Annotated in this window: 44 protein-coding genes and 3 pseudogenes; 30 read left to right on the top strand and 17 right to left on the bottom strand. The window is 58.0% G+C overall.

Annotated features, from left to right (window positions below; all coding sequences use genetic code 11):
- Positions 1–68 precede the first annotated feature (68 nt).
- Together ACFFP0_RS18830 and ACFFP0_RS18835 are read right to left on the bottom strand one after the other, a co-directional pair.
- A complete protein-coding gene (locus ACFFP0_RS18830; RefSeq protein ID WP_377263670.1) occupies positions 69–434 on the bottom strand; it encodes a hypothetical protein in 366 nt (121 codons plus the stop codon).
- Positions 435–1,016: 582 nt separating this feature from the next.
- Positions 1,017–1,241 (bottom strand): annotated as a pseudogene (locus ACFFP0_RS18835) (hypothetical protein).
- A 217-nt stretch (positions 1,242–1,458) separates the two neighbouring features.
- Here ACFFP0_RS18835 and ACFFP0_RS18840 point away from each other — a divergent pair.
- The 3 genes from ACFFP0_RS18840 to ACFFP0_RS18850 all read left to right on the top strand — a co-directional run bounded on the left by ACFFP0_RS18840 (position 1,459) and on the right by ACFFP0_RS18850 (position 3,367).
- Positions 1,459–1,935 carry an Hsp20 family protein gene (locus ACFFP0_RS18840; protein WP_377263672.1) on the top strand — a complete coding sequence of 159 codons (477 nt, stop codon included), beginning with the start codon at positions 1,459–1,461 and terminating at the stop codon, positions 1,933–1,935.
- Between the two features lie 95 nt (positions 1,936–2,030).
- Positions 2,031–2,540, top strand: coding sequence for an Hsp20/alpha crystallin family protein (locus ACFFP0_RS18845; protein WP_377263674.1), 510 nt, complete (start codon positions 2,031–2,033; stop codon positions 2,538–2,540).
- 530 nt (positions 2,541–3,070) lie between these two features.
- Positions 3,071–3,367 carry a DUF982 domain-containing protein gene (locus ACFFP0_RS18850; RefSeq protein ID WP_377263676.1) on the top strand — a complete coding sequence of 99 codons (297 nt, stop codon included), beginning with the start codon at positions 3,071–3,073 and terminating at the stop codon, positions 3,365–3,367.
- A 164-nt stretch (positions 3,368–3,531) separates the two neighbouring features.
- On the opposite strand, the gene ACFFP0_RS18855 is transcribed toward ACFFP0_RS18850, so the two are convergent.
- The 9 genes from ACFFP0_RS18855 to ACFFP0_RS18895 all read right to left on the bottom strand — a co-directional run bounded on the left by ACFFP0_RS18855 (position 3,532) and on the right by ACFFP0_RS18895 (position 13,356).
- Positions 3,532–4,131, bottom strand: a complete 600-nt coding sequence (locus ACFFP0_RS18855; RefSeq protein ID WP_377263746.1) for a HupE/UreJ family protein — start codon at positions 4,129–4,131, stop codon at positions 3,532–3,534.
- Between the two features lie 91 nt (positions 4,132–4,222).
- Positions 4,223–5,293 carry an LLM class flavin-dependent oxidoreductase gene (locus ACFFP0_RS18860; protein ID WP_377263679.1) on the bottom strand — a complete coding sequence of 357 codons (1,071 nt, stop codon included), beginning with the start codon at positions 5,291–5,293 and terminating at the stop codon, positions 4,223–4,225.
- 80 nt (positions 5,294–5,373) lie between these two features.
- The gene (locus tag ACFFP0_RS18865; protein ID WP_377263681.1) at positions 5,374–5,895 is read right to left on the bottom strand and encodes a cupin domain-containing protein; all 522 of its coding nucleotides are present in this window, start codon (positions 5,893–5,895) and stop codon (positions 5,374–5,376) included.
- Positions 5,896–5,984: 89 nt separating this feature from the next.
- Entirely contained in the window at positions 5,985–7,709 is a 1,725-nt protein-coding gene (locus ACFFP0_RS18870; RefSeq protein WP_377263683.1) for a dipeptide ABC transporter ATP-binding protein, read from the bottom strand.
- On the bottom strand, positions 7,706–8,614 hold the full coding sequence (locus ACFFP0_RS18875; protein ID WP_377263685.1) for an ABC transporter permease: 909 nt from the start codon (positions 8,612–8,614) through the stop codon (positions 7,706–7,708). Before ACFFP0_RS18875 ends, ACFFP0_RS18870 begins: the two co-directional genes overlap by 4 nt.
- Before the next feature lies 1 nt (position 8,615).
- Positions 8,616–9,656: an ABC transporter permease gene (locus tag ACFFP0_RS18880; RefSeq protein WP_377263687.1), complete on the bottom strand. Its 1,041-nt coding sequence runs from the start codon at positions 9,654–9,656 to the stop codon at positions 8,616–8,618.
- Between the two features lie 47 nt (positions 9,657–9,703).
- Positions 9,704–11,248, bottom strand: coding sequence for an ABC transporter substrate-binding protein (locus ACFFP0_RS18885; RefSeq protein ID WP_377263690.1), 1,545 nt, complete (start codon positions 11,246–11,248; stop codon positions 9,704–9,706).
- Positions 11,249–11,310: 62 nt separating this feature from the next.
- Positions 11,311–12,630, bottom strand: a complete 1,320-nt coding sequence (locus ACFFP0_RS18890) for an LLM class flavin-dependent oxidoreductase (protein ID WP_377263692.1) — start codon at positions 12,628–12,630, stop codon at positions 11,311–11,313.
- A gap of 102 nt (positions 12,631–12,732) precedes the next feature.
- Complete coding sequence (locus ACFFP0_RS18895; RefSeq protein WP_377263694.1) at positions 12,733–13,356, bottom strand: glutathione S-transferase family protein; 624 nt, start codon at positions 13,354–13,356, stop codon at positions 12,733–12,735.
- A gap of 450 nt (positions 13,357–13,806) precedes the next feature.
- Between ACFFP0_RS18895 and ACFFP0_RS18900 the strand changes: the two genes are divergently transcribed.
- Positions 13,807–14,661 carry a LysR substrate-binding domain-containing protein gene (locus tag ACFFP0_RS18900; protein WP_377263748.1) on the top strand — a complete coding sequence of 285 codons (855 nt, stop codon included), beginning with the start codon at positions 13,807–13,809 and terminating at the stop codon, positions 14,659–14,661.
- Between the two features lie 233 nt (positions 14,662–14,894).
- On the opposite strand, the gene ACFFP0_RS18905 is transcribed toward ACFFP0_RS18900, so the two are convergent.
- Positions 14,895–16,139: a type II toxin-antitoxin system HipA family toxin gene (locus tag ACFFP0_RS18905; RefSeq protein WP_377263749.1), complete on the bottom strand. Its 1,245-nt coding sequence runs from the start codon at positions 16,137–16,139 to the stop codon at positions 14,895–14,897.
- Positions 16,132–16,443, bottom strand: a complete 312-nt coding sequence (locus tag ACFFP0_RS18910) for a helix-turn-helix domain-containing protein (RefSeq protein WP_377263696.1) — start codon at positions 16,441–16,443, stop codon at positions 16,132–16,134. Before ACFFP0_RS18910 ends, ACFFP0_RS18905 begins: the two co-directional genes overlap by 8 nt.
- A 259-nt stretch (positions 16,444–16,702) precedes the next feature.
- On the opposite strand from ACFFP0_RS18910, the gene ACFFP0_RS18915 reads away from it, so the two are divergent.
- The 6 genes and pseudogenes from ACFFP0_RS18915 to ACFFP0_RS18940 all read left to right on the top strand — a co-directional run bounded on the left by ACFFP0_RS18915 (position 16,703) and on the right by ACFFP0_RS18940 (position 22,119).
- A complete protein-coding gene (locus ACFFP0_RS18915; protein WP_377263751.1) occupies positions 16,703–18,469 on the top strand; it encodes a hypothetical protein in 1,767 nt (588 codons plus the stop codon).
- A 91-nt stretch (positions 18,470–18,560) separates the two neighbouring features.
- A complete protein-coding gene (locus ACFFP0_RS18920; protein WP_377263698.1) occupies positions 18,561–19,169 on the top strand; it encodes a hypothetical protein in 609 nt (202 codons plus the stop codon).
- Positions 19,170–19,400: 231 nt separating this feature from the next.
- Positions 19,401–19,787: pseudogene (locus ACFFP0_RS18925) on the top strand (carboxymuconolactone decarboxylase family protein); the annotation flags it as partial.
- Positions 19,788–19,830: 43 nt separating this feature from the next.
- Positions 19,831–20,178, top strand: coding sequence for an NAD(P)H-dependent oxidoreductase (locus ACFFP0_RS18930; RefSeq protein ID WP_377263700.1), 348 nt, complete (start codon positions 19,831–19,833; stop codon positions 20,176–20,178).
- Between the two features lie 427 nt (positions 20,179–20,605).
- Positions 20,606–21,079 carry a DUF3788 domain-containing protein gene (locus ACFFP0_RS18935; RefSeq protein WP_377263703.1) on the top strand — a complete coding sequence of 158 codons (474 nt, stop codon included), beginning with the start codon at positions 20,606–20,608 and terminating at the stop codon, positions 21,077–21,079.
- Positions 21,080–21,201: 122 nt separating this feature from the next.
- On the top strand, positions 21,202–22,119 hold the full coding sequence (locus ACFFP0_RS18940; RefSeq protein WP_377263704.1) for an NADP-dependent oxidoreductase: 918 nt from the start codon (positions 21,202–21,204) through the stop codon (positions 22,117–22,119).
- A gap of 471 nt (positions 22,120–22,590) precedes the next feature.
- Here the strand turns inward: ACFFP0_RS18940 and ACFFP0_RS18945 are convergent, their stop codons facing one another.
- Both ACFFP0_RS18945 and ACFFP0_RS18950 read right to left on the bottom strand, forming a co-directional pair.
- Positions 22,591–23,046 (bottom strand): FCD domain-containing protein, encoded by a 456-nt coding sequence (locus tag ACFFP0_RS18945; RefSeq protein ID WP_377263706.1) that lies wholly within the window; start codon positions 23,044–23,046, stop codon positions 22,591–22,593.
- A gap of 83 nt (positions 23,047–23,129) precedes the next feature.
- Positions 23,130–23,888 carry a GntR family transcriptional regulator gene (locus ACFFP0_RS18950; RefSeq protein ID WP_377263707.1) on the bottom strand — a complete coding sequence of 253 codons (759 nt, stop codon included), beginning with the start codon at positions 23,886–23,888 and terminating at the stop codon, positions 23,130–23,132.
- Positions 23,889–24,214: 326 nt separating this feature from the next.
- Here ACFFP0_RS18950 and aepX point away from each other — a divergent pair, with 326 nt between their 5' ends.
- The 16 genes from aepX (at position 24,215) to ACFFP0_RS19030 (ending at position 44,312) form a co-directional block, all read left to right on the top strand.
- Positions 24,215–25,129 carry a phosphoenolpyruvate mutase gene (gene aepX / locus ACFFP0_RS18955; protein WP_377263709.1) on the top strand — a complete coding sequence of 305 codons (915 nt, stop codon included), beginning with the start codon at positions 24,215–24,217 and terminating at the stop codon, positions 25,127–25,129.
- A gap of 67 nt (positions 25,130–25,196) precedes the next feature.
- Positions 25,197–26,387: a pyridoxal phosphate-dependent aminotransferase gene (locus tag ACFFP0_RS18960; RefSeq protein ID WP_377263711.1), complete on the top strand. Its 1,191-nt coding sequence runs from the start codon at positions 25,197–25,199 to the stop codon at positions 26,385–26,387.
- A gap of 34 nt (positions 26,388–26,421) precedes the next feature.
- Positions 26,422–27,225, top strand: a complete 804-nt coding sequence (locus ACFFP0_RS18965; protein ID WP_377263713.1) for a phosphocholine cytidylyltransferase family protein — start codon at positions 26,422–26,424, stop codon at positions 27,223–27,225.
- Between the two features lie 34 nt (positions 27,226–27,259).
- The gene (locus tag ACFFP0_RS18970) at positions 27,260–28,216 is read left to right on the top strand and encodes an NAD(P)-dependent oxidoreductase (RefSeq protein WP_377263715.1); all 957 of its coding nucleotides are present in this window, start codon (positions 27,260–27,262) and stop codon (positions 28,214–28,216) included.
- Between the two features lie 10 nt (positions 28,217–28,226).
- Positions 28,227–29,429: a CDP-alcohol phosphatidyltransferase family protein gene (locus tag ACFFP0_RS18975; RefSeq protein ID WP_377263716.1), complete on the top strand. Its 1,203-nt coding sequence runs from the start codon at positions 28,227–28,229 to the stop codon at positions 29,427–29,429.
- Between the two features lie 70 nt (positions 29,430–29,499).
- The gene (locus ACFFP0_RS18980) at positions 29,500–29,976 is read left to right on the top strand and encodes a ParB N-terminal domain-containing protein (protein WP_377263717.1); all 477 of its coding nucleotides are present in this window, start codon (positions 29,500–29,502) and stop codon (positions 29,974–29,976) included.
- Between the two features lie 47 nt (positions 29,977–30,023).
- Positions 30,024–31,016, top strand: coding sequence for an ornithine cyclodeaminase (locus ACFFP0_RS18985; protein ID WP_377263719.1), 993 nt, complete (start codon positions 30,024–30,026; stop codon positions 31,014–31,016).
- Complete coding sequence (locus tag ACFFP0_RS18990) at positions 31,007–32,341, top strand: type III PLP-dependent enzyme domain-containing protein (protein WP_377263720.1); 1,335 nt, start codon at positions 31,007–31,009, stop codon at positions 32,339–32,341. Before ACFFP0_RS18985 ends, ACFFP0_RS18990 begins: the two co-directional genes overlap by 10 nt.
- Positions 32,338–33,423: a PLP-dependent cysteine synthase family protein gene (locus tag ACFFP0_RS18995; RefSeq protein ID WP_377263722.1), complete on the top strand. Its 1,086-nt coding sequence runs from the start codon at positions 32,338–32,340 to the stop codon at positions 33,421–33,423. The genes ACFFP0_RS18990 and ACFFP0_RS18995 overlap by 4 nt, the downstream gene beginning before the upstream one ends.
- 158 nt (positions 33,424–33,581) lie before the next feature.
- Positions 33,582–34,538 (top strand): sugar phosphate isomerase/epimerase family protein, encoded by a 957-nt coding sequence (locus ACFFP0_RS19000; RefSeq protein ID WP_377263724.1) that lies wholly within the window; start codon positions 33,582–33,584, stop codon positions 34,536–34,538.
- 128 nt (positions 34,539–34,666) lie between these two features.
- The gene (locus ACFFP0_RS19005; RefSeq protein ID WP_377263725.1) at positions 34,667–35,509 is read left to right on the top strand and encodes a MurR/RpiR family transcriptional regulator; all 843 of its coding nucleotides are present in this window, start codon (positions 34,667–34,669) and stop codon (positions 35,507–35,509) included.
- Between the two features lie 274 nt (positions 35,510–35,783).
- Entirely contained in the window at positions 35,784–37,346 is a 1,563-nt protein-coding gene (locus ACFFP0_RS19010) for an ABC transporter substrate-binding protein (RefSeq protein ID WP_377263727.1), read from the top strand.
- Between the two features lie 10 nt (positions 37,347–37,356).
- Positions 37,357–38,316, top strand: a complete 960-nt coding sequence (locus tag ACFFP0_RS19015) for an ABC transporter permease (RefSeq protein ID WP_377263729.1) — start codon at positions 37,357–37,359, stop codon at positions 38,314–38,316.
- Positions 38,313–39,170, top strand: a complete 858-nt coding sequence (locus ACFFP0_RS19020; RefSeq protein WP_377263731.1) for an ABC transporter permease — start codon at positions 38,313–38,315, stop codon at positions 39,168–39,170. The genes ACFFP0_RS19015 and ACFFP0_RS19020 overlap by 4 nt, the downstream gene beginning before the upstream one ends.
- Positions 39,171–40,625 carry an ABC transporter ATP-binding protein gene (locus ACFFP0_RS19025; RefSeq protein ID WP_377263733.1) on the top strand — a complete coding sequence of 485 codons (1,455 nt, stop codon included), beginning with the start codon at positions 39,171–39,173 and terminating at the stop codon, positions 40,623–40,625.
- Between the two features lie 81 nt (positions 40,626–40,706).
- A complete protein-coding gene (locus tag ACFFP0_RS19030; protein ID WP_377263735.1) occupies positions 40,707–44,312 on the top strand; it encodes an ABC transporter ATP-binding protein/permease in 3,606 nt (1,201 codons plus the stop codon).
- Between the two features lie 227 nt (positions 44,313–44,539).
- Here the strand turns inward: ACFFP0_RS19030 and ACFFP0_RS19035 are convergent, their stop codons facing one another.
- Positions 44,540–45,583 (bottom strand): phage exclusion protein Lit family protein, encoded by a 1,044-nt coding sequence (locus tag ACFFP0_RS19035; RefSeq protein ID WP_377263736.1) that lies wholly within the window; start codon positions 45,581–45,583, stop codon positions 44,540–44,542.
- A 240-nt stretch (positions 45,584–45,823) separates the two neighbouring features.
- Here ACFFP0_RS19035 and ACFFP0_RS19040 point away from each other — a divergent pair, with 240 nt between their 5' ends.
- The 4 genes from ACFFP0_RS19040 to ACFFP0_RS19055 all read left to right on the top strand — a co-directional run bounded on the left by ACFFP0_RS19040 (position 45,824) and on the right by ACFFP0_RS19055 (position 49,417).
- Entirely contained in the window at positions 45,824–47,287 is a 1,464-nt protein-coding gene (locus ACFFP0_RS19040) for a hypothetical protein (protein WP_377263738.1), read from the top strand.
- Between the two features lie 421 nt (positions 47,288–47,708).
- Entirely contained in the window at positions 47,709–48,590 is an 882-nt protein-coding gene (locus ACFFP0_RS19045; RefSeq protein WP_377263740.1) for a hypothetical protein, read from the top strand.
- Positions 48,591–48,713: 123 nt separating this feature from the next.
- Positions 48,714–49,049, top strand: coding sequence for a hypothetical protein (locus tag ACFFP0_RS19050; protein WP_377263742.1), 336 nt, complete (start codon positions 48,714–48,716; stop codon positions 49,047–49,049).
- Positions 49,050–49,060: 11 nt separating this feature from the next.
- On the top strand, positions 49,061–49,417 hold the full coding sequence (locus ACFFP0_RS19055) for a helix-turn-helix domain-containing protein (RefSeq protein ID WP_377263744.1): 357 nt from the start codon (positions 49,061–49,063) through the stop codon (positions 49,415–49,417).
- A gap of 192 nt (positions 49,418–49,609) precedes the next feature.
- Here the strand turns inward: ACFFP0_RS19055 and ACFFP0_RS19060 are convergent.
- Positions 49,610–49,715, bottom strand: a pseudogene (locus ACFFP0_RS19060) (IS5/IS1182 family transposase); the annotation flags it as partial.

Raw genomic sequence — 49,715 nt, forward strand, 5'->3', positions numbered from 1 at the left:
TCCACTCGCTTCAACTCCCCCTCCATCCGCCAGCAAAAGACGGATGGTCAGACGAAACAGGTGGGGGGTCAAAATTGGACGCCGGTCACCCCGCCAGAGGGGTCAATATTCCACGCCGAAACACAGGCATAGCGGTTGTAAAGTCCGGTCAAGGCGTCATGCCGTGCCATCCAATCGGCGCGCGCTTCCGCCTGATCACGTCGCCGTTTTTCCTGCCGCAGGTCCAACAATCGGAGGCATGCGTAAACGATGCTCATCAGGCCGACGACATCGAGAACGAGGAGCAACTCGTCCAGCTCAAAGGCTTCGTAGCGATGAAGGAAATTTAGGATTCTCTCATGGGCATCCGTTCCATGCGCGAAAACAAGAACGACAGTTCCACAGAAGAAAATGATCGAGGCCTGCCAGCCAGCCCTGGTACGAAAGAACGCCATACAAAACACACCGTGGAGGCTGCGGTCATGGCAGCGACTTAACGCCATTCATCGGCGACCGAAGGACGGTAGCATGGCTCCCTTAAGCCTTTCCTTATGTGCTCGGAGCGACTGACTGCTGAGATATACTAGGCTGCGGCGTTCGAAGGGCGCGCCGTCAACCTTCTGATATGAATCTCGGTTCTTGATCGTAGTGCGCTAGATGCGCAAGAGCTCGTGGAGGCGTCTGCCGGCAAGTGCTCCCGGTGCATTGTTCGGTCTGCTGGGCCAACCGCTGCACATCGTGGTAGCGATAAACTTCGCGCGCTATCTTCTGGTCGGCTGCGACTGAAGCCGATCCCTGGGGAAGCCAGGAGGTCTTCCCCCTTCCTTCCCTGCAAACACCGTCTGCGCACGGCAGAGCCGTCCGCTCTCAGGGCGGGGGAAATCCCACCAATCCACAAACCGATCCGTCCCGCTCGCCGTGCAGCCCGGCCGTGCTCGCCGGCATTGACGGAAGAAAAGGATTGGAACAGCGAAGCCGTGGCGGCGGAAATCGAACGTATCGCACTGGATACGGTGAGCGGCGGAGAGGTGTTCAAGCTAATCGGCTTGCTCCTCCTCATCGGCGGTCAGCAGATCGACGAGCGCGGCCACCCTGCCTGCCGGCAGATGCCGTCCTTCGCCCATCAAGGCTTCGTCGTTGTTGGCTCAGGCGAATGCCTCGGCGAGTTCAGCCTGCGTCGCACCCGTTGCCACCACCTCAGCCACCAACGTTTCATCGACAGGTCCAAGGATGGCGGTGACGTCGTCGGAAGTCATTGGCATATCCGTTGCTCCTTTCTCGATTTGGTCTCACACGAATCTGGTCACGCAAACGAAAAAATCAATTTTTTATGTCAGGGAATTCGCTCCTCTTGAAACTGTAAGCTACGGAATTATATCAATATTGTTCGATTGCCCAATGGGGATCGACAGGTCCAGGAGACGCCATGTGCTCTTGGCGTCTCCTTGTATCCATGTTGCTTACAAGGAGGATATGGCTATGAGGACAAACCTCGATTTTTCTCCCCTGTTCCGGTCGAGTATCGGTTTCGACCGAATGTTGAATGCGCTCGAGGCTGCAAGCCGCATCGAGACGATCGACAGCTGGCCTCCGTATGACATCGTCAAGTCCGGCGAGGACAACTATCGCATTGCCATGGCAGTGGCGGGCTTCTCGCAGGAAGAGCTGACGATCACCCAGGAGCAGAACATGCTCTTCGTGTCGGGCCAGAAGGCAAATGCCGACGATGTACAATATCTGCATCGCGGCATCGCCGGCCGCTCGTTCCAGCGCCGGTTCGAGCTTGCCGACCATGTCAAGATCGTGGGCGCCGGCCTCGTCAACGGTCTGCTGACTATCGATCTCAAGCGCGAGATCCCGGAAGAGATGAAACCGCGCCAGATCGAGATTTCGACCGACATGGCTCTGCCGAAGGTCGAGACGAAGCAGATCGAGGCCGAGAAACAGGCGGCTTAAGCCTTCCATCAGCGCAACACGCGCACAAGGCGCCGGGCGATGCCCGGCGCCAGCAGGGAAGCTTTGCCAACTGAACCAACAGAAGGAGAAGAAACATGAGTGTTCGTGATTTGATTCCGTGGAACCGCAACAACGGCAACCAGGTTCCGAGTCTCCTGCGCGATGACGACCGTGATCCCTTCCTGTCGCTTCATCGCGAGGTAAACCGTCTGTTCGACGATGTCTTCCGCGGCTTCGGTTCCGGCCTGCCGTCCTTCGGAAACGGCTTCGCGTTCGGTGCCGGCTGGCCGAGTGTCGAGATCTCCGACACCGACAAGGAGATCAAGGTGACCGCCGAGGTGCCCGGCCTTGAAGAGAAGGACATCGAGGTCCTGCTCAACGATGGCGTCCTGACGCTGAAGGGTGAAAAGCGCTCCGAGAACGAGGACAAGGACCGCCAGTTCACCGAGCGTTATTACGGCCGGTTCGAGCGCCGCATCCCGCTCGGCGTCGAGGTCAAGGAAGACCAGGTCGATGCCCGCTTCAAGAACGGCGTGCTGACAGTGACCCTGCCGAAGACGGAGAAAGCACAGTCGCAGGTCAAGCGCATCGCCATCAAGAGCTGATCGATCCAACCCGGCCGGCGGCCGGCCTTCTGGAGGCCGCCGGCATCCTTCGCCAACAGGGAGGGATGAACGATGGAAACGGTCAGACGCTCGTACCATGAAGCATACGCACCGACTTCCGGTTTGCGGCTTCGAGCGACAACCGGCACTGTCATCTTTCCTGAGGACGCTGTTGGGCAAGGAGAGAGATGGCTCGACTGTCGACCAAGTCTTGTCAACCTCGTTCGGGAGAGAGGCTCTGACAATCAAGCGCCCGGCTCGGGCTTGTTTTGGACACAAAGGCTGCCTATATAATTTCCATCGGCATTGCTGATGAGCGCTGAAACGAATTCGCCGCTCGCAATTGCCGCCGTCGTTTCAAGACTTTTGACCACGGATGTACTGGCACTGGTGAGTAAGCGATGATGAGGAAGGTCGGTGCGGTTTCGCCCCGGCCTTTTTTGTTGCCTTCGAAGCTTTTCCGCCATCTTGAAGGCGCAACGTCGTCCTCCTAGATCATGGCCGTCAAACCGATCACATAGGAGGACGCAATGGCCGGTAATCTGTTTGACCGACCTCTTTTCGTGAAAAGAAAACATTTTATCCAGGAAATGGGATGCCTGGATGACATCTTCGATTTCCTCGAGGATTGGCCGGAGGAAAAGCGGGATATCGCCTTCGAGACAATCTTGAAGGCATGCCGGGATGCCGCGGTAGGTCGGTTCGCACTGGATGCCGTCCGCGACAATTTCGAGCGATTTCTCAGGAAAAACGGCATGCTGGCGAAGACGGAAGAAAGCCCGTTTGTCTGTCAGCGCACCAACGACCGTAACATCAGTGGGCTGTAGGAGCCGGTGGCGATCCGCATGCGAGCATATGGCGAAACGAAGGAGCGCGCTGGACCGCGCCTGAACTCACCGTTGATGCAGCATCATCGAACGAGGAGAGCGGCCCAACCGCCAGAATGAGTTAAACCTCAGATCTAGGATGAACGACAGGATCGCCACGGGACTTAGAGAATGTTGACAAGGAGGCCGATACCAGCAACTGCGGCAAGACCTCCCGTCGATCGCAGGAAAAGCCTGCGGCCATGTTCCCCGATTCTGCCGACGAAGGCGCCGATCACGATGCCGATCGAATACAAAAGAGCAGTTGCGAGCACGAAGCCGGCCGCACAAACCGCGCCTCCGGCATTTTCCGGCATCTCCGTACCATGGGCGTGGCCGTGGAAAATTGCAAACAACCCGACAATCCCCATGGCAACGGCGGTCGGCATACTCAACCGGAGAGCAACGATCAAACCAAGCGCGACGACGGAAAGCGCAATTCCCGTTTCCACCAAGGGGACGGACACGTGCATCGCCCCAAGCGCACCGCCGATGATCATGACGACTACGAAGGCCGACGGCACTGCCCAAAGCGCTCGCCCACCCAGGTGACATGCAAAAACACCGACCATCACCATGGCAAGAACATGATCGATACCCGAGATCGGATGCCCGAAGCCATGAACAAAGCTGTTTGTGTCACCACTGCCGGTGTGAGCGAACGCGATCGAGGGCATGGATGAGAGGAGCAGAGTAGCAAATAATTTCGCGAGCTTAGAAGTCATCGATGATCTTTCTGTAGAATCGGCCATTTGCCCTCTTGCAGGCATTGGAGACGCAAATGTCGGGCTGCGGTTGTCGTTCAGCCCAGATCGCTCAGGCAGCGGAACGCTTCAGCAGTGTCTCAGGCACATTCGGGATAGTGGCAGGCTCAGGCTTCCATCCGAGTGCCGGCGCAACTTTGGTGGCAATCAATTCCAGGGTACGAGCAAGCTGGTCGAGATCGGGCACGCCGGGGTTCACCTGGCACAGAATATCCGTTGCAAGTGGGAGGCATTGTTCGTCCGATAGCTGATCAACGACCTCGTCGGGCGAGCCATAGAAGGCATGGAAACGGGCCAGGTAGTCGTCCAGTGAAAGCCCGGCCGGGAATCGGCCCCCCTCCACCATCTTCTGCGCGACCTTCTCGATCCCGTCCCGAAGTTGGGCCTTGGCCGTGTCCTTGTCCTTTGCTGGATAGACCAGCCGCGACAGGCCGATCCGCGGGCGCCGGCCTGCATTCGCCGGATTTTCGTCCCAGGCCTCCAGATAAGCGTCGGCCCAGGGCCGCTGGACCAGATCCGTGCGTTCGCTGTAGCCGTAGGCCGCACGGTTCAGAAGCAAGTTCGAACCGGCCGCCGCGGCATACCGCGCGCCCTCAGGGCTAAAAATTCCCTGCCAGATGCGGTCCCTTAGCCCTGGAGACTGTGGCTGCAAGATCGGCCCACCGTCAAAGAGCGGCTCGCCGGCATAGGCGCGATAAAGGAGCTTGACGCCCTCAGTGGTCCGCTCCCGACGCTGCTCAATGGGCACTCCGAACGTTTGGAAGAGCTTTTCTCCGTTGCCCGAACTGATTCCGAGCTCGAGCCGTCCGCCACTGATGACATCTAGCGTCGCAGCGTCTTCCGCCAACCGAATGGGCGATTCGAGCGGAAGGGTGACGACGGCCGTGCCGAGACGGAGGCGCTTGGTGTTTTCAGCGACCGCCGTCAGGAAAGTCAGCGGCGAGGCGCCAGCGCCCGGACCATGGCGACCGTCCTCGAAATGGTGCTGGGCGACCCATCCGGAATCGAAGCCGAGTTCCTCTGCGTAGCGGAACAGGTCGATGAAGGCGCGGTAGAGGTGTGGCAGATCGGTGTGGGCTTCCAGATGCGACAGAAAACCGAGACGAAAACGGTGCGCAGTCATGACAGAGGCTCCTTGCGAGGGCGATACGGCGAGGTGACGGCAGGCTTCGCGAGCGCGTTCGCTCCCGACTTGCCGAGTGATCATTCCGGTTTTGGCGCTGCGTGAATCGGGTCGACCCAATAGACGTTCTCCGGAGCCTCGACAGGATCGACATCGGTGATGTTCACCACGACCGCTTCATTATCGGACCGGACGAGGACGCATTCGAGGACCTGGTCGGGATCGGCATTGATCTCCTGATGTGGAACGTAAGGCGGCACGTAGATGAAATCGCCGGGACCGGCTTCGGCCACGAATTCCAGACGATCTCCCCAACGCAGGCGGGCGCGCCCGCGAACGACATAGATGACGCTTTCCAGAGGCCCGTGGTGGTGAACGCCGGTCTTGGCATCAGGCTCAATGGCGACGGTTCCCGCCCAGATTTTCTGAGCGCCGACCCGCGCATGGTTGATGGCAGCCTGGCGAAACATGCCGGGGGTCTGGGCGGTATTCGCGTCCAGACGGTCACCTGGGATCACCCTCACCCCGTCATGTTTCCAGCGCGGAACTTCGGAATCTCCCGTGTGATGATGGTGGTGATTGTGAGAATGATCATGCGACATTCCGTTCCCCTTTCTTCTCCGTTGGGCTTTGCGCCATCGCCCCGGTGCCTCTCGAAGGCGATCACGGATACAAGCGATGGCGATGTGTTTCAGGATGCGGCTTCAAGCTGTTCGCGCAGTTCCTGACGCGAACGTCTGTCGATCGAGCCGGTCGACGTTACCGTGGGCGCAGAGCCGACCAGCAGCCGGGTGTAGAGATGGCTCGGGCGATTGACGACATCGTCCGTCGCGGCGGATTCGACGATCGATCCGCGGTAAAGAACGATAACCCGGTCTGTCACTCCTGCGACTGAACCAAGGTCGTGCGAGATGAACATCAGCGAGGTGCCGCTGGCACGCAATGAGTTCAGGATTTCCAGCACTTGTACCCGATTTGCTGAATCGAGCGCGCTGACCGGCTCATCGAGGATGAGCACCTTGGGCTCGGTCACGAGCGCGCGGGCGACGGCGATGCGCTGGCGCTGTCCGCCTGATAGCTCGCCCGGAAAGCGATCCAGCAGATCGGGCTTCAGGCGGACCTGCTCCAGCCGAAATGCAATACGTTCCTGGATCTCGGCTCTCGATATTCCGCCCCGCAACTGCAGGGGTTCGGCGAGCGTCTCGGCAATCGTCACTTCGGGATCGAGACTGCGAAGTGGATCCTGAAAGACGTACTGGATGACCCCGCGCTTGCGGAAGTCCCGCCATCGGGCGGCATTGAACCCGGTAATCTCCTCACCCGCGATCGATATCCGGCCCGCGCTCGGCGCGACAAGACCGATGAGGGCGCGGGCAAGGGTGGACTTGCCCGACCCGGTCTCTCCGATCACCCCGATAGACTCGCCCTCTCGAAGGGTGAACGTCGCGTCCCGAAGAGCTTGCCGTCGCGACGTCCTGGAGTCGTAGCTGACGCAAACACCTTCCGCGCGGATAAGAACGGGGCGGCTATCAACGAGTTTGGGTTTCGGCTCGGTCGGCTTAGCGTCGAGGAAACGCTCCAGACCGTAGAGATGATGCTCGCCGATCAGGAGGCGCGTGTATTCATGTTTCGGCCGGCGCAGGACCTCCGCCGTCGATCCCCTCTCGACCACGTCGCCATCGCGCAGGACAAGGACCTCGTCGCAGACCTGCGCGACAACCGCGAGGTCATGCGAGACGACGATCAGAGACAGTCCGCGGCGTTCCTTCAGATCGACAAGAAGATCGAGTACCTCCGCCTGAACCGTGACGTCCAGCGCTGTGGTGACCTCGTCGGCAATCAGCACCTGTGGATCGAGCGAGATGGCCGCTGCGATCAATACCCGCTGCAGCATGCCGCCCGAAAGCTCGAATGGATACTGGCTATAAACCAGCTCCGGATCGCGCAGCCGGACATCCTCCAGAAGCTGCAGCGTCCGTTGCCTGGCTTCCTGCCGGCTGACGCCACGCTTCGTTCGAATGACCTCGGCGATCTGGGCGCCGACCTTGATCGATGGGTTAAGGTAGGAGCCGGGGTCCTGGAAAACGGCGGTGATGGAGGTTCCCCGCAGTTGCGTCCACTGCTTCTGGTCAAGCGCAAGGACATCATGGCCGAGAAGGTCGATCGACCCTTCCGAGACCGTAAACAGCTGCGGAAGGATTCCGAGGACCGAACGGCAGGTCAGTGTCTTGCCGCTACCGGACTCGCCGACGATCCCGACCACTTTCCCCTTCCGGAGGGTGAAGGAAATGCCGCGAACAACGTCTTTACCGGTGATGGTGTTGCGTATGGTGACTCCATCCAGGCGAAGCACCGTTTCGCGCTCCAGGTTGATCGCGGCGGCGATCTGCGAACGATCAATAATTTCGGCTGTCATCGCGATTCTCCATTCGGTGTAGACAGGATCGCTGCGGAAGTCTTTTGGCCGGCCGTGGGTCGTCGCTTCTGTTCCCGGCGCACCAAAAGCGCCCGGCCGGATTCGCCGGACACATCGCGGATGACATCAGCGAGCAGGTTGAAGGCCAGCACGGTGAGGACGATCAGCACTGTGGTGAAGAGCGGCGCATAGGGCCGAAAATTCAGGTAACCGAGATCGGAGGCCAGAACCCCACCCCATGTGGGTGCAGGCGGCTGGACACCGATGCCGAGGAAGGTCAGGCTGGAAACGACGACAAATCCGGTGCCCATCGTGTTTGCAAGCGTGATCGCGATCGCGGGCAGCACCTTGGCCCAGACATGTTTGCGTACGATCCAGCCGATCGAAGCGCCCGACAGGATCGCCGCCTCGACATATTGCGAGCGGGAGATCGTCAAGGCGGCCGCCCGCGCCACCCGGTAGAAGGCCGGAGAGACCATGATGCCGACGACGAGCATGGCCTGCGGAATGCCGTTGCCGAGCAACGCCGTGACCGCGACCGCAAAAACCAGAAAGGGCAACGCGATCAGGGTGTCGACAAGGCGGAGGGTCAGCCATTCGAAGATCCTGCCCAGATAGACGGAGAGGATCCCGGGAATGGCGCCGACAAAGAGCGCGATCAGTGCCACCTGAACGGAACCGAGCACACTGATGGTCGAACCCGCCAGGATCCTGCTCAAGACGTCCCGGCCAAGATAGTCCGTTCCGAGCCAATGCTGCGCGCTCGGATGTGCAAGCAGGCGGTCGGTCCCGAGCAAAGGATCATACGGCGCGAGCGAGGGGCCGAAGACCGCCAGGAAGATTATAAACGACAGAAAGAGAACGGAAAGTTTTCCAGACGGCAGTTGCCAGACACCACGTATCATCTCAGATTCCCCTCGCCGATGCCGGGCTGAGCCGAACCAGCAGAAGATTGACGAGCAGATTGAAAACGACCACCAGCACGATCGCCAGAACGAGCACGCCCTGGACCGCGGGAACATCGCCGCGGCTTGCGGAATCGGCGGCGAACCTGCCGTAGCCGGCAAGTCCGAAAACGGCTTCGGTGACCACGGCTCCGCCGATCAGGTTGGGAAATTTCATCCCGAGCATGGTCAGCGCCGGGCCGCTGCCATTGCGCAGCACGTGACCCCAGAAGATGCGTTCGCTACTGAGCCCACGCACGAGGGCGCCCGTGACATAGTTTTCACGAGACGCCTGGATGAGACCCACCCGAAGCTGCCGGGCGATATCGGCAACCGCTTCCATGCTGAGCGCAAGTGAAGGCAGCCAGATATGATTCAACCACTGCCAGACGCCGCCTCGCTCGATGGAGACATAACCGGCCGAAGGAAACCAGTTCAGCCAGACTGCAAAAATCGCGACCAGACCGATACCGACGACAAACGGCGGCAACACCGAGACGAACGTCGTGAAAGTCGTGATCGAGCGGTCGATCCAGGTGGTCTGAAATTTTGCGGCCGTCACACCCAGAATGGAGCCCAGCGTTACCCCGATCAGCAGTGCGAGGCCCGCGACCGAAAGGCTGATTGCGGCACGAGATGTGAGCAACAGGGAAATGTCAGCCCCATTGTACCAACTGCGGCCAAGGTCCCCCTGCAAAATCCCGCCGAACCAGTTGAGGTATTGCTGCCAAAGAGGCAGGTCGAGACCCCATTCATGTTCGAGTGCGGCGATTGCCTCCGGCGTGGCTGATTCCGACAGTTGCAGGTGCGCCGGGCTGAGGCCGCTCAGTCCCTGCAGGGCAAACGTGAGGAGCGTCGCGAAAAAGAAGACCGTGACGAACACGATGATCGAGCGAACCGCGAGCAGAAGCGTCGATCGCGCGGCGACTGCCCACCCACCGGATACACCACTCGGCTGCCTGATGAAGCCTGCAGCCCCGCTTTCAGAATTTATGCTCGCCATTTTTCACTCTCCTGTAGTGCCAGGTCCTGCCTCGCCGGCAGCAGCGATCATTCTGCGATGGTCACGCCGGTCAGATGGATCTGGCCGGGAATTTTCGGCGGTGCCGATATCTTCGGCGACTTCACGATCAGCGTCGGGGATCCATAGGTGAAGACCAGCGCCCTGCCCTGCAGCGCCACCCGGGTCGCAGACTGCAGGTTCTTAGCGTAGTCCGGAGAGTCGAGAGGGGTCTCGCGTGCAATCTTGATTGCCGCATCGAACCCTTCCGGCACATAAGGTCCGGACAGGTTGAGCGGCCCTTTTGGCCCGAAATGCGCGGTCAAGGTCTGCACCGGCGATTCTCGACCAGTGGTTCCGTAGGAAGAAAGCGCCAGATCCTTGGCGAAGAAAGGCGTTGCCCAGTCCGGAGCCACCCTCAATTTTGCCTCGATGCCAACCGCCGCCAATTGCCTCTGGATAAGCTCGTTCGCGGTCGAAGGCTCACGAACGACGAAGTCGACCTTAATATCACCTGGCTTATAGCCGCCCTCGGCAAGCAGTTGCTTGGCCTTTTCCGGATTGTAGGGCCAGAGATCGGCTGACTGAGGATCGTAGGCGATATATCCGGCAGGGAACGGCTGTGTGGTGGCAACGCCGGTACCGAACGTGACCTTGTCGACGAACTCCTGCCGGTTGACGGCATATCGGATCGCATCGACGACCTTCGGATTGTCGAACGGCGGTTTGTTGACATTGATGCTGATATTTTGAGCGGCATAAACAGGATAGGTCAGAACGTCCAGACCCGCCTTCTTCGCGACCTCGATCTGGGAGGCATTGAGGCCATAGGCGAAATCGTAGACCCCCGTCTGGATAGACGCTACCAGTTGCGAGGCGTCAGGCGCTGCGGACAATTCGATGCGGTCGATATGGATATTTTTTGCGTCCCAGTATCCGTCGAACTTCTCGAAGTAGATATGCGATTCCGGGACATACTCGACGACCTTGAACGGTCCGGCGCCGATTGGCCACTGGTCCAGCTTCTGGGGATCTTGAGCTGCCTTCGGGCTGGTGATCTGGGCGACGCGACGGCCGAGGAGAAGCGGTATCTGATGATCGACCTGGGTAAGATTGAGCGTGACATCCGTCTCGTTGTCGGCGGTCACGCTGGCGATCGATGTCAGATCACCGGCCAGGGCGGAGTTCTTCTGGGTCTTCGCCCGCTCCAGATAGAGCTTCACCGCCTGTGCATTCACCGGCTCCCCGTCCTGGAATTTGAGACCGGGCCGCAAGTGGAAGGTGATCTTGTCGCCGGTCTGGTTATAGGTCCAGCTTTGCGCCAGTCCTGGTGCGACCTTGCCGTTTTCGTCGATCTCCGTCAGTGAGGCATAGGCGATGGCAGTCTGATTGAAACTGTAACCGCTGCCCTGGACGACGGGGTCCCAATGAGCATTGAGAGTGGCCGCCCAGCGCAGCACCGCCGGTTTCTTGTTCTGTGTCGCGGGCGACGCGCTCACGACGTTTTGCCCGTTGTTGTACCAGAGGAAAGCGCCGCCTACCGCGAGCGCGGCGATGATCGGAATGCCGATAAGGTATTTCGTGTTCTTGCCCAAGGTTCGTCTCCTTCCTGCAAGCAGGATGTTGTTGTTCGTTGGCCCGCATCGGGGATGTCGGATCAGGGGTTGGGCACTTTCTTCAGACCGAGATTTCCACGCAGCGTCGTGTCCTCGTATTCCTTGCGGAAATAGCCCTTGTCCTGAAGGATGGGGACGACCTCGCGCGCGAACCGTGTGAAATTAGCGGGATGGCTGAGACGCACGTTGAAGCCGTCGAGCGCGAAGGCGTCGAACCAACGGATCAACTCGTTGGCGACAGTTTCCGGCGACCCGACAAACGGGCCGTTTTTCGGCTGCCTGATATGCTCTATGGTTTGGCGCAAAGTGAAACCACGCTCGACGGCGAGGTCCGTGATACGCTTCGCGCCGGTGTAGAAGCTGCTGCGGGCATATTCGAGTGCCGCGGCGGGGAACGGTGCGTCGAGATCGTACTGACGGAAGTCATGCCACCCGAACGAGCGGCCGAACTCCGCAAGCGCCTGGTCGAAGCTGTGGTCCGCGAAATGATAGGCGCGCTCAAGTTCACGAGCATCATCGTCGGTATCGCCGACCACGATATCGGTGCTGGGAAGAATGACAATGTCTTCCGGTGCGCGGCCGTAGGCTTTCGCGCGCCCCTTGATGTCCTTGTAGAAAGCCTGCCCGTCTTCCAGGCTCGCCGCGTGGGAGAAGATACCCTCGCCGATCCTGGCGCCGAGGTCGCGGCCCTGTTCGGAATTGCCGGCCTGGAAGATGACCGGCTCTCCCTGCGGCGAGCGTTCGATATTCAGAGGACCGACGACCTTGAAATGCTCTCCCACATGGTTGAGAGGATGGAGCTTGGACTTGTCGAGAAACTCTGCCGTCTCGCGGTTTCGGACGAAAGCACCGTCACGGTAGGATTTCCAAAGCCCCTGGGCCACTTGCACGTGTTCGAGGGCGCGCCCGTAACGCGTGTCATAATCATAGTGCTCGTCTCGACCATAGTTTCCGGCAGTTCCAGCATCACCGCTGGTGACCACGTTCCACCCGGCTCGGCCGCGACTGATCAGGTCGAGCGACGCGAAACGTCGGGCAACGTTGAACGGCTCGTTGTAGGACGTCGTCAGGGTTCCGACGAGACCGATATGTGTCGTCCGGGTGGCGACGCCGGACAGCAGTGTCAGGGGCTCAAGCCGGTTCAAATAGTGGGGCGGAGAGTTCTCGGTGATGAACTGGCTGTCGACGATGAATATGAGATCGAACTTCGCCTCTTCCGCCTGCCGGGCCACGTCGATGTACCAGTCGATGTTGACACTGGAATCGAGCGGGATGTCCTTATCAAGCCAACGGTTGTGGTTTCCGGGACCACCAGCCCCCGTCGGCACAAGACCAAGCTTGATCTGCCTTTTCGATGCCATTTCGAGATTCTCCATTCAGGAAGCAGCGGAACGTTCAGCCGAACCGCAGGTGTTTCGTGGCCAGGCGGACGGGCCGATCCGGACAGGTCCGCCCACTTTTATTCAGGCTGCCTTCGGCACCGGCGCGGCCGTTCGAAGTAGGAAGTCATTGCGTGCGAAGCTTTCGAACCATGTCCCGAGCTTTGGCCGTCCGGATCGCCAGACGAAGTCGGGAAAGCGAAGGTCGAGATATCCAAGGGCGGAGCCGAGCGTGATCGTGCCGATGTCAACGGCGTGACTCGGCGCATGTTGATCGCTTTCCAGCGCATCGAGGGCCGAGACGATCTTGTCGAACTGCCGTTCCTGCCAAAGGGGCCAGCGAAGGTTCTCCGGCCGAGCCGTTCTCTCGTAGCGGATCAGCAGGGCAGCATCCAGAATCCCATCGCTCAATGACTGGAGCGCCAGAGCTTTCCAGCGCAATCCGTCTTCCTGTGGAAAGACGCGCGCCGCGACTGTATTGGCGTCGAGGTATTCAGCGATGACACGGCTATCGAAGAGCGCCAGGCCTTCGGGCGTGACGAGCGTCGGCACCTTTGCCAGAGGATTATGTGCGAGAACCGAGACATCTCGATCAATGGGATGTGGAGCCGCCTCGATGCGATCGATGTTGTCGTAAAGGCCTGTCACGATCGAGACGGCCAGCACTTTCCGCGCAAACGGCGAGGTGGACGAATAATAAAGTTTCAAGATCCCTATCCCTTGTCTGAGGCTCACCATCACCCGGTGGCGGCCGCCGGCCTAATGGGGCAAGGCCGTTCTCTGGACCTGGCCTTTGCTGACCGGCCACTCGCGAAGAAACCAAATGGTGCGATTTAACCCGCGCTAACCAACGCGGTCCGAGGCTCAGTCAAGCTGGCCTCACGGATCCAAATCGTTGGCCGGCGTTCTTGCCGCCACTGCGGCGAAAGCCGCGCTTCCTGATTGAGCAATCTTCATACACATGAAGTGGTCCCCTCTCGCCTATGGGCAAAACCCTCACCCCTAATGTCTATTAACTTTATAGACTATTATGGAATGGGCACGCACGAAGTTTTCAAATATCAAACGATTCGTGGAAAACATTTTGCATTTCAAAAACTTTTCACGGGCGTATAATCCGATGATCACAGATGGAACGGCGGACGTCTCTTGAGCGACATGAACACCAACTTTGATATCGATGTTCTCAGGACGTTCATCGAGAGCGTACGGCACAAGAGTCTTGCGAATGCAGCCGAACGCCGCGCGAAGAGCGCATCCACCGTCACCTTGCAGATCCAGCGCCTGGAACAGCAGATCGGTGCAAAGCTCTTTCAGCGTGCGGGCAGAGGTGTCGTACCGACGGAACACGCTTTGCGATTGCTGCCCTATGCGGAACGTATTGTGCTGGCCAATGATGAGGGGCTTCGAACAGTGGGGTCGAGCCCGAGCATGGAAACGATCCGCATAGCCGCGCCGGCAGATATTGCCGAAATCTGGTTGCCGCGGCAGCTATCCGATTTCTTGGTTATTCACTCGGATATCTCGGTAGAGGCTCAGGTCCTTCGTAACAGCGAAATCATTGAGCGCATCGACAATGGTGAGGCGGACGTGGCGCTTCACTGGAGCAGATCCGGCGATGGAAGCACCGCGCGACCGGCGGCAACATTCCCGATCGAATGGATGGCCGCGGCATCTTTTTCAGCTGATCCCCAACGGGCATGGCCCATTGTGGTGCTTCAATCGCCCTGCCTGTTTCGTGACCTTGGGGTCACTGTACTGGAAAAAGCAAACGAGCCACTGCGCATTACCATGGCGACAACCGGAGTGACAGGCCTTTGGTCGGCAGTCGCTGCAGGGCTAGGTATAACGTGCCGTGTTCCACTCGGCGCCCCGGAAGGTGTGGTTCGCTATCAGGACGAGCGCTTGCCAGCACTGGGAGCGATTGATCTCGCACTGCGAACCTCCAGGACGGCAAGTGCTAAAGCGCGTGACCTCGAAGCATATTTGATGGAAGCAATCCGGAAGCTATGAAGTTAGCAACAACGACGTCTTTTCTGTAGTTGGCCTTGACGGCGATTTAGCGGTCGATCGTAGTTTCGATTAGTGTGACGAGCTGTAGCGTGTTGTATAGGCTCGCAACATCCGATTCCTGCGGTTGGTCGAGCGGTAAGTTCCAAAGCCTGCCACATAAACGGCTAGCAGTTGGCGTGATTAGGAATCTAACCATCACAACCTATCGATCCACGCGATAAGTTTTCATCTTTTCAAAGGGTTAAGATCGGCGTCATCACCTTCACGTGCGTATCGATCCGCTCAAGCACCTTTGCCGGAACGATCTCACGCTCCGGCAGCGACCACCAAAGCTGGTTTACGCGTTCAACTGTCTCGGTCACCGCTTTAAGCACGGCAGCTTCCGGTAAGCGTGCACGATTGGCGAAGACCTTCCATCGCTGCGCGTTCATTGCCCTGAACGAGCGCTCACCTGCAAGCGACAACGCCATGGCATCCGCCGGGATATAAGGCACGGTCGAGAGCACGTCGTAAACGGGGGCGAGTGCCGGCCTGTCGCCAGCGCCGCGATAGATAAGCGACCAGTTCTTCAGGTGCATATCACCATTGCCGATGATGGCGGCCAAAGCCAGTCGGCGGACGAATTCGAGTGCGGCCGCTGACGAGACGGCAACGCCGAGTGCGGCGGCGATATCGTGATAAGCCGCACCTTCATATTTGCGCGAAGGATAGATGCCGAACACCTGAGCGAAATCCTCGACATGGATCCGCTTTCCGCCAGCGCCACGATCGAAGCGTTTGACGAGCAGGACTTTTCCGTCCGACAGCGTCTTGAATTCCTCCGGAATACTCTCGAATTCCGATTGCTCGACGAGCTCACATTCCGGCACGTCCATACCGATTGCTTCGGCCAAAGCGAGATTGGCATATTCGTTTTCCGAGACGCCCGGAAACGATGTCGACGGAAACTTGGCGATGTAAGAACCCTGCTCATCCCCCAGTGGTATGGTCAGGCCGCCACCCTTGCCAGTGTTCTTGATGACAGATAGCTTCATCTGCACACCCGCGAGCGAAAATCGGGCTTTCGGTTTGGGAAGTGACAAATCGTCGATACGAGCAATCGCCCCTTCGCTCGGTATGACACGGACTGCACCCGGCAGATCCGAGCCGAGCGCGACAAGCAGGTCAAAGTCGTTTCCAGCGCGAACACTGCCTGCGTGGTGCTTCTCCATCGCCTCGCGCAGCTTGTCCTCGGGAAGAAGATTGGCAAAGAATGCAGGCAGGGCTCTCGCAACAGGCTTGGGATCCTTGCGCAGTCCTCCGGTTGCCGCGCGGAAAGACAGACTGAGCACAGGAAAGCCGCCCATCGCGCGATAGCTTTCCTCGAAGCTGAACGCATTGAAGTCGCCAGGCGTCCTGACGATTGTGCCGACCTTCAGATCGTTCAGCAGCACCTCCAGCGATGAGATGTCTCTTGGATCGAGAAAAGCCTCAGGCATCGGCATCACCGTCAGGACCGGCGAAGAAGGCAGGCAGGTCATCGTCGTCATCATGCGGCTGCAATAGAGCATCGACCGCCGGGACCATCGCCTGCGGGATAAGCATCAGTTCAAGCCCGAGCGCGCGAGCAATGTTGATCAGGGTCGTCGTGCGGGCCGCGGCACTTCCGGTTTCGATCTCTCGATATCGAGGACGCGATATGCCCGCCATGTCGGCAACCTGCTCTTGAGTGAACCCCAAGCCTTTGCGCGCCATCTTCAACAGCTGACCGATTTCCAGCAGAGCCTCTGACTCAGCGTTCATTTTGATCTCTAAACATATCATTATGTTCAAGTTGATATGTTTACATATCCTTATCGACCAAGCTAGTCAAGGGAAATGATATGAAAGAGGATCGTAACGGGAAAAATGATCTGTTTACGGATCGCTTATGCGTACGTCTAGGTGACGGAAGGAGCGAGCGCCACCGCTGAAATATCTTTCTTCCGATACATGTTTTGTTAAAGGCCGGCGCCTATTCCCGCTCGCCCCCGGCACTGATGCCGCGAGAAATGGAATGAGTATGCCCAAACAAGATCTTTCATCACGTCATTTTCAGCGAAAAATCTCGGAATTCTGTGAGGTGCGCATCGCGCCGATTGCATCGAAGCGGGTGCTGGAGAATCTCCGGCCCTACCTCATCAGCCTGATCATCTACCGCAAAACGCCCCCAATCCTGAATGGCCGCATCGACTGGACGACGATCGGGCAAGCCTGCGGGATCGAAGATGAGTTGACAGCGGAATTGAAGAAGCAGCTCCGACCGGGACTGGACGCAATCATCCGATGGCTCGGAGCGCCACCTGCGGCCGAAGACGTCCGACCGGCAAATCCAACCGTTCGATCGAGCAAGGCAACGCAGAGCAAGCCGACAACCGCCTCCGCCACCCGAAAACCACAAAGCGCCGCGGCCGACGGAACCTCGGCCCAATTCGCTTCCGCGCCGCGCGGCCCGCAGCCGAAACCGATCAGTCCGTTTCCGGAGCCATTGTTTGAAGCGACCGACGATCCGGCGAGTTTTCAGGATGCGCTTATCTATCAGATGCGCCGGTTTGGCGACAGCTATTGGCAGCTTTACCGCGCTGTCGTCCGTTTGAATGAGACCTTCGACAGCAAGACCCTGCTGTCCTGGATTCAGGGTGAGCGCGTGCCGCGGTCAGTTGCGAGCTTCGACATCCTGTCCCGCATCGAGCGGCGTTACCGGTTGTCGGAAGGATATTTCAAGGCGAAGATGCCGCATCAGGCGAGGTCGCTTTACGGTCACGATCTTGGCGATATCACTCCGGCTGAGCGGAGGCGGATTTCGTTACATTTGCCGGATGATTTCAGCAGTCTACCCTTCACCAAGCGGGAAGAGATCCTCGACTGGGTGCGCCGGGTGATCATATCCGGCTCGACAGAATATCGCCGTTACCAGGCTGCGGCCAGCAAACAGCGATACGCGATCCGCTTCCCTGGCGTCACCTATGGAGGAGGCTCTCTATCACCTCGGCCCCTCACGAAAGCTGTTGGCGCCAACCATAATACTGCGGAAGATCTCGAAGATCCCGACCTGCTGTCCGGCGTAGTTGACGCACCGCCACGGCTGGCGATGGAAATGACTGACCTCATCCGCTTCAAGACCTCGACGCTGACTGCGATCGGCTTTCAACGCAACGGCGTCTGGGGCGAGGAAACCGCTTCACAAAAGATCGAGCACCTCGGCTTGATGTTCGGCGCGCTTGCCGCCTCCCCGTCCGGCATTGTCAAAGGCCGTGGCGTACCGCTCAGCCAGTTGAGCTTCGGACTGCTTGTCTTCCCCGGTGTTTGGGACTGGTATCTGCAATGGCGCGAGCAGCGGCGTGGCTTCTACACCAAATGGGAAGAAGACATGCTGATGGTGGCGCAGGCTCTCACCCGGGCGGAAGTGGGCTGGATCCGCCAGCACCCTGAACTCCTGAAGAGAGTCCGCCCGATCAATGGCCTCATCGCACCGGAAGAGATTGACTTCGCTGCGCGCGACTGGCACGGAGCCTGCGACGCGTTTCACCGACACGCCGCCAATCGTTCCAAGGAAATCCAGCGGGTGATGCGCGTCCATCGCGATCCGTTCGAGCCGATCATGTGTATCCTCGAAGCTGACAGCCCGCTGGCGGAATATCGCAAGATCACCGACGAGATCCTGAAACGCATGCCGGACGAAGACCGCTATCCACGACCGGCGGCGGAAGCCGTTCGCTCCTTCCTGCTTCTTCGGCTTGGCCTGCATCTCGGCCTTCGGCAGAAAAACCTTCGCCAGTTGCGCGTCTGAACTCCCAATCTCCAGGATCGGTCGTCAGTTCACACTTCGAACATACCACAACACCCGCATTGCGAATTTTCATGCGTTGATTGTCCATCGAGTGGCGGATCGCATCGACGCCCATCTTGTTCTGAACAAACCGAAGGGCGGTAAAGGCCACTGGTACCAACTGGGCGGTTCAACATTTACCACGCCGAGAATGATTGCCGCCCACCACGCGCTGGCTATAGCGCTTGGTAGAATGCTCGATGAGACCGTTTTGACCGGACAGACCACCTTCAGAGCAGAGTTTGACCTGACGGACGAACGGCGAAACATCTATCCCGCATTGCCCGACCTTTCCGGTGCTTCCAGACACCTGAAAGAGTCATTGTCGAAAGTGACGTATCCGCAAGCGGTGTTGGAGGAGGCTCGCAGACACAGGGAAGATTATGAGACCGACCTTCCCTTGCATCGAGAAATCGAGGTCGTGGCAATTCTTTTCGGCAAGAAGGAGAAAAAGGTGACGGGTTTTGCCAGCGCCGCATTCGGCGAGAAATGGAAAACGGACGAAGCGGAGGAATCAGAGGGTTCAGAGGAATTCCTCCCAGGGGAAGAGGGTGTTTGGGACGTGGCGGATGCCGTCACCGATCAGCTCAAGGCAAGCTTAAGCGAGCTGCCAGGCTGTCAACGGCTGTCCATCGGTCATAGTGCGCCAGTTCCAGCTTAAATAAGTGACGAAGATCTTGATGGGAACAGAACCTACGCCTCACTGAGGAGAAGCTTGATCGGCAATCCAACCCTTTCCTTCTCCTAATATGCTCTCGTCACCGTTAATGTGGATCGCCTGCCCGTTGATATAGCCCGAACGCTTGGAGGTCGGCCTCACCGGTATCCGAGGTAATCCTTGACGGCGTGGCGAATAAATCGAGCCAGTCAGATCCTGCATGGTTCAAGGGAACTCAGCAAGGCGCTTGACGTGAGGACACGAGACAGCATCGGCCTTGCTGTCTCCGAAGTGAACGGCTGCAACTATTGTCTCACGGTTCACAGCTTCACCGCCGAACATATGGCCAAGCTGCCGGCCGAAGAAATCATTCTCGCTCGCAAGGGCCATGCAAACGACCCGAAGCGGGATGCGGCGGTGCAGTTCGCGAGAAAGGTTATCGAGACCCGCGGGAAAGTCGGCGATGATGATCTGAAGGCTGTCCGCGATGCCGGCTTCACCGAGGCGAACATCATCGAGATCGTTGCTCTGGTGGCCATGTTCACCCTGACGAACCTGTTCAACAACGTCTTCGATCCGGACAAGGACTTTCCCATCGTTGCCGCGGCGGGCTCGATCTGAATTCCGCTCTCTCGCAACCTCATGAAGCTGCTGGATCAATCCCATGAACATTCTCCACATCGATAGCAGTCCGCGCCAACAATCACATAGCCGTCAGCTTTCGGCGGCGATCGTCGAAAAGCTTCTTGAGGTCGCGCCTGGCGCCGACATCGTCCGGCGTGACCTCGGCGCTGATCCCCTACCTCAGACCGCGGCCCTTTATGCCGCCGCGCCGGCGTCTCCGACTACCTTGGTCGACCCGCCGGCAGGGTCGCTCGATCTTTCGGAACAGCTTATTCGGGAGGTCGAAGCGGCGGACGCTGTCGTCATCGGAACGCCGATGCACAACCTGACCATTCCCTCGGTCTCAAGGCCTGGATCGACCAGATCCTGCGCGTCGGCCGCACGATGAAATCAACGCCCGCCGGGAAGGTCGGAATGCTTTGGGACCGTCCAGTGTTTATCGGTGTGGCTTCCGGCGGCTTCTTCACCGGCGAGCGCGCCAACCAGCCGGATTTCTGACGCCCTACCTATCGGTCGCGCTCAGCTCCATCGGGCTAAAGAGCCAGCAGTTTCTCCCGCTTCAAGGAACGGCCTTCCTTGACTGGGAGCAGGCGGCAGAGGCGAGAGCCAAGACGCTTGCAGCTCTCGACCTCACCGCCGTGACGCGCCTGACCGGAACCAAAGATCAACCCGTAATGATCGCGAGCGTCGGCTGGATGCATGCCGACCTCGCCATGCCCCGGCAAGCGTCGCCAGGCGCACATTGAGGACGCAAGGCTTCGAACGTCCGTACGTCAACCATCCGGCGCAGCCGGACCATCAAAACGAGGCTTCAGATGATTTTATCGACGTCTACGCTCCCCAAGATCGGTGACAGGATCACCGGCAATTCGACACCGCCCGATGACGGCGCTATCCGCGAATGGCTGGGCCCAGAGGCATACGGTCAATGGACTGAACTGCGGACCTGGATCGACGCGTCCTACCCTGAAGTGTTCGCACCGGACTGGCTTTACGGCGGAAAGAACCGCGGTTGGTCCTTGCGCTTCAAGAAGACCAGGGCGCTTACAACTTTGGTGCCGGAATATCGGCGGTTCTCCGCCATCGTCGTGATGGGCAGAGCGGAACGGGAGAAGTTCGAGGAGCGGCGCTATGCCTGGCGGCCGCAATTGGTCGGAGCCTACGATGATGCAAAGACCTACATCGACGGGAAGTGGTTGACGCTTCCCATCTCGTCCAAAGATGCGCTGCAGGATGTGACAGAGCTTTTGGCGATGAAGCGTCCGCCACTCTCATCCCGTTTGCAATAGTTCCGCAGGAGCCGACACCGAGGGGACCGCAAAGTGCATCTACCCGCAGCTACCCAAGGGAGATCGAAATGGTCTTCCGCGCTGTATCACCACAATCATCAAATATCTGAGGAGACAAATCGATGAAAGCGATCATAGCAACCGACGAAGCCGCCGGCACGACCGGCATGACGCTGGCGGAGCGGCCGCAGCCGCAGGCAGCGATAAACGACGTCACCGTTGAAGTGCATGCGTCGGGCTTCGTGCCAACCGAACTGAGCTGGCCCTCGACCTGGACGGATCGCATCGGCCAAAGACGGACGCCATCAATCCCGGGACATGAGTTCGCCGGCGTGGTTACCGCCCTCGGCTATGGTACGACCGGCCTGTCTTTGGGACAACGCGCGTTCGGCCTGACGGACTGGTACCGCGACGGCACCCTGGCGGAATATGTGGCCGTAGAGGCCCGCAACCTCGCGCCGCTCCCGGGTGACGTGGAGTTCACAGTGGGTGCGAGCCTGCCGATCTCCGGCCTGACCGCCTGGCAGGCACTGTTCCAGCATGGCCGTCTTCAGGCGGGTCAGAGCGTCCTTGTACATGGCGCCGCCGGAGCGGTCGGCTCTATCGCGACGCAACTGGCCCGCGAATTTGGAGCCTATGTCATTGGGACCGGACGTGCTGCGGACCGTCAGAAGTCGCTGGAGTTCGGCGCAAACGAGTTCGTCGATCTGGCAAATGACACGCTCGAGGAGATTGGGAGCATCGATCTAGCGCTTGACATGATCGGCGGCGAGATCCAGAAGCGCTCCGCAGGTCTGGTGCGACCGGGAGGAGCTCTAGTTTCCGTCGTTGGCCCGGTCGAAGCGCGCCCTGCCGATGGTCTAGCGATTGATTTCGTCGTCGAGTCCGATCGTGCTCAACTGGGCGAGATCGTTCAGCGGGTACGTGACGGACGCCTTCGGACGAACATCGACCACATCTCTACACTCGATAATGCCGTCGCCGCATTCAACTCGACGGAGCGCCGGACAGGCAAGACGATCATCCGCACTAGCGTATGAGAGACTATAGGCATCAATGAATTGAGTCGTTGGTTTTCTGAAGCGATCCCAACTTGAGTCCTCACGGCCGGAGCAACAACTCCGGCCGAGAACTTGGCGCACGTTATCTTCTAGAAGGTAGCATGCGCAGGTCTGGCGGCAGCATGCGGGTGATCGAGCAAATGATCGATGCGTACGTAGCGCTTTTTGCAGTGAAAGGGATCGAACCAGCTACCCCTTTGCCGGTGCTATGACCAAGCTCACCGCCAAAGGCAAGGTACATGGAGATGGGGATGATCATTGATTTGTCCACGCGCCGTGCGATTGTAAGATTTCTTAGATCTGCCAGCCCTCGAGTTGCCATCGGTCGGTCGGCTTCGACAACCTCGAAGAAGACATCCGCCCGTTCGTGCCTCAGAACGAATCCGTTGCCTTTGGATGATCGTCAGGTCGCGCAATCGGCGACACCCTATCAATACAGCTCGGTGAGCGCTATGGTGATGGGTGACAGCTTGGCAAGGAGCTGCTTCGCCTGGGTCTCTCACAGTTTGACGTATGCGGCGGGACAGTATCAAACAATAACCTATAGCGCCGTTCCGCACATTGCAGCAAAATGGTCGAACAGAGCTCCTCCTCTCGATTAAACAAGGCGTTTACCAAGGCTGCAGTCCTGTCAAGAATTTCTCTGGCGGCTTCTGGCTCCCGCAATTCGCACTCGCGAAAATGACGAGTTTTTTCGTTCAGGCTCCATATCGTACGAACCATCTTTTGATTGTGAGCGAGGGCCGCGATCCGTTCGTGCAGATGCTCCTGAAAAGTCACGACTTCCTTTGCAAAACTCTCAACGTCCGGCATTTGAGTTCCGGGCTCCCAGGCCTGAATGATCCGCGGGATGCGTAAACCTGCAAAATGGAAGCCGCCCAGGTTCTTCCTGATGGCGTAGGTCATGATGGCCGTCGCGATCTCCAGATCCTCACGAACCTCCCGCCTTGAGGCCTCGGGGCTTGGTTTCGAATGGGAGGACAACTCGATCATCCTTTCAAAGGACTTTCGCATAGCAATGTTTCGACAGACTTGTTGTCGGCGGCCGACCTTTGCATCACACCATGTACCAGTTCGGGAAGCAAGCTTGTCTTGATCTTGAGCTGTTGTTCAAGGTTCCTAATCGCGTCTTCAGTTCGGCCGCCTTCAAGCAGATGGATGAACTGCGCCATATGATCCATGACCTGATGTTGGCGTTGAGGTTTAAGAAGATCGAATTCGCGTATGAAGCTCGTGCGGTCGATAAAGTGTTGCACATGAGCTTGTAATATTGAGTTTCCCGATATCTCGACCAGCCGCTGATAGAGCGTTTCCAAAAAAACCACGAACGGAGACACCCCATTTGCACCTGATTGGAAATCCGAGATATTGACCTGGATTTCTGCGAGCGGCCGTAGACCTGTCAACGAAAGACCCTGAGGGTTCTTTCGTATCGCATAGCAAATGATCGCGTATGCCGCCTCGTACTCTGCCGCGAGCTGATCCACGCTCGGTATTCGTGAAAAGTACCCCCTTCCAGCCGGCGCTTGCAGGACAAGTTCCTCATTTGCCAACCGGATCAGCGCTTCCCTCACCGGTGTGGGACTGACATTCAGAGCTTTCGCTATCGTTCGGATATTCAGAAAGCTCGAAGGCAGCACCCTGTATGAAATTAATACCGCCCTGATACGCGCATATACCTGGCCGGCCTTGTCGTGATCATCGTTCATGTCTTCATGACTGGAAAACAGTGGCTGCTGCTTTTGCATTTCGACAACCCCTCCGAACGCGTGTCATCTCCGACGGGAATTCAAGCGCGATAACTGACACAATCTGGAGGAAGGACGGTATCAGCTTTATTCTCGTTATGCTTGCTATATCATCAAAATCTTGAGGAAATTTGTCCGGTATATCATCGAAGCGTCTGATGGCGCTCTGATATTTTGAAAAAGTTGCGTCGACATATCAGTATAGTCTCTTTATATCCTCCATATCTCATTGAAATATCGGCAATATTTCGTCCAATTTTTAAATATTTTCCTTGCATTTCATAAAACTGTCACACATCCTTTTGCCAGATGAAGGAGACGTGCCAATGAATACACAGGTTTCTTCTCTGCATGCGTCAATCGTGTCACTAGACACTTCGATCCAAACTTTGACTGATCTCATACAGTCTCAGAATCTCGAATTTATCATGGAGGCGCATGACGGCCTTTCGGCAGCAGTTGCCGCGCAGGCCGGCTTCAAGGCGCTCTGGGCATCTGGTCTCTCCATTTCCTCGAGCCTTGGCTATCGAGACGCCAACGAAGCGAGCTGGACGCAGATGGTCGACGTTGTAGAGCGTATGGCCGATGCGAGTGGTTTGCCCATCCTCGTCGACGGTGACTCGGGTTTTGGAAACTTCAACAATGCCCGGTTGCTCGCAGCAAAGCTCCAGCAGCGGGGCGCCTCCGGTGTCTGCCTGGAGGACAAGGGCTTTCCGAAAATGAACAGTTTTGTTGGAAACCGCCACCTTCTCGCTGATGTCGACGAATTCTCCGGGCGGCTTCGGGCAGTTAAGGACAGCGTGCCGGACATGGTGCTTGTGGCCCGTATCGAAGCGCTGATCGCCGGATATGGCCTCGATGAGGCCCTGGAACGGGCCACTGCCTATGCCGATGCAGGAGCCGATGCGGTTCTCATCCATTCGCGCAAGAGCGACGCCGCAGAGATTCTTGAATTCACGCGGCAGTGGGCCGGGAAGCTGCCCGTGGTGATTGTTCCCACGAAATACTACAAGACACCCGTATCGGCTTATCGTGAAGCCGGGATATCCACGGTGATCTGGGCAAATCATAATATGCGTGCTGCGATTGCGGCAATGCGTACTACATGCGGCCGCATATTCGCGGAAGAAAGCATCGCGAGCGTGGAAGGGGACGTCGCGACGTTGGAAGATGTCTTCGGTCTCCTCCGGTATGACGAGTTGTCGGCCGCGGAAGACCGATATCTCCCAAAACACGCATAAGATCGAACGCTGGTCGGCGTTGAGACCGGCCTACCAAATGTCAGCAATCCGTGTTCAGGAGGCGCACATGCTTGCGCAACGGACTTCCATGTTCAAATCGTCAGGCACAGCCGCCGCACGAGCGGCTGCCAAGGCCGCCGCCGATGCTGGGAAACAGATTGTCGATCTCACCGCCGGCGAAATCTGGTGCGATCTTGCCCCTACGATCCGGAGTGGGGCAATCGAGGCAATCCAGAAGGGAGTTAACCGCTACACGGACACGATCGGGCTGGCCGAACTGAGGGAAGCACTGGCGCGAAAGGTCTCTCTGGACACAGGACAGGGCTGGAAGTCGGACGAAATCGCCGTCACCAGCGGCGCAAAGCAGGCGCTGTTCAATACGGCAATGGTGCTGCTCAATCCCGGCGATGAAGTGATCATCCCCTCTCCCTATTGGACTACCTTTCCAGCGCAGATCATGATTGCCGGCGCGACCCCTGTCTTCGTCGAAACACGTTCCAGCGGCTACGTCCCGCGTATCGACGATATCGAAGCCGCCGTGACCGAGCGGACTCGAGCGATTGTCATCAACACGCCCGCCAATCCCACAGGCGCGGTTTATGATGTGCAGACTTTGATCTCAATCGCAGAGCTCGCCAACAATCGGAATTTCTGGGTGATCTTCGACGAATGCTACGGAGACTTCGTCCACGGTCAACAGAGTCATCATCCGATCGTTACCTTGGTGCCTGAAGTCCGTTCGCGGACCGTGATAATCAATGCGTTCAGCAAGTCGCTGGCGCTAACCGGATGGCGTATCGGGTATCTCGCGGCGCCGAAGGATGTGGTCAACGCCGTCAAGGCATTGCAGTCTCATACGACCTCCAATCCGAACGTGATCGCACAGCATGCCGTGCTTGCCCATCTGCACCAGAGCGACGGTGTTTACGAGGGAAGGCTTCGTTCCCGACTCGCAAGCGCCAGGCAGGCCGGACTCGACGTGCTGTCCGCACTTTCAAGAGTTCCAGTGCCGAAGGCCCAAGGCGGTTTCTACTTTTATCTCGATCTCTCGGATCTGCTGAATCCAGGGACGGTGAACGGCGCCGCAGTGACTGCCGATGATGTCGTGAATTCGCTTCTCAGCGAAGCGGGTGTCGCCGCGGTCTCAGGTACGGCTTTCGGCGACCCCGCCGGTATCCGCATCTCTTACGGGATCCCCGCGGACATGCTTGAGACCGGGCTTTCCCGGCTCGTCGAGGTGCTGAACGCCTGGAAATAATCCGATCGACGATCCAATCGAAAAAGGGATGCAAATGACCAACTATCATCCGAAGAAAGCCGTCATCCTCGCAGCAGGTTTTGGCTCGCGGCTGCGTCCTCTGACCGACCTTCGACCCAAGCCGCTGGTTGAGGTCAACGGAACGCCAATTCTCCATAACGCCCTGCGAAATCTCGAGGCGATCGGGGTCGAGGAAGTCACCATCGTTGTCGGTTATCGCAAGGACGCGATACAATATGCCTGCGGTTCACGTTTCGGCAAACTTGAGATCAACTACATCGAGTCGGCCGTATTCGATAAAACAGGGAGCGCCTATTCGCTCTGGCTGGCAAGAGAGGCGCTTCTTCAAGGCGATTGCTATCTGCTGGAAGGCGATGTCTTTTTCGAGGTGAACGCCCTCCGTTATCTGGCGATAAACGACGTGGCGAACACATCCGCTGTCGCTCCATTTGATGTCTCAATGGAAGGATCGGCAGTCGTGCTCACGGGTGAGGGTTACATCGCCGAGGTCCGGATGAAGCAGACCGCTGCAAATCTTACCGATGGGTCTCCGCCTCTGTTCAAGACCATGAACCTGATGCGCTTGGGTTCTACGGATCTCAGGAGCAGGATCGTGCCCTTCCTCGACGAGATGATCGGGACCGGCGCCGTGAAGGCCTATACGGAGGAGCTGTTTGCCAATCTCATCGAGCGGCGCGGATTGCGTATGGCGGCGGCGCGTTGCGACGACCTTCGATGGTACGAGATCGATAGCGCCGACGATCTTCGGATCGCGGAAAGGATCTTCGCAGCACCGGTCCAGCGCTTCAGCGACGGAGCCGAGGCGCGCAGCGCCTAGACAAGGAATTGTTTTCACTGGCGAGGTGTACTCGATGAAAATCCTGCTTCTAGGCCATTATCATCGCTCCATGATTGAGGAACTCGCGGCCCGCCATGAGGTGGCACAGGTCAAGGACGGAGATTTTTCAGAATATCTCCACGATACGGACATCGTAGTGCTACGCAGCCATGTCGCGCTCAAGTCCGCCGATATCGACCGAGCAACGAAGTTGAGCCTCATCATCAAGGCAGGCTCAGGCTTCGACAACATCGACATGGACGCCGCCCGCGCCCGTGGCATCGAGGTCCACGCCGCTCCTGCCGCGTCCAGCTCTGTGGCGGATCACGCTGTCGCACTGCTGCTGTGTGCGTGGCGACGCCTGCCTCTATTCACGTCCGAGCTTCGAGTCGGTAACTGGGCGATCAAATACGCGGAGCTGGCACGGGATATCGAAGGCCAGAGGCTGGGTATTCTCGGCTTCGGTCAAATTGGCCGCATCATGGCCAAACGAAGCGCGGCCCTGGGGTTTGACATTTCTGTTTTTGACCGCTCGCCGATGAAGCGGGAAAAACAGGAGGCGGCTGAACAGACGGGCGCGTCCTTCACCAATCTGGAGGGTGTGCTCAGCGGCTGCTCCGCTCTCTCGATCCATCTCCCCCTCACTCCGGAAACAGAAGGAATGATCGGCAAGGCCGAGTTCGACCTTATGCCCGATGGCGTCGTGCTCGTGAACACTGGCAGAGCCGGCATCTTCGATAGATCAGCGCTTTTGGCTGCGCTGCGGTCGGGCAAGATTGCGAGCGCCGGGCTGGATGTCTTTCACTCAGAGCCGATGGATCCGGCGGACGAACTCCTCAACCTTCCGAACGTAATTTGCACACCACATGTTGGCGCACAGACCTATGAAGCAATGGAAAAAATTGGCGCCGCGGTTGCCGGTCGCATCGAGAGGCACGTCGCAGCTCAGCCAGACGCAATCAAAAAACGCAAATCGCTAATTGCCGGTTAGGTGGCCCAAAATGCTATCCGCTATCTACGCGATTGACCTTGAAAATGTCTCTGATCCGGCATTGATTTCGGATTATTTCTTTGGACGAGCTTACGGATCTTCCTGCTTCGCGCGAAATCTGCAGATTTTGCAGCGGTCTTTCCTGGCAGTTACCGTCGCCATCGTCGGGACAGACAATCTGGCGCCGGAGACATGGGAGAAACTGCGGCTGCTCGCCGAACGGCAAAAATTCTCACTTCTTTCCGGCGCACGGCAAGAACTCCCCCGCGCAGACGAGCAATCACTCATTGTAATTTATCAATCGGGGCTTGCGCTTCTGACGAGACTCACGCCGCCGGAAATGGCTGACATGGAAGCTGCGGGTAGCGCCGAAAGCGACAATGGGTCGAACAAGAGGAGTTTGCTGCAGGCGATCAGGGCGGCTTGCCAGACTCAAGATGCGCAGATTTTGCTTTGCCAGGCATTTTCCATAAATGGAGCGCAGGGCGTTCCCTTCATTCTCTATCGCAGGCAGGAAGCGATCAATGTCGCGCCTATGGCGCCAGACTTGCTACGGGGTGTCAAGCGCTACCTGGAAGTCCGCGCCTCCCAGCGGTCCATGGATGGGCCAGTATCTCGCCTGATCGTTCGGCATCTTTGCCATCTCGCCTCCAAACCGCTCGCAGCGGCTGGCGTACATCCCAACTACGTCACACTCGCCGGCGCCTTTTTCGCGTTCCTGGCCGTCTTACTGTTTCTGGACGGCCGCAACTTGCCGCTCGCGATTGGTGGCATTTGTTGGCTCATCGGCGGTATCCTCGACGAAGCCGATGGCGAGGTGGCGAGGCTCCAGGGGAAAGAATCGACTTTCGGCTCCTGGCTTGATCTGACGCTGGACCGTTTTTTTGATGCCGCGATGTTACTGGCGCTTGCCTGGCCGTTGACGTCCTCCGAACAACACGGAGAGGGATATCTGATCATCACGCTTTGTGCCCTGGTGGCCGTCTCGGCCAGCAGCTACACCGGCCTGCTCTACGACAGCTGGATGCGATCGAAAGATCGACATGCCTATTTCCGGCTGGGGCGGGACGTCAGAATATTGATCATCACACTCTCGGCGCTGTTCGGCTTTCGGATGCTTCCCATTGTGCTCTGCGGTGTTTTCGCGGCCACGGAAATCTGCCGGCGGTTCTGGGTGTGCTGGCGCATCGAGCGGAGCAGCCGCGCCATCTAAGTTCGAGATCTGCCACCTGGTCAGATGCCGACATGTGCCGTGCGAGCGAAGCTGTGGAAAGGAGCCCACAATGGCCCTTGTATATTGCCTTTTTGACCCTCTCGCGCTCTGGCCGACCGAAGAGGTGGATCGGTCGAGAGTAGAAGAACTTGAAGCCAAGATACTTTCTGACGGTCGGTGGACCGAGCCGATAACAGCGCACAAGGACGCCCATTTCGTTATGGATGGGCACCATCGGCTCACCGTCGCAAAACGGCTCAATCTCGCGTTCTTGCCTGTTGTCTTTCTCGGATACGAAGACGTGCGGGTCACGGCATGGCGGGATGGCGAGACGATTACGCCGGAAGACATCTTTGCGATGGCGCGAAGTGGACGCCTCTTCCCGTTCAAAACCACGCGGCACATCTTCGACGCTCCGCTATCTCCTTGCGATCTTCCGCTTGAACGGCTCGGCCACGGGCGGCGAACCGTCGATGTGCCGTCCTCCCCCACATTTCAAACCGCTGCGCGCCGTCCCCGGCCTAGCAGCGCGACTGGAACCGGTTGAAATGAAATGGGCGTCCCGCCCTCAGATGATCTGAAGAGGAACACCAGATGACCAGATCCTATCTCCAAACGCCCGCGCTCCATGTCTTAAGCCGCACGGAACTCGCCGACATCGACCTCGAGCCATCGGAAGTCATCCAGATAGTTGAGGAGGCGTATCTATCCTACGCGAATGGCAATTCCGGTTGCCCCACGAAGCTGATGTTGCCCCTCCCGAACGAACGGGATTCCCTTTCCTATTCCATGCTCGGTTACGATGGCGGCACGGAAATGCTGGCGTTCAAGACATCCTACCGGCAGGGCAACACCAATTATGAGAAATATTATCCGACGATCAGCCTCTATGACGACACAAGCGGCATGCCATTTGCCTTCATGGACTGCCTCAAGGTTGGCGGCTATCGCACGCCAGCGTCAACAGCCATCATCGCCAGGTATTGCGCCAAGGACGAGGCCCGATCAGCTCTGATGATCGGAAGCGGCCGCTCGGGCGTGAATACGCTGCCCTATCTATTGACAGCAATGCCGCAGCTACAGACTTTGCGCCTGTTCGGTACCCATCCCGAAGGCATTGCCTTGAGCATTTCGACCTTCAAGAAATACTTCCCAGACCGCGAGGTCGAATTAGTGGACGATGTGCCTCAGGCCGTTGCAGCATCGGACATCGTCGTGGCAGCCTCTGGGCGCGCTGCCCATCCGAGAGTGCAGACCCGGTGGCTCAGCCCGGGCGGGCTATTGATTTCGGTAGCTAGCAAGGGCGTCGAGGACGGCGCCCTCGGGGAAGCCGATTACAAGATCGCGACCAACAAAAGTCAGATGTTCGAAAAACATCGGAGGCTTGCCGGCCAGGACGGCGTCCTCGACGTCGACGCTGAACTGCCAGAGATCATCGCCGGTCGGAAATCAGGGCGGGGCAGCCAGCAAGACAAGGTCTTTGCCTTCAACAGCGGCATGGTCATCACCGACATTCCCATCGCCCATGCCTTCGCCACGAGAGCCATCGCAGCAGGCCGCGGAAGGAGGATTGAATTGTGGAGCTAGCAGCTTCTTCCCTGCGCGCCATTGAGCGCGACTGGGCAATCGCGGTTCGCCGGGATACCGCGTTCCTGGAGCAGATCGTCCGTGCTGTTCAGGGTCCCTTTCATCTCGTTCATCCGGAAAGTTTCGCTGACAATCTCTCGGAATTTCAGGAGGTGTTGAGAAGGCATGATGTGCAGGGCCATGTCTATTTCGGCAAAAAGGCCAACAAGTCGGGGGCCTGGTTGCCGGAAATTGCGAAACTTGACGGGCGCGTTGATGTCGCCAGTATTCCTGAATTCGTTCATGCTCTCGCCAACGGCATAAGAGGTGAGAGCATCGGCGTTACAGGTGCGGCAAAGAGCGACGAGCTTTTATGGCTGGCATCCCGACATCATGCCACCGTCGCCATCGACGCACTGGACGAACTCGAGCGGGCGATCGCGATCGCGGGGCAATCCACTGGTCTGTACATCTTGCTGAGGGTGCTTCCGCCTACAGCGCCGGACAGCCGCTTCGGGCTGAACGACAGAGACTTCGACATTGCTCTCACGAGATGCGCGGAAGCGAAACCGCACATTGTCATGGAGGGATTGTCCTTTCACCTCGACGGCTATGCGGTGAAACCTCGCGCAGAGCTGGCACTTGCGCTGATTCCAAAATTGCTCAAGGCGCGGGCGATGGGCCTGAAGGCGTCGGCGATCTCAATCGGCGGTGGATTTGCCTGCAGCTTCGTATCCGAGAAGGATTGGAAAGCATTCAAGGAGACGTGCCATCCGGGGCAGTTCCATGCCAACAAGACATTTTCCCATTTTTACCCGTTTTACCAGTCCCCCACCGGCGCGGGAATGCTGGACGCTATCCTCGATAGCCCGGCCGAGGGGGGAAACCTTGCGGCCGAGCTGCGGAACCATGAAATCCGGCTTTTCCTTGAACCAGGCCGTGCGCTTCTCGATGGCGCAGGCATGACGGTATTCCCTGTGCAAGGGTACAAACAGAACCAGGATTACGGCATCGTCACCGTCGCGGGCCTCAGCATGAGCATGTCAGCTCAATGGGTGAACAGCGAGTTTCTTCCCACACCGATGCTGGTTCAGTTGGGTCCGGAGCGTCCGCAAGAGCTCACGCGAGCGGCGATCGGGGGATCCAGTTGTATGGAGTACGATGTTCTGACGTGGCGCAAAGTACCCTTTGAGGCGCGGCCGCGCTATGGCGATCTTATCATCTATCCCAATACGGCCGGCTACCAGATGGACAAGAACGAAAGCTCATTTCACCAGCTTGCCCTTCCTCCCAAGATCGTCGTTTCCGAGCAGGACAATCGTTTCGTTTGGAGGATAGAGCAATGACCCTGCAGGATATGCACTCGCCGATGAACATCGCCACCGCGGGATCTCAGCTGATCGGTAATACGCCCCTGTTCGAACTCGCGAGGACAGGGTCAGGCAGCCGACTCTTGCTGAAGATGGAACAACTCAATCCGACGGGATCCTGCAAGGTGCGCATGGCGCGAGAGATGATTCTCGCCGCCGAGCGAGACGGTCGCCTGAAACCCGGCGGGCGGATTGTCGAGTCGAGCTCGGGAAATACGGGGACCGGACTCGCATTCGTCGCCATCGAGCGTGGTTACAAGTTCATCGCGGTCGTCGACAATAACGCCGCGCGAGCAAAACTGAGCGCCATGAGGGCTCTGGGCGCTGAGCTGCGGTTCGTCGGCGGTCAAAGAAGCGATACGGCCAGCACGATCGAACGTATGCGGGTCGCCGGCGAGATCGCCGATACCGAAGGTGCTTTCTGGCCGGATCAGCACCACAACCCCAACAACAATCTCGGATATGCCGGCCTTGCGAAGGAGTTGCTCCGCGATGTCGGCGTTGATCTCAAGTACCTGGTTGGGGCTGTCGGAACGGGCGGAACGCTTTGCGGAACCGTCAAGGAGCTGCGCCGTCTCGGCTCAAAAGTCGTCAGTATCGGTGTGGAGCCCGCGGGCTCGATAATCTTCGGCGGTTCGCCCCACCAACATTGGCAAACCGGAGCCGGTGCACCAGCCGGATTTTGCGTCGGGCCGAACGTCGATCATTCGCTGATTGATGAGGAGCTGACCGTTGCTGACATTGATGCGTTCGCGACAGCGCGCATCGTCGCACGGAGGACCGGCTTCCTGGTCGGGGGGACAGCTGGAATGGCGATTTATGTCGCGCTGAGACGTTTACCTCTGCTGGAACCGGACAGCACCATTGTCGTCCTTGTTTGCGATGCAGGAGAGAAATATCTCGACACGATCTACAATGATGACTGGCTCAATGAACGACAGTTGCTCAACGCGTCGGCCTATCGACGGATTGAACGAATGTTCGACGCCTATCGGGAGTCTGTCCGGATCGCATCGCCGGCTTGCAAGCCGAGCCGGACATCACGTCTGGCCAGCTGAGCGGTAATGCCGCTGGCGAGCTCCGCGCCGAGACGGGCGGCAGAAGATGACCGGTATATCTGCAAAGCCTGCGACGATAATCAACGGTACGTCTGGCGCGTCGTCGATCAAAGGGCGTTCGGAGCGAGAGCGTCCACCACCAAGAGGGAGTGATAGCAATGGACACATGCATTACCGTCTGGCAATGGCCCGACGATGAGCGCTGGTACGACGAAGGCATCAAGCGATCCCTACGGCTGATATCCGAAGCGGGTTTCACCCATATCAACTGGAATCCCGATTCCGGAAATTCTTACATGCTCAGCGACGCCGAGATTGCCTTCACCGCTGAAATGGTCCGCGCATCGGGACTCAAGGTGAAATCCGTTCACGGCACCAACGGCCGGAATCCGATCAGTGAAGTTCAATGGCGGAAGGACCGGCGTTTAGGCAGGGAAACGCGAAGGGACATCCTGTCCCCTCACGAATGGCAGCGGCAAAGCGGGGTTGAACTGGTCAGGAACCGGGTTGATCTGGCAGCGGCTTTCGGCTCGCCTGACATCGTGATGCATATCGACATCACCGATGACGTCTTCCGCTCAACGGACGCCGAGGAGGTTTTTTTCACCCCGCTTTGGGCCTCCCTGGAAGAACTTCAACCATATTGCCTGAAGAAGGGCGTCAAAATCGCGGCTGAAACGCTGTTCTGCGCATCATCCGAGAGCTTTCTCCTGCTTTACGACAGGCTCTTCGACCGTTTTCCGGAAGAATTCATCGGGCTCTGCCTGGATACCGGACATTGGGAAATGATTGATCCGGGAGCATGCACCGTGCTTGAACAGTTCGGAGACCGCCTTATCACGACGCATATCAACGACAATTTAGGCGCGACCGACGATCATCTGCTGCCGTTCGACGGCCGCATCGACTGGGAGACCGTGACCCGTTTGATTGCCGGAACACGATATGAACCGCCGCTAAACCTCGAAACACATATAGACCGCTACAGCATGCCAGAAGCGGCTTTTTATCGGCGGGCCCACAAAGTTGCCATTCGCCTCGAAAAATTGATCGCGGCCTATCGAATGAACGATTTCAACGCCGAGCGCCCGGAACAAGTCCATAGCGTTGCATGACGAAAGCCTTGCGAATTGATGGCGGTCGCGGGACGTCGATTGGCCCGCCGCTGGAATTCGTGCTTCATTCGAGCTAGATACGTGGCTCACCCTTACGGGACACCCTGAAACGGACGGTGGAATGTGGCATGCTGGACGTGCGGCAAAGACAAAATCTCAGCGGTGCCGCAAGCCGGCTTCTCAACTATATCGAACGGCACCCCAACGCGGTACTGGTCAGCTCCGCGCTTGATCTCGCTGCCAAGATCGATGCATCCGACGCCACCGTTATTCGATCGATCCAGGCGCTTGGCTTTGATGGCCTCCCTCACCTCAAGACCGTAATCGCAGAAAAGCTGGACGAGGGTACCCGCACACCGGTGGAGAAGGTGGGTGTGACGGTGAGTGAGTTGACGCAGGATCAGAGCCGGTCGCCTCTTCAACTGGTTGTAGAAGCCTATGCGAGGACGCTTGAGAGACTTTCGCGCCAGACACTGGCCGATGAGTTCGAAGCCGCGGCACGGCTGTTGAACGACGCCGGCCGGATCGGGCTTTTTGGCGGTGGGCCGCTGTCCCGACTGGCGCAGCAAACCGCAACGCATCTCGGGCGCATAGGTCGCACGGCCTTTGTCATGGAAGGAACAGGCCACGCCTTTGCGGACGCTCTTCTCGGCCTTCAGCCAGGCGACGCAGTGATTCTCCTCGCCTATGGGAAGGTTCACAAGGAAAGCCTGCTTATCAAGGAAGAACTTCAGCGTGTCGACGGCAAGCTCGTCATTATCACGGACAACCCTGCAGGTCGCCTGGCCAAAGGTGCACAGGCGGTTCTGGAGACACCGCGTACCGAGGTGGGTAATATGACGTTTTACGGCACGATCCTGCTGGCGCTCGAGACCTTGGTCCTGTCCTTGACCCAGCTCGGCCCGGAGCGGGCAATGGAAACAGCCCGTCGCCTTCGAGATTTCCGCGAAGAACTTGATCGCGGCCATTGAGCCCAACCGAGAGGTCCGCCCGTCGTAACCGCTACGTCAAGTCAGGAACACTGTAAGAAGATTTTCGGTCGAAACATTACGGCATCCATCGAGAGCCGTGTTTGCGGGTAATTTAAACTTGATTGTATTTATCATGAATGGTAACAGCTACTACGCTGTGTAGTGGCCAGGTTCCGGCACACGACGCCATTTCACAGGCTGCGACGTGGCGCGGAGGCTGATGGCTTGGTTCGGGCACGTCGTTGTGTCCACTTTAACGCCAGGAGCCCCATCCATGATATCCAGAAGAACCGTTCTGACTGCATTCCTGGCCCTCGGAATCGCAGCAGCAGCCCCGTGGGACCACGCCACATGGGCGCAGGATAAACGTGTCCTCCAGATCGTTTCACCGCGTGAGATCACCAGCCTCGATCTCGGCGATACAAGCTACCATTTTCGACGCCTGCGTGTCGCGGAAACGCTGGTGACGATCGACCCGGAAGGCAAGCTCGCTCCGGAACTTGCCGAGAGCTGGTCGGTCAGCGATGACGGTCTCGCCTGGATTTTCGTCATTCGCAAGGGTGTTCGGTTCCATGACGGGTCCGAGCTGACCCCCGAACTGGTTCGAAACTCAATCGAACTCATGCGCAAGGCCAACACCAATTCCGAGATGGTGTCGAAGTTGCCGATCTCAGGCGTTCGTGTCGACGGTCAGTCCGTAGTCGTCACCCTTGCGCGGCCGAACAGCCTTGTCGCCGACTTTTTCACCGACGGGCCCGCCATCATTCTGGCGCCGTCCTCGTTCGCCGCCGACGGCACGGTCAAACAGATCATTGGCACAGGCCCCTATCGGATCACCAAAGTCGAAAGCAAGACCTCGGTCGATCTCGAGGCGTTTCCGGATTATTGGGGCGAGCAGCCTCACATCGCGAAGGTGCATTTCACTGGCGCCACGTCCCCCGACACGATCGCCAACATGGCGGAGGCCGGACAGGCTGATCTGGTCCTTGGCCTGCCACAGGTCCTGCGTGATCGCGTGGAGGCAACCGGCAGGGTTAGCGTGAAGCAGGTTCAGACTGCGCGCATCAATGGCGTCTTCGTCAATGCCGAGGATGTGCGGTTCGACAGCCCCGCCGAGCGTCGTGCTATCTCTCTGGCCCTTGATCGGAAGGGTATCGCAACGGCATTGTTCAAGAATCCCGCGGCCGCCGCCAATCAGCTCTTTTCTTCCGCTTTCCCTGACTGGTACGATCCCAACCTTCCGCCGAGCGAACGCAATGTCGAAGAGGCCAAGCGGCTTCTCGCCGAGGCCGGCTGGGTTGCGGGCTCCGACGGAATCCTCGAACAGAATGGAACCCGGTTCTCGTTCACGATGATCGTCGGCAAACAGCCCGAAGTGTCTTCTCTGGCTGAGGCGATCCAGGCACAGCTCGCCGATGTCAGCATAGAGGTCAAGCTGGAAAACGGTAATCAGGGACAGGTCATGGAGACGATAGCCAAAGGCAGCTTCGTCTTCGGACTGACGCGGCGAAACTATGGCGCGGTGCCGGATCCCGTAGCCACTCTCGTCCTGGACTATGCCGAAGAAAACGCGGCCTCGTCCGTCTGGAGCGGCGTCAACTACCACAATCCGGAAATGGAAAGCGCCCTCAACACCTATCTTGCCGCCCGGACAAAGGATGAGGTCGCGGCGGCCAGAGACAAGCTTCGGACACTCGTCAACGGCGATCTGCCGGTCATTCCTGTGGTCTGGTACGACTACAACGTCTCGATTTCCGACCGGGTCGATGTCAACAGCGTGCCAGTTGACGCCCTTGAGGTGAGCTTCTGGATCGATCGTGTCAAATGGACTGAGTAGGACCGTTCCGTTGTCCCTTCGTCGCATAATCGGTGCGATTCTCGGCCATGTACTGGCGGCGATAGGGGTGGCCATCGCGGTCGCCACCCTTGCTTTCATCGCCGTGCAGACTGCTCCCGGCGATGTGGCTTACCGCATCGCCGAGGCGCATTTCGGGGAGCGGTTCGGCTGGGGTGCAGTGGAGCAGGCACGCAAAGCGATGGGCTTCGACAAGCCAATCATCGTGCAGTATGGGAAATGGGTCGGCTCGGCACTGACTGGCCAACTCGGCCGTTCCATGATCAGCGGTCGCCAGGTCGTCCCAGAAGTCTGGCGCAGTTTCGAGACGACACTCAGCATAGCGGTGGCTGGTGTCAGCGTGGCGCTCGTTCTCAGCCTGGCGATAGGCTTTGCGGCCGGCATGCGACGGGACAGCGTTATCGATCGGGCGTTTCTTATTCTCTCCGCGGTCCTGTCGTCGGTCCCCTCTTTTCTGCTCGGTATCATCATGATCACGACATTCGCCATCGGTCTGCGATGGCTGCCGGCCGCCGGCAACAATCTGCCGGGCTACGCCATTCTTCCCTCGATCACGCTTGCGATCGCATTGCTGCCGGACCTTTCCCGCGTCGCCCGCAACGCCGTGGTTCGGACAATGCAGGATTTTTATCCGACCTATGGGCGGATCAAGGGACAGAGCTGGCGGCGGGTCATTTTTTTCCATGCACTGCGCCCGACGCTCGTGCCTGTCGTTGCCTATTTCGGACCGCTGATGGCCAGTACAATCGGTGGGCTGGTCGTCATCGATGTCCTGTTTAATCTCGATGGCCTCGGGACTCTGTTAATCGACAGCGTGCTCGCCGCCGATATCCCGATGGCCATGGGTGCGGGGCTCCTGATTGGCATCTCCGTCGTTGTCGTCAACGGCATAGCCGATATCGCCGCGCAATTGCTCGATCCACGGTTGATCGCGCCGGGAGCCCGGTCATGACCATGCCGTCGCCCGAACCGCTCCATGAGAAGCGCCGGTTCCTGCCATCACCGGGCATCGTGATTTTCGGCTTCCTGCCGCTGGGCATCATGCTTTTTCTGGTCCTGTTCGGACCGTTGCTGCTGACGGTCGACCCCAACCGCCAGATCCTCAGTGCTGCCTATGCGCCCCCGTCGGCGGAACATCTGCTCGGCGCAGACAATCTCGGACGTTCGATCGCCGCCCGCGTGGTCGCCGGTGCACGCATCTCGCTGGGGATCGCGGTGGCCGGGGTGATCGCCTCGTTGGCTAGTGGCTTGGCGCTCGGATTCGTCACGGCGTTCCGTGGCGGCTGGGCCCGGCAGGTGATCATGAGGCTCTCCGACGTGATCATCGCATGCCCGAGCCTTCTGTTCGTCATCCTGGTGTCCGGCCTGCTGGGTGGTGGGATCGGCCCGATTCTCTTCGGCCTCTGGATGTCGCAATGGCCGGGCTTTGCCCGCCTGACTGCTGTCATAGCCGGTCGGGAGCTGGCATCCGATCATGTCGAGGCCTCCCGTCTGCTCGGGTTTGGTCCGGGATATATCTTCCGCGTACATGTGCTGCCGGCGATCACACCCTATCTCGCTTCCCTCGGAGCCCTCACCGTTGGAGCCAATGTTTTGACCATCTCCTCGGTCGGCTTTCTTGGCCTCGGTCTCAGACCACCGGACGCCGAATGGGGTGCGATGATCGCGGGAACCATGACCTTCTTTCGCACCTATCCGCACATGGTGCTGGCGCCCGCTGCTGCTATTCTCATCTGCACGCTGTCGGCTACGTTGATCGGCGAGTTTTATAGTGGGCGTCTTCAGGGTATCGAGGAGGCCGTCTGAGTGAACACGCTTGCCGTTGAAAATCTGACGATCGCAACACCACACCGCGTTATTGTCGAGAACGTTTCCCTGACCATAGCTTCGGGTGCGATCCTAGCTGTGCTGGGAGAGACAGGCAGTGGCAAGAGCCTGATCGGCAGCGCTATCATGGGCCTCGTCCCGACAGGCGTTTCGGTATCCGGCCGGATCGTCGTCAACGGCCGCATATATGATGCGCGCGACGCCCATGCGCTTCGGTCGCTCTGGTCGAAGGATATTTTTCTGCTGCCGCAGGAGCCCCTCAACGCACTTGCCCCGCTGCTCAGTGCTGAAGTCCAGGTTGCCGAGCAAATCAAGGCACCTAAGGCTCTGGCCGGCGCTGCCGCGGCGCTTTCCGCTATGCAACTGGATACCGAACATCATCGCAAGCGTCCGTTCGAGCTTTCGGGCGGCATGGCGCAGCGCGTCATGGCGGCGATTGCATCTGTTACCGGCGCCGGTATCGTCATCGCCGACGAACCAACCAAAGGCCTTGATGCCGACCGGCGTGACGTGGTGGCGCAAGTGTTCAAGGCACTGCGCGAAAGCGGCCGTGTAATTCTCCTCATCACCCACGATATCGCGCTCGTGCGTTTGCTTGCCGATCAGATCGCGTTTCTCGACGAACGCACGATTATCGAATCCGGCCCGGCCGATTCGGTCCTGCGCCAGCCGCGAACGGACTATGCGCGCCGCTACATAGCCAGTGATCCATCGACATGGGAACGTCGCCCCTATGCGCGCTCGCATACCCCGAAAGTGATAGAAGCCGATCATCTCCGCATCGGGTTCGGCAACCGGATTCTTGCAGACGATCTGAATTTTCATTGCCATGCCGGACACATCTCGGCGCTCCTGGGCAAGAGCGGCATTGGCAAGACCACGCTCGGCCGGACCCTGCTCGGCCAGGCCACTCCCCTCGGAGGCTCCATCCGCCGGCCGATCGGCAAACAAGGCAGGTTTCTTCAGAAGCTCCATCAGGATCCAACGCGCGTATTCTCGCCCTGGCAGTCCCTTGGGCGCAGCATGGAAGACCTGCGTCGTTTGCCCGATGGCGAGCGTATCCTGAACGAAGTTCCCGGATTGATGCGGCGCTTCGGTCTGCGTCGCGACCTGCTTGCTCGTCGCCCGCACCAGATCAGTGGCGGAGAAGCACAGCGTCTCGCGCTTGTTCGAATACTGGCGACAAAACCTGGAATGCTGATTGCTGACGAGCCTACGTCTCGACTCGACCCACCTGTGCAGGAGCAGGTCATTCGATACCTGCGCAAGGTGGCTGACGAGGACGAACTGGCCATTCTGCTGATTACCCACGACCGCGACTTGGCCACCGCGATCGCAGACCGCCGGATGTTGATGGTGGCCGAAGCGACATCACCTGCGACCCTGCGCGACGTCACGCAAGCGCCCCTCCACAACATCCGCACTGCTACGTAATAGACATTACGCTGCTTATCAGGTATATCTGCATTGTGTAGTTTTTATTACGCTTTGCGTCAGCCTGGTAAGGACATTCCCATGCAATTCGACCCTCAGCTCTGGAAGGCAACCAAAGGCTTCCGATCTCGTATCGCCGCTGCAATCGGACTTGGATTCCTGTCATTGATGCTCGGGATTGCAAGATTTGTAATCCTCGGCTGGCTGATTGCACGCTTGTTTGAAGGCGCCGGCCTCGCCGATCTCGGGATTGCGATGGTGCTCCTGCTGGCAGTGATATTTCTGCGCATGGGGCTTGAATACGGCCGGGCCGTTCTTGCGCACCGAACGGCCGCTCTTATACAGGACCGCGTGCGTCTGAGCCTTTACGATCAGATCGTCAGGCTGGGGCCGGCATGGCTTGCGGAGAGACGAACAGGAACCATTGCGCTTTCGACGATCGACGGCGTCGAGCAGCTTCAGACCTTCTTCGGCCAGTTCCTTCCGCAGTTCGCCATTGCACTGCTCGCCCCCGTTCTCCTCTTCGTTATTCTCTCCTTCTGGGACATTCCTGTCGCGGCGGTCATCTCCGTGTCCGCGATACTGGCCCTCATCCTGCCGGTCGTTCTCAAGAAGATCGGCGAGGAGTCGACGCTGCGACGTGTTCGTTCCTTCAAAGCTTTTGGTGCGGACTTCCTGGATGCCGTTCAGGGGCTGCCGACGCTTAAGGCTTTTGGGCAGAGCGGCGCCTTCGGCGACCGCCTTGCGCTCAAGGCGAACCAACTGGCTGAAAGCACGATGTTCGTGCTTCAGGCCAGCCTGATGAGCAGGGCCCTGACCGACCTTGCCATTGCCGGCGGTGCGGCCGCGGCTATCGCTCTTGGTGCCTGGCGTGTCAGCCACGGCGAGATGAGCATCGAGGCGCTGCTGATCGTCCTGATGGCCGGAACCGAAGTGTTCCGCCCGTTGCGGGATCTGCGTTCGCTGCTCCACCGGGGAATGATGGCAAACGCGGCGGCCATCGGGATCAAGAGCTTGCTGGATGCGACGCCACCACGGCCACCACGCGAAACAGCCTCCAGCCCGGAGCTGGAGCCGTCTATCACTTTCGAAAATGTGCAGTTCAGCTATTCCGACGAACGTGGCGCAGCGCTCAAAGGCATTTCGTTCGATGTGAAAGCAGGCGAACGCGTCGGGATCGTCGGTTACAGTGGTTCCGGAAAATCGACGATCGTCAAATTGCTCCTGCGTTTCTACGATCCCGATTCCGGCACGATCCGCATTGGTGGTCATGACGTCACGACGCTGTCGGCCGACCATATCCGCGATCAGATCGCCGTCGTCCAGCAGGATACCTACCTGTTCTACGGCACGGTCGAAGACAACATCCGTATCGCCCGTCCCGGCGCGACCACGGAGGAGGTAGAGTCAGCCGCGCATGCAGCCAATGCGCACGAATTCATTTCCGGTCTTCCCGAAGGCTATCGCACGGTTATTGGAGAGCGGGGTCTGAGGCTGTCCGGCGGGCAGCGACAGCGTATCGCTATCGCGCGTGCGGTTTTGAGAAACGCTCCAATCCTCATTCTCGACGAAGCCCTGTCGTCGGTCGATGCCGAGAACGAGAGCATCATACAGGCCGCCCTTGACGATCTCGCTCGCCAACGGACGACAATCGTGCTTGCACATCGCCTTTCGAGCGTCATCGATGCCGATCGTATCCTCGTGGTTTCCGATGGCCGTATCGCCGACAGCGGCACGCATGCGGAATTGATAGCCCGCGACGGCCCGTACAGAAGGCTGATGGCCGAGCAGATTGAACTCAGCGAGCGTGATGCCATGCTCGACTTCGCACCTGCTATGGCAACGCGGGAAACGAACGAAGCCGGTGTCGTGCGGAAGTCTGTGGCAACAACTCAGCTGACCGAAGGCGAAAAGATCGCCGCACGTCTCACAGCATTCCAGACACTCGGGATGCTATTCAGCCTGATCGGGCCCTGGCGCCGGCAACTGATCCTGACGGTCACCTCCGGTGTGGGACGCGTCTATGCCCTGATCGGCGTCAGCGCCCTCAGTGCCCTGACGGTCGCGGCCATCAAGACTGGCTCCTTATTTGGATCGTACCTGATCTGGATGGCGGTACTGGTTCCCGTCGCGGCATTCCTGCAATGGAACGAGTCCTGGCGGTCTCACGACATGGCCTACAGATTGCTCGCACAGATGCGGGTCGATCTTTATCGCGTGCTGGACAAACTTGCGCCAGCATATCTGCTCAAGCGCCGATCCGGAGACCTTGTCTCGCTGGGCACGCAGGACGTCGAGACAGTGGAATACTTCTTCGCCCACGTCGTCGCACCGGCAATGGTAGCGCTGCTGGTGCCGACGAGCGTGTTGATCGCGCTCGCAGTCATCGCATGGCCGACTGCCCTCGTCCTTCTGCCCTTCCTCGCCTACGCGGCCCTCGCACCCATTTTCGAACGGCGTAAGGTGGACGAACTCGGCAATCAGGCACGCAAAGACCTGGGTGGTCTCAACGCTTTCGTCGTTGACACGGTCCAGGGCCTGGGCGAGCTCATCGCCTTTCGTTCGATCACGACACGCCGGAAAGCCTTTGAGGAACAAACGGCGGATTATCAGCGCACGAGGCTCGCCCTCAATGCCGATCTTTCGTTCCATGTCGCAAAGCAGGAAATGATCCTAGCGCTCGGTTCTGCGTCCGTCCTAATCACCTCGGCCGTCCTGATTCACACCCATGCATTCGAGCCCTCCTATCTGCCGCTCGTCACCTTGCTGTCATCGGCGGCATTCGTGCCGGTATCGGAGCTTGCCCAGGCCGCAAGACAGCTCGCGGATTCGATCGCGTCGACCCGGCGGGTGCACGCCGTGCACGTCGAACCGGTTCCCGTCACGGACGGGCCGGAGCTGCTGCCGGACACGACCGGTGGATCGACGCTGGAGTTCTCGAACGTCACCTTTTCTTACGACAAAACAGGCCCTTCGGTTCTTGAAGACATCGACTTCAAGGTGCAGGCCGGGGCGAGGATTGCCTTGGTGGGCTCGTCTGGAGCCGGCAAGACGACGATCGCAAATCTCATGCTCCGCTTCTGGGATCCTGAGAAGGGGCGCATCTCGATCGACGGCCACAACGTTCGCGATCTCACGCTCGACAGTCTTCGCGAACACATCGCGCTCGTTTCCCAGGATACGTACCTGTTCAATGCGACGCTCGCTGAAAACATTCGCCTCGCCCGTCCAGACGCAACCGATGACGATCTGAACCTTGCCATTCAGCGGGCTGCGCTCTCGGATTTTGTCGCTTCATTGCCAGCCGGATTGAAGACGCCGGTCGGGGAGCGAGGTGTTCAACTCTCCGGCGGACAGAGACAACGAATATCCATCGCTCGGGCTTTTCTCAAAAATGCTCCGGTGCTTATCCTGGACGAAGCCACGTCCCATCTGGACGCTGCCAGTGAAGCACACGTGCGCAAGGCGCTCGATGAACTGATGATCGACAGGACGACCGTCATCATTGCTCATCGTCTATCGACCATCAGGTCCGCCGACGAAATCCTTGTGATGCGCGACGGTCGAATTGTCGAGAGGGGCAGACATCGCGATCTGATGGATCTGGGTGGCTTCTACGCCGATTTGATAGGTCATCAGGCGGCAGGCGTCGCAAAGAAGAAACCCGCAACCATGGCTGAAGCATAGCTTCCGTCCAGAGGGGCCGGTTGGGACGATCTGTCTCCCCAGCGTCTGGGACGTTCATTCATCCCACTTCCCGACAGATCGATTATCGTCGGAGGCGATAGAGCCAGAGAGGACTGGCTTGAGAAACGATGTTCGGTAATCGATCAAGCAGTAGGCGCCCAAAGTGGAGGCGGTTCCCATTGCAGTTGAAGGGAATCGAACCCGCGACAGCTAACTCATATGATGTTTTAGGGTTGCTCATCGCTGCTATCGGGGGCTGACGTTCCCACGTCTAAGACGTAAGAGAAATGATCAACAGCATCTCGCAAGGTTTCCGGCGCCGAAAATTGATCGAGAAGTGCTTTGCATCGCTCCAAAAAGGTTGGATATTGAGGTTTCAGCCGGACGTTTCTCAGGGTAGTATGAAGTTCAAGCGTCAGCAGAAGCATACAAACGCAGAATGCGTGCAACTTCCGCACATCATCCCACGGGACCGCCCCTTTGAGGTCAACACGCAGTATGGATGCTAGTGCAAACGCGTCGGCCTCAAATTCTTGGGCCATCGCCCGCTCAATTTCTAAATGCGTTGGGTTCGGACCGCACGGTTGATGATTCAAAGCGACGTGCCCAAACTCATGTAAGAGAACGAATACACCCATAACATGCATGACGTGAGCTGGCTTCGCCGCGGATACAATCCGGACCGATCCCATCGTCTGTGTGACAGCGGCTGCTAAAATAGGTGTTGGCGCGGTAATGTTTCCAGCAATGAAGAAGAGCGCGCTGAGCTTTTCCTTTAATGTGGCAAATCGTCGGCCATCGAGATCTTGGTAGACGCCGAAGGCGGCTCGAGCGATGGCGCCAAGGGCAAAAACGAGCCCAAAGGGCACCTTGACAAAGGCCCGGTTCGAACCCGCAAACCGACGGGTTGACGCGTGAAAGTGAAAGTCCGGGATTGTTACGACAGGGGTGGACTCCAGCAGTTCTCGATACTGTGGTGGGCAGAATCGCAGGGCGGGGCGTCGATATGGCAAGATGAACGGATTGTGCAATATAGACTTAATATCAAACAGCTCGAACAACTCAGGAGCCTCAGCCCGAAGACCATCCTTACTTGCGGTTCGAGACAGTTCTAAAAATGCCTTGTCTGATTTGCCTATCTTGCCGGCAATTGCTTTCAGTTCCGCGCGCTCACTGCCACTCAGCTGACTATCGAGCTCCTTCTCGTATCGCCTTGAGCCCCACCGAAGCCAAAGGAGATAAAGCCTTAGTACTAACTTCTTCGGCCACATCGCATGATATCCCTAGTCGAGAGTCATCTTGCTGCTGCGGGTTACTATGAATTTGTAGTCATCAACCGGCAAGCCTATATCACGATGCTGAACGTGTTCACTTTTGCCGGAATGCCACGGACACAGAAAGTAGACTTGTCGAAACTCCCTTTTCCGCGTTAGTTGTAAATCCCGGGCGGGAGATACTTCAAATTGGGAAAGCCTCTATTTATCGGAATTGCCGTTCATAGGCCGCGCACTATGCCAACCCTTCCAGGGGTTTTGGAGGCGATCGATGAGATTTGCGCCTGGGCGACGCAGCGGAATTACGATGTCATCCAGATAGACGACAGGAACGCTCCCGTTACCGTCAATCGTATTCGGGAACACCTGACGCCGATCCTCGAGGACGAACCAGATCCGTCACTTCTGCTGGACCGCGATCGTATAGTGGTCTACTTCTGCGGGCATGGTATTGCGGCATGGCCTGATCAGTACTGGATATTGTCGCCTGGCCCAAACCAATCTCGTGATCGGATAAGTGCGAATGGGCTCCGTGACGTATTGGCCAGTTACGATCCTCTGCAGATTGCTGTCATAAGTGACGCATGTCGATCAGCTGCGGCGCTTTCGGGAACGGGAGACCCAGTACTAGACCGGCTTGAGGGGAGCTCCCGCAACCCGCAAAAAGATATTTTCTATTCCTGCCGAGAAGGAACAAGCTCCTTTGCAATGCCGGCGACAGCTAGCGAGCCGGCATATCTGATTTTCTCGTCCGTTTTGATGAAGGCGCTTTCCGCTCCGGATGGCCTGAATATCGATCCCTTGCTAGCGCAGCTAAACCGACAGGTAGTAACGAGCCAAAGTTTGTCCGACTATCTCGAGAGCAACGTACCTGCGGCAGCCTTGGGAGTTGATCGACAACAGGCACCCCAGTGCGACCCGGGGTTTCGGCCACTTAATCACATCTACGAAGAGTTCAAATCTCCCGACGCTCTTCATGACATTCCGGATGTTGATGATCCAACCTCGAGCGACAGCAGTGGCGATCTTTCTCTTTTTGAGTTCGACCTTGATGACGCTTCTGACTTCAGTGAAGATGCATTCGATCGAGATGGGGATGCCGAGCAACATTCTGGGCGCTCAGTTCTCAACAACATGGTCGCCTACCTCCGAAGGCAATACCGGTTGAAGGAAGAGGATCGCATCTCGCGAGGGCAGGCAAAGCGGTTTGAGCTGTCTCGATCGGAATGGCGCGCGCCATTAGTGAGGCTCGTTGCAGAGCAGCTCAGCGAAGCGAACCCCAACAATCCATCAATTGCGATTCTCGGAAGCAGGCGGCCGAACATTCTCCTTCCAGGTCGCCGGAAGGCTGTAGTCCGCGACCAGTTGAATACGGAGGTCCGTGGCTCGCGGGTTGATTTTTTCAAACTTGAAGACGTGAACCGTCGGTCGAGCGAAACCGCCTGCCTGCGTTACGGCGACCGCTCGCTTAGCCTCATTCCGATCTTTGCTGATATGCACGTGGTGACATCTGTTCAGAATTTAGATGGCGACCAGGGGCTGGAATTCTTAAGCTGGATCCCCGTGTATGGTGACTTCGCTGACGACAAGCTGCTTCATTCCGCAGAGGCACTGAAAGGTCTCTCACACGGATATTTGCGATCCGCTGACGCCAAAAAATTGCCGGACAAATACGGTACGCAAAGCACCTTGACCCAATGATGGGTATCGTTGCTGCCTATCTCTACAATACCGTCGGCGACATCGATAACATCAGGCGCATGGCATACTATTACACGACCCACGGCCAGCCCATTCCGTTCGATATCGCTATGCTCGCGAAACTTGAACTGATCCGCTCAGACCATGGCTTCTCGGTAGAGGTCCCTGCGGTCCCAAGGGCTCTCGAACAGGATCGAGGTGGGCCGAACTTTACGCAAGTCGCAACTCACAAAGCAACCGGGAATGTTGCTGGTCTAGCGCCTATTCTCCGGATGGGATGGCCCTATCTCCGCGAGAGTCGCCACCCATTTCACGAAAGTTGCTGGAGATTCATCGACCATTTGGCGCCGTCGCCGGTGACCACGTTCACGGGTCGCTCCGCCGTTAAATACATCGCCGCTGCCTTCAGAGGAGATTGATCGTGAGACTGGTTTTTATTCATGGGATCAACAATCAATCGTATACGGTCGAAGACATCAAAGAGCGATGGTTTTCAGCCCTGGAAAAGGGCTGGCACGAACAGCAGCTCGCTCCAACAAGGAAGTTCACCGTTGACACCGCTTATTATGCGGACATCCTCGCGCAAGCCAGCGACGGAAAGAAGGCTCCCGTGGAAATGGGCGCCGGCGACGTAAGCTCGGGTTTAGCAATCGAATTTCTTAGGGCCTATGCCGACGACGCCGACGTTACCGAAGAGGAGCTTCAGGCCGCAGCAATTGCCGAGGGCATTCCCCCGGAGGCCGTGGCGCAGGGGGTGCCCCATGAGGGATGGGTGATTGCCTTCGCCAGAGTCTTGGAGAGGCTGCTTCCGACAAAAGGCAAATATGTTGCAAGGCTATTTTTAAGACAGGCAGCGATCTATATTAGCGATCCCGCGTTAGCCGCAAAAATCGAAAACACTGTAACGAAGCAAGTCTTCACCGGAAAGGAAGATCCGACCATTGTGATTGGCCACTCGCTTGGTTCTGTCGTCAGCTACCGGATGCTTGCTGGACAGGAACTTGCCAGCCGATCGTTTCCATTATTTGTGACAGTGGGATCTCCCTTAAGCGTGGACATGTTTCGGCCGATCCTGCCGAAACGCGGCCGGCTTCCGACGCCACCGATTGCGCGCTGGGTTAATGGTCGCAATAAGGAGGATTTTGTGACCATGGGTAAAGCGATCACCAGGAAATCCATCGGGTTCGAGGGGGTCGAAGACGTCACCGATATCATTGATAATGAAGACGACCGTCACGATATCTCTGCTTATCTTCGTAGCCCGATAATTAGCAGGGCAATTTTTGATGCGATTGAGGCTTGATCGTTACCAAACGAATTGAGCTACATCACTTCGTGACACCCTAAGGCTGTGATAAAACGCTTGCATGTCGGATTTTCCGACTTTATAGTCTCTTCATGTCCTAGTTCGCGACGGGAGCTCATTGTGTCGACGACGACCGCTACGCTTGGCAGTGTTACATTCCCTGCATCGTCAATCGAGGCGACATTGCGGGCTGATCTCGTCGACGCAATCAAGAACGAAGCGGGAATGAAGGGGATCGTGCTCCCATCATCGATCGCTGCTATTTCAAGTATGCCCGTTCCGGTAGACTCTCTGGTTGTGGTCTCGATTTTGTGCAACGTCGAACCTGCACTTGGCTTCCTGTTGCCGGACAAAGTCGTAAAGTCCGGCGGATATTCATCAGTCGATGAGGCCATACAGCTGCTGCTGCCGAAAATCGAAGATAGGTGGAAAAAACACAAAGGTATCAAGGTATGAAGAGTTCCGCGATGATTCACGACGATGATGATGTCGAGCGGAGACGTTTAGGTGAGCGACTTCGTGATTCTCGAAAATATCTCGGGTTGAAACAAGAAGAGGTGGCTCAATATCTGAAGATTCCAAGAACCGCTTTGACGGATATTGAGAATGGCCAGCGTAAGGTAGAGGCCATCGAACTGAGTCGTTTGGCGAAACTGTATCGCCAGCCTGTCGGCTATTTCACGGGCGAGGATAAGACCACGTCGGAGCTCCCCGTCGATGTTGCCCATTTGGCAAGGCGCGCTGCAGATCTTTCGACTCAAGATCGTGCCGAGCTTGGAAAATTTGCTGAATATCTGCGGTCGCGATCCCGAGCGAGTAGGTGACATTGAATGGTCGCGCAAAATTATGCAGGGGCAGTGCGAGCGGGCGCAATGGCGGCTGCACGGATCCATCGCGATATGACCCTCAAAGAGACGATCGAAGCACGTGGCGGGAATGTTGATGTGTTCAAAGCGATACATCAACTTGATGTCCCGCTTTTGCTTCGTCCGCTTAAGAGTCCGTCCGAGAATTCATTATGTTCGAGCAATCCTTCGAACGAGCGTCATGATGGATGCGGCGTAGAGGAAGGCTTCGGCTGATTTGATGGTTGCTTCGGGGTCTCTCCAGAGCCGCCGGTTT

The organism is Neorhizobium puerariae, from assembly GCF_042429745.1.
Taxonomy (GTDB): Bacteria; Pseudomonadota; Alphaproteobacteria; order Rhizobiales; family Rhizobiaceae; genus Neorhizobium; species Neorhizobium puerariae.

Bases quoted from the DNA above. Each gene is read 5' to 3' on its own strand.
- ACFFP0_RS18830 (WP_377263670.1), bottom strand. From the start codon at position 434: ATGGCGTTCTTTCGTACCAGGGCTGGCTGGCAGGCCTCGATCATTTTC.
- ACFFP0_RS18840 (WP_377263672.1), top strand. From the start codon at position 1,459: ATGAGGACAAACCTCGATTTTTCTCCCCTGTTCCGGTCGAGTATCGGT.
- ACFFP0_RS18845 (WP_377263674.1), top strand. From the start codon at position 2,031: ATGAGTGTTCGTGATTTGATTCCGTGGAACCGCAACAACGGCAACCAG.
- ACFFP0_RS18850 (WP_377263676.1), top strand. From the start codon at position 3,071: ATGGCCGGTAATCTGTTTGACCGACCTCTTTTCGTGAAAAGAAAACAT.
- ACFFP0_RS18855 (WP_377263746.1), bottom strand. From the start codon at position 4,131: ATGACTTCTAAGCTCGCGAAATTATTTGCTACTCTGCTCCTCTCATCC.
- ACFFP0_RS18860 (WP_377263679.1), bottom strand. From the start codon at position 5,293: ATGACTGCGCACCGTTTTCGTCTCGGTTTTCTGTCGCATCTGGAAGCC.
- ACFFP0_RS18865 (WP_377263681.1), bottom strand. From the start codon at position 5,895: ATGTCGCATGATCATTCTCACAATCACCACCATCATCACACGGGAGAT.
- ACFFP0_RS18870 (WP_377263683.1), bottom strand. From the start codon at position 7,709: ATGACAGCCGAAATTATTGATCGTTCGCAGATCGCCGCCGCGATCAAC.
- ACFFP0_RS18875 (WP_377263685.1), bottom strand. From the start codon at position 8,614: ATGATACGTGGTGTCTGGCAACTGCCGTCTGGAAAACTTTCCGTTCTC.
- ACFFP0_RS18880 (WP_377263687.1), bottom strand. From the start codon at position 9,656: ATGGCGAGCATAAATTCTGAAAGCGGGGCTGCAGGCTTCATCAGGCAG.
- ACFFP0_RS18890 (WP_377263692.1), bottom strand. From the start codon at position 12,630: ATGGCATCGAAAAGGCAGATCAAGCTTGGTCTTGTGCCGACGGGGGCT.
- ACFFP0_RS18900 (WP_377263748.1), top strand. From the start codon at position 13,807: ATGAACACCAACTTTGATATCGATGTTCTCAGGACGTTCATCGAGAGC.
- ACFFP0_RS18905 (WP_377263749.1), bottom strand. From the start codon at position 16,139: ATGCCTGAGGCTTTTCTCGATCCAAGAGACATCTCATCGCTGGAGGTG.
- ACFFP0_RS18910 (WP_377263696.1), bottom strand. From the start codon at position 16,443: ATGAACGCTGAGTCAGAGGCTCTGCTGGAAATCGGTCAGCTGTTGAAG.
- ACFFP0_RS18915 (WP_377263751.1), top strand. From the start codon at position 16,703: ATGCCCAAACAAGATCTTTCATCACGTCATTTTCAGCGAAAAATCTCG.
- ACFFP0_RS18930 (WP_377263700.1), top strand. From the start codon at position 19,831: ATGAACATTCTCCACATCGATAGCAGTCCGCGCCAACAATCACATAGC.
- ACFFP0_RS18935 (WP_377263703.1), top strand. From the start codon at position 20,606: ATGATTTTATCGACGTCTACGCTCCCCAAGATCGGTGACAGGATCACC.
- ACFFP0_RS18940 (WP_377263704.1), top strand. From the start codon at position 21,202: ATGAAAGCGATCATAGCAACCGACGAAGCCGCCGGCACGACCGGCATG.
- ACFFP0_RS18945 (WP_377263706.1), bottom strand. From the start codon at position 23,046: ATGACCTACGCCATCAGGAAGAACCTGGGCGGCTTCCATTTTGCAGGT.
- ACFFP0_RS18950 (WP_377263707.1), bottom strand. From the start codon at position 23,888: ATGCAAAAGCAGCAGCCACTGTTTTCCAGTCATGAAGACATGAACGAT.
- aepX (WP_377263709.1), top strand. From the start codon at position 24,215: ATGAATACACAGGTTTCTTCTCTGCATGCGTCAATCGTGTCACTAGAC.
- ACFFP0_RS18960 (WP_377263711.1), top strand. From the start codon at position 25,197: ATGCTTGCGCAACGGACTTCCATGTTCAAATCGTCAGGCACAGCCGCC.
- ACFFP0_RS18965 (WP_377263713.1), top strand. From the start codon at position 26,422: ATGACCAACTATCATCCGAAGAAAGCCGTCATCCTCGCAGCAGGTTTT.
- ACFFP0_RS18970 (WP_377263715.1), top strand. From the start codon at position 27,260: ATGAAAATCCTGCTTCTAGGCCATTATCATCGCTCCATGATTGAGGAA.
- ACFFP0_RS18975 (WP_377263716.1), top strand. From the start codon at position 28,227: ATGCTATCCGCTATCTACGCGATTGACCTTGAAAATGTCTCTGATCCG.
- ACFFP0_RS18980 (WP_377263717.1), top strand. From the start codon at position 29,500: ATGGCCCTTGTATATTGCCTTTTTGACCCTCTCGCGCTCTGGCCGACC.
- ACFFP0_RS18985 (WP_377263719.1), top strand. From the start codon at position 30,024: ATGACCAGATCCTATCTCCAAACGCCCGCGCTCCATGTCTTAAGCCGC.
- ACFFP0_RS18995 (WP_377263722.1), top strand. From the start codon at position 32,338: ATGACCCTGCAGGATATGCACTCGCCGATGAACATCGCCACCGCGGGA.
- ACFFP0_RS19000 (WP_377263724.1), top strand. From the start codon at position 33,582: ATGGACACATGCATTACCGTCTGGCAATGGCCCGACGATGAGCGCTGG.
- ACFFP0_RS19005 (WP_377263725.1), top strand. From the start codon at position 34,667: ATGCTGGACGTGCGGCAAAGACAAAATCTCAGCGGTGCCGCAAGCCGG.
- ACFFP0_RS19010 (WP_377263727.1), top strand. From the start codon at position 35,784: ATGATATCCAGAAGAACCGTTCTGACTGCATTCCTGGCCCTCGGAATC.
- ACFFP0_RS19020 (WP_377263731.1), top strand. From the start codon at position 38,313: ATGACCATGCCGTCGCCCGAACCGCTCCATGAGAAGCGCCGGTTCCTG.
- ACFFP0_RS19030 (WP_377263735.1), top strand. From the start codon at position 40,707: ATGCAATTCGACCCTCAGCTCTGGAAGGCAACCAAAGGCTTCCGATCT.
- ACFFP0_RS19035 (WP_377263736.1), bottom strand. From the start codon at position 45,583: ATGTGGCCGAAGAAGTTAGTACTAAGGCTTTATCTCCTTTGGCTTCGG.
- ACFFP0_RS19040 (WP_377263738.1), top strand. From the start codon at position 45,824: ATGCCAACCCTTCCAGGGGTTTTGGAGGCGATCGATGAGATTTGCGCC.
- ACFFP0_RS19055 (WP_377263744.1), top strand. From the start codon at position 49,061: ATGATTCACGACGATGATGATGTCGAGCGGAGACGTTTAGGTGAGCGA.